This window comes from Aquibacillus salsiterrae (genome assembly GCF_028416595.1).
Lineage (GTDB): Bacteria > Bacillota > Bacilli > Bacillales > Amphibacillaceae > Aquibacillus_A > Aquibacillus_A salsiterrae.
In genome coordinates this window covers 288,357-346,027 of record NZ_JAMQKC010000001.1, presented here as the reverse complement: position 1 = coordinate 346,027, position 57,671 = coordinate 288,357, and the positions used below count along the sequence as shown (strand labels likewise).

Sequence of the window (57,671 nt, the reverse complement as noted above, 5' to 3'; positions counted from 1 at the left end):
CAAATAATGAAGATGCTACGCTTGTTGTACTATCTTTTTCAGGTGAATTTCTAGATGTTGATTTACTTGAACGAAAATTAGCAGAAATAAAGGAATTTAGCAACATACAACTTGTGTCCAGTCAGGACAAACTATCGATTTGTACAGTAACATTAATGTGCAGTTAAAGAGGTGAAATTTGGAATGTTCGTAGATCAAGTCAAAGTATATGTAAAGGCAGGCGATGGCGGAAATGGTCTTGTCGCCTATCGCAGAGAAAAATATGTTCCAATGGGTGGACCAGCTGGTGGTGACGGTGGAAATGGTGGCGACGTCGTTTTTGAAGTCGACGAAGGTCTTAACACACTCATGGATTTTCGATATAAAAGACATTTCAAGGCGCCACGTGGGGAAAACGGAATGAGTAAAAGTCAGCATGGTAAAAATGCTGAACCGTTAGTATTACCTGTTCCACCAGGGACTACTGTTCGGGATGAAGAGACTGGCGAGGTAATCGCCGATTTAATTCACCATAAACAACGAGCAGTGATTGCAAAAGGTGGAAGAGGTGGACGAGGTAACACTCGGTTTGCCTCAGCACGAAACCCAGCTCCTGAAATTGCAGAAAACGGGGAACCAGGTAAAGAAAGAAATATTCAAATCGAACTTAAATTAATTGCTGATGTTGGATTAGTCGGTTTTCCAAGTGTAGGAAAGTCAACTTTATTGTCAGTTGTAAGTGCTGCAAGACCTAAAATAGCTGATTATCATTTTACAACCCTTGCCCCAAACCTTGGTGTAGTGGAAACAGAAGACCAACGTAGTTTTGTTTTAGCTGATTTACCGGGATTAATCGAAGGTGCACACGAGGGAATTGGGTTAGGTCATCAATTTCTAAGGCACGTGGAAAGAACACGAGTGATTGTTCATGTTATTGATATGGGTGGGACTGAAGGAAGAGACCCGTATGAGGATTTGATCACTATTAATAATGAATTAAGTGAATACGATAAAACCTTACTTAGTCGCCCGCAAATTATCGCAGCAAACAAAATGGATCTGTCTCACGCAGAGGAAAATTTGGAAGCTTTTAAAGCAAAGGTAAAGGATGAATATCCAATCTTCCCAATTTCAACTGTTACGCACGAAGGAATTAGAGAATTATTATTTTCCGTTGCAGATAAACTCGATAGTATTCCGAAAGATACTACTCCACTAGAAGAAAAAGATGAAAGAGTTGTGTATCGACACCAGAAAGAGGAGCAAGAGTTCCATATCACAAGAGACCCTGACGGAGCATTCGTCCTTTCTGGCATAAAGCTAGAGAAGTTGTTTAAGATGACTGATTTCAACCGCGACGAATCGATTCGTAGATTTGCTCGTCAATTGAGGGGAATGGGAGTTGACGAAGCACTTCGTGAACGGGGTGCAGTTGATGGTGATACGGTACGTCTTTTAGATTATGAATTTGAATTTGTAGAATAAGCAATACGCTGCGCAGTAAACCTCTCCTGATTACTTCTTTTAGAAATAAAGCATTTTAGAGGGAGTAGACAATTTTTGGAAATGAGAAATGGAGAAATCGTTGGTTAATACTGTTCTGAACAAAAAGGGGAATGCAGATGGCTGAGAAGGATGAGAAATTTTATTTAGTACGCAGTGATTTTTTACCTGAGTCTATGCGTAAAACCATCGAAGCAAAAGAACTTCTAGAGAGGGGAAAAGTAGAATCTGTATTTGATGCGGTTAAGCAGGTAGGCTTGTCTCGAAGTGCATTCTACAAATATAGAGATGCAGTTTTTCCATTTCAAGCGATGGTGAAAGAGAAAATGATAACTCTTTTCTTTCACTTAGAAGACCAAGCTGGCACGTTATCAAAATTATTAGCAACTGTCGCAGGTGCGGGCGGGAACATCTTAACAATTCATCAAACAATACCGCTCCAGGGAAAAGCCAATGTGACAATTTCGTTAAATACAGTAGGAATGTCTGTGTCAATGGAAACATTGTTACAGGAATTAAAACAATTACAATTTGTTGATAAAGTCGAGATTCTTAGTACGGGGGCTTAGCTAGGGGGGATATGGAATGAGTCATAAGATTGGTTACCTTGGACCAAAAGGGACATTTACGAAAGTAGCGGTTGATGCATTGTTTAACGGAGAGAAAAAATATAGCTATACGACAATCCCAGAGTGTATTGATGCAGTAGACCAAGGTCATGTGACCTATGCGGTGGTTCCTTTAGAAAATGCAATTGAAGGATCAGTTAATTTAACGATTGACTATATTATTCAAAAGAAAAGACTAAAGATTATCGGAGAAGTTGATGTCCCAATTAGACAACACTTAATGGTGCATCTGGACAATCAACATAATTGGAAAGAAATTGAGAAAGTATACTCTCATCCACATGCAATTGCACAATGTCATCGCTTTTTACACGCTGAGTTGAAACGAGCTAGTGTTGAATATGCGACGTCAACTGGTGCTGCTTCACAATATGTTAGTGAACACCCAGAATTAAATATTGCATCAATTGGTAATCACCTTGCTGCATTGGAATACGGTTTGACAATTGTGAAAAAGGATATTCATGATTTTGATAATAACCATACAAGGTTTGTTATTTTACATAAAGGTGATACCGACCACTCTCCAAGAAAGTTAAAGGTGAAAGGGTATAAAACAACCTTGATGATTACTTTACCAACGGACCATCCAGGCGCCCTTCACCAAGTGCTATCGGCGTTTGCATGGCGTGGAATAAATCTATCAAAAATTGAATCTCGACCGATGAAGACTGGATTAGGAAATTATTTCTTTATTGTAGATATTGAAAAAAAATGGGATGACATCCTTATTCCAAATTCAATTGCTGAATTAGAAGCGATTGGCTGTTCGATTGAAATTTTGGGGAGTTATCCGTACTATTTTTATGAATCGTAGTAAAGATGAAAGGAAATAGGATAAATCACATCACGACCCTATTCCCTAATAATGAAGGTGAGTCAGTTAGCTTAAACTAAGTTGCTACTGACTCATTTTTAATTAGTAAAAATAGTCTTTTGCTCGATGGCCTAAACTCTTGGTATAATAAGGAAACAATGACGTAATCCTTATTCCTCTAAAATCATACCTGCTTCCGTTAGTGCTTTATATGCAAGGTCCAATTTATCATTAGAGTCCGCTACAAGTGTGTGAAGATGGATGCCATCTGTTAGTTGTAGTAGGTAGGGGGAATTTGTCTCATCTATTTTTTTGATGAACTGATCAACTTCTGTTCGATTACTAACCATGATAGATGCTTCCAAATCTCCGTATACAGGATGTTCAATAATTACATTTTTAACAGTTACTCCGTGATCAACAAGTAGTTCCAATTCTGTCCTTGTTTGATCAGGTGCGTGCTTGCATGCAACTACTCGTTCATATTGGGTTGGACGATGATTATCTTGTAAATAAATATAGCCTTGACTGGTTGCGATAATTGGTTCGTTTTTTGCCTTTAGTACCGAAATATCTTGGACAATCACTTGTCTACTTACATTAGTTAGCTCGGCTAGTTCTCCACCTGTTATTGGACGATTTTGTTCTTTTAACCATTTTAAGATTAATGACTTACGATCTTCTCCTAAAACTTTATTCTTATTTTTCATTGTTCATTTTTCCTTCCTAACTAAAAGATTGGATAATTTTTGCGCAGGTTTTAATTACGTCATTAAGCGAATTTTTAGAGGTACTCCTTCCTAAAGATAAACGAATAAATTGTTTTGCTTTTGTTTTATCTTTCCCGATGGCGAGTAAAGTCTTTGAAGGCTCCTGCATCCCGGCGGTACACGCACTTCCTGTCGAAACTTCTATGCCATATCGGTTCAATTCTAACATGGCATAATCCCCTTGGATCTTTCCTATTATTAATCCAATAATATGTGGCAATTGATCGTGAGTAGTGATTACCTCTACATCCAATTGGCGCTGTAAAAGTTGGTCTGTGAAATACGCACGTAACTGATGTAGACGTGAATACTCCTCTTCCATTAGTTCTGTCGTCTCTTGTGCGGCTGCAACAAAAGAAGCAATCCCCGGTAGATTAATTGTACCTGAATAAGGTAATTTTAATGCTGCAAGGTCAAGCTTTTCAATCGAGGGGGTTAAGTAGATTGCACCAACACCCTTTGGGCCATATACTTTATGGCTTGATACTGTTAAACTATCGACCAATAACCGGTTAACATCTATTGGTATTTTTCCGAAAGTTTGGACACAGTCACAATGAAACAGTATTCCTTTCTCTTTTAATAACGTACCAATTTGACTAATAGGCTGAATAACACCTATTTCAGAATTTGCATGTTGAATCGATACTAAAACAGTTTCCTTTTTGATGTATTTCTTCAATTCATTGATGTCGACTATCCCGTTTGTGTCTACTGGTACAATGGAAACATCATACCCATCATTTGCTTCAAGATAACTGAGATAATTTACTATTGATTTATGTTCTAGAGCCGTTGTGATAATATGGTTTCCTTTTGACTTTGCCGCATGGAGTAATGCTTCAATTGCCTTCTGATTTCCATCAGTGCCCCCGCTAGTGAAGTGGAGCGCAGAAGGTTCTCCGCCAATTAATTGTGCCAATTGTCGTTTGCAGTTTTCGTATAGTGTTTTTGCAGATGTCCCTGTGTCGTGTAAGCTATTTGTATTTCCAAAATATCGTCTAGAAACCTCGTTGAAAACGTGTAACGCTGTTTCGCTAATTGGAGTAGTTGCGGCATAATCTAAATATATCATAGGCGAATCCCTCTCGTATCAAAGTTTTTTTCTAACCAATATCCCTTAACTATCATACTATCACAAAAAAAAGTCTTGTCATCTATATATTTATGTGTAAATATAGGTGTAAAGACAACTGGGTAGGTGGTGTGGATGATCGAAAAAGAAACAGTTATTATTATTGGTTGTGGTCTGGCAGCTTTAACTTTAGCAGATAAAATTCGTGACAATAAAAATGTGATTGTTTTAACAAAATCATCGATACGCAATAGTAATTCAATTAGGGCACAGGGGGGAATTGCTTGTGTGGTAGATCCAAATGATAATTGTGAGAAACACTATATGGATACGATTGTTGCCGGTTGCAAGTTCAATGATGAGCAAGCTGTCGAAACACTAGTTAATAGCGGTCCAATTGTTATAGAACAATTAATGAATAAAGGTTTTTTGTTTGATCAGGATTCATCAGGAAAATTCTTGCTCGGGAAAGAGGGAGCACATCAACAACGAAGAATCTTACACGCAGGTGGGGACTCGACAGGAAAAAGGTTGATGGACTTTCTAATTAATCGAATTTCTGGAAATGTAACAATCATGGAAGAAGCAACTGCTGTAGAATTAATCGTCGAAGATAATCAGTGCTTGGGAGTAATTACATGTAATAAAGCAAATGAATTTTCCACTTATTATGCCAATCATATCGTTTTAGCTACGGGTGGTTGTGGCGCCGTTTATCAGGTAACTTCTAACGATCCATCTGTCATGGGGGATGGTATTGCGCTTGCCTATCGTGCAGGAGCAAAAATAACCGACATGGAATTTATCCAATTTCATCCAACAATGCTTTGCAGCAAAGGGCAATGTTACGGCTTAGTTTCAGAAGCTGTCCGCGGTGAAGGAGCAATACTTCGATTAAAGGATGGAACCTCGATAATGAATGGGGTGCACCCGCTGTTAGATTTAGCACCTAGAGACATCGTCGCGAGAGAAATTCACCGATACGTGAAACAAGGGAAAGAGGTATTTCTTGATATTTCGATGATAAATGATTTCGAGCATAAGTTTCCAACAATTACCTCCTTATGTGAACAAGCTAACATATCGACAAAAGATGGCAGAATTCCTGTAGCTCCTGGTGCGCATTTTTGTATGGGGGGAGTAAAGACGGACTTGTTAGGGTTAACCACCGTAAAAGGACTCTATGCCATCGGTGAAGTTGCGAATAATGGTGTCCATGGGGCCAATCGATTAGCAAGCAACTCTTTATTAGAAGGATTGGTATATTCAAATCTGCTAGGAAACTATTTAATGGCATGCACCAATCGTAAGGTTCGAGTAAGCAGTCCTGCTTCAAGAGGGAATGCTAACGTGAAGCGGCCACCTTTACCGACAACTGAAGAGGTAAGGGCTATCATGTCTAAGTATGTTGGGATTGAACGTTGTGAGAAAGACTTGCTCTATGCTAAATCATGGATAGAGAAGTTTTCTTTCCAAATGTTTACGAATGAACAAACTTTTACTTTTACCTTAGATGAACATAATCAGATAAATTTGCTAACTACATGTTGGTTAATTGTAACCTCAGCACTGCAAAGAACAGAAAGTAGGGGTGCTCACTACCGGAGTGATTATCCAGTAAGTAACGACAACAATTGGCAAAATAAGCATATTGAGCAACAAAACAAGGAGACTATAGTTGCTATGACAGGAGTGGGAAAATGAACAGGTTAAAATTAAGAGAGAGTTTACACCAATTTCTGATTGAGGACATTGGAGATAGAGATGTTACAAGTGAATTAATTTTTCCTGAAGATGCTATAGGGGAAGGACATTTTGTTGCTAAAGCAGAAGGGACTTTAGCTGGCTGTCGAATCATTTCAGAGGTTTATCATCTATTAGACCCTGATGTTAAAATAACGACTTTAAAAAAAGATAGAGAATCAGTCTATTCAGGTGATCTTATCGCATCTGTATACGGCAATGTACGAACTTTGTTAACAGGAGAGCGAGTCATTCTCAATCTCGTACAACGTCTGAGTGGAATTGCAACCCTGACGGACTTGGCTGTTAAAACGTTGAATAGTGATTATACGAGGATATGTGATACACGAAAAACAACACCAGGACTGCGTATGTATGAAAAATATGCTGTTACATGTGGAGGCGGCTTTAATCACCGATTTGGTCTTGATGATGGAATAATGATCAAGGACAATCATATTGCGTTTTGTGGCTCGATAACGGAGGCGGTCCAAAGAGTAAGGAAATCACTAGGTCACATGGTCAAGATTGAGGTAGAAACAGAAAATAAAGAACAGCTACTTGAGGCAGTGGATGTAGGTGTGGATGTAATCATGTTAGACAACTGTTCACCGGAAAAAGTGAAAGAATTGGTTCCGCTTATTCCTAGTTCCATCATCTCTGAAGTATCAGGAAATATCACGATAGACAATATCTCATTGTATCGAGATAGCGGAGTCCAATACATTTCATTAGGTATGTTGACGCACTCTGTTAAAGCTTTAGATATTAGCTTGGATGTAAAAGAGAGAGGGGAATGTAAATGAATATATTAGAAACATTGCAACAGTCTAGTCAACAAATGCCAAATCGATATAAAGAGTTAAGTCATCAAGAAATGGTAAAAAGAGTTCGAGCTATAAAACAAAAGTTTGGGAAAAAGTTATTCATACCTGGACACCACTATCAAAAAGATGAGGTCATCCAATTTGCAGATGCAACCGGGGATTCACTAAAACTTGCTCAAGTATCTGCTGAAAATACACTTGCTGAGTATGTTGTTTTTTGTGGCGTTCACTTTATGGCAGAAACAGCAGATATTTTGACGAATGATAATCAAAAAGTTATTTTACCTGATATGCGAGCAGGCTGTTCGATGGCCGATATGGCCACTATTAAACAGACAGAAAAAAGCTGGAAAGTGATTCAAGCGACATTCGGAGATAGCGTACTTCCATTAACTTATGTGAACTCCACGGCAGCTATCAAAGCGTTTGTTGGGGAACGTGGAGGAGCAACAGTAACCTCTTCCAATGCAAAAGAAATGGTGACGTGGGCCTTTAAGCAAAAGGAACGAATATTGTTTTTGCCCGACCAGCATCTCGGTCGAAATACTGCCTATGACTTAGGTGTGCCTTTAAATCAAATGGCAGTTTGGAATCCGAATACAACTTCTTTTGAATATGAAGGGGACCTAGAACAAGTAAAAGTAATTTTGTGGAAAGGTCACTGTTCTGTCCATGAAAATTTTACTGTTGCAAATGTTGAAAAAATAAGGGCAGAAAAACCCGATATGAATATTCTTGTTCACCCTGAGTGCAGTAGAGAAGTCGTAGATCAATCAGACTATGCAGGCTCAACAACATATATTATAGATAGAATTGAGCAGGCACCAAAGGGAAGTAAATGGGCAGTCGGAACAGAAATGAACCTTGTTAATCGACTGATTAAAGCACACCCTGATAAAGAAATCGTGTCCTTAAACCCTTTTATGTGTCCGTGTTTGACTATGAATAGAATTGATTTACCGCACTTGCTCTATACGCTTGAACAATTAGATAACGGAAATGTGATTAATCAAATTATCGTTGATCAACAAACAGCAGATTTTGCTAAATTAGCGCTCCAAAGGATGCTAGAACACTCCTAATATTATTTAAATCAAAAAGGGTATTAAGTCTCCTTAGATTTCATACCCTTTTTATTCTTTTTTTATGTTATTTTGTCTTTACTTTTAATTTTTTAATCAACATTTTGGGTAATTCGCATATGTTGGTAGTGACTTATTCTATTATGTTTACCCAGCATGTAAAAAGTATCAAACATAGAAGGGAGTTTCAGTGGTGAAAATTCATGTCGCTCAAAAAGGTGAAACGCTGCGTGAATTAGCGCAACAATATGGAGTTGATTTCGATGAGCTTAAAAAAGAAAATAGTCATTTATCAGACCCAGATAAAGTCATGCCAGGAATGAAAATCAAAATACCGACACATTCAAAACTAGTCAGAAAAGAAGATAAGAAAAAGAATAATGAAGCAAAGCAACCACCTCTAGAAAAAGAAATGAAAAAAATACCAACAAAAGACACACCAGAAGTTAAGACCCCGTACAAAGATACGTCTAAGAAAGCAACACCAGTAATGAAGGAAGATGACCATAAGAAACCAATGAAGGAAAAAGAAAAATTACCGATGAAACCTGTAAACATTCCTAATTTGCCACCATTAGAAAATGAAGGATATGGTGAGCTTAATATACCAGAGGTTCCGCAATATCAAAAAGAAAAAATCAGTTATCAAAATGCACCATATCAACCAGCTAGTATACCATCACATCAAGTTCCAAGTCCTCCAACAGTTCCAGTTAATCCGCACTATGGTTATCAGCAAGTTGCTCCACCAGTGCAGTATTATCCATCAAAACCTTGCTGTGGTTCGCATAAACCAACACCGAATGTACCGTATGCATTACAAAAACCAGTTCAACATGTTCAAAACAATCCAGCACAAGTGTATCCTGCACAACCGCATTATCAAATGACAAACCCAGGGGTAAGTTATCCTGAAGGTTACGGTGCCGGAACACCGTATCAAACACAACCGTTCCATGAAGATGTAATGGAGTCATCATCCAGCTTAGAAATGCCACAAATGCCTAGCCATTTAGCTGGTATGTACCAACAAGATCAAAGCTATAAAAATGGGGATATTCCCGGAACCTACCCTGGGACTGATGGGGTCTCTTCTTATGGTTTAGGTTACCCTAATCTTACTAGTAGTTATCCTCAAGCAGGTGATTTTGGTCCAATTGGCAATTCCAATCCTGGGATTGGTGGTTATAGTCCATTCGTTCCTACAGGCTATCCACAAGGATTTAATGGCTATATGCCAGGAAATCAGGGGTATTTGTCACCTGGATATGGAGCAGCACAACCATACCCAGTTCCAATGCATGGAACATGGTATCCCGAGCAGCAAGGTTATAATCTTAATCAAAAATATCGACATAAAAAAGAAAATGGTGGAAATGAATAGGTGGAGTGAAAGAGACGATTCGTACCAGGATCGTCTCTCTTCCTTTCTAAAACAGAAAGCTGGTATGAAAGTAGTTTCAATTTATCCTATCAAAGAAAATGTGTATCAGATTAAAACGGCAAATGGGAAAGTATATATTTTAAAAGGGAATAATTCCTTGAGTGTAGTTGTGCAACAGTGGCGATTTTTTAAACAGCTTAACGAATCCAAGCACATCAACAAATTTGTTCCGTTTCCACACGGCGAGGAATGGATGGTCTGGGATGAAAAAGTCTGGACAATTGCTCCCTTTATAAACGGTGAAACCTTACATTTTTCTTCAGAGGTTGACAGGCAACAAGCGTTGGAAACAGTTAAACTATTTCATGGGCTTGCGGAAGGAACAAAAATTAAACAACCGATTTTACGTCATCCGCTTTATGTAAAATGGACCAAAAGAATAACCAAGTTAAAATACACTGAATCAACCATGAGGAAATCAGGTTTTTCAACACTTTACCTTGACCTATTAAGCACTACAGAATCCAGGCTTTCCCATTTTGAAAATTTTCATTGGTTTGATTTGGAACATAACGCAATGAGAAATTGGACATGGATTCATGGCGATGTGGCCTCACATAATTTTATTAGGGATAGAGATGGAGCAGTCCATTTAATTGATTTTGATTTATTGTCATTGTCTCCACTGCTTTATGATCACATACAGCTCGGTCAGCGTTTTTTACCATTTATTCAATGGGATATTGACCAATTGCTTGGGTATTGTTCCCTAACAAATAAGCAAGATATTAACCTTTGGTTGTACGGAATTACCATTCCTTCTGACCTTATTAGAGAGTGGTGGACATTTTTACAGAAAAAGCCAAGTATGGAAAAAATCTTTTATTATTTAGATAACCTTTCCAATAACTGGGAGAAGAGGAGGCGATTTGTCGAAGCAGTTGATCGTATGCTATTATAATAATTATTAGGTTGGAAGGGGACAATGTTCATGCAGGATAGAGTAGATCAACTTGTTCAGTGGTTACAACAACAAATAAAAGATGCTGGTGTAAAAGGGTTGTTAGTAGGAGTAAGCGGAGGAATTGATTCAGCTGTTGTAACAAATTTGATTAAAAGGGCAGCTCCTGATCAATCACTTGGTGTAATTATGCCTTGTAAAAGCAATCCGCAAGATATGGAGCATGCACAAAAAGTGATCGAACGTGCTGGGATTGATACCATTACAGTGGATTTAACTGAATCCCATGATTTGTTGTTTTCTACAATAGTGAAGCAATTAGACGGTAACCAAACATTAGATAAAGCAAAGCAACAATTGGCAGATGCTAATTTACGTGCAAGGTTACGCATGAGTACCTTGTACACGATAGCAACGAACCATCAGTACCTTGTTGTCGGGACGGATAATGCGGCAGAATGGCATACTGGATATTTCACTAAATTTGGTGATGGTGGTGTTGACCTTGTTCCATTAGTTCACATGACTAAGGGTGAAGTGCGCGAGATGGCAAACTTTCTGGATGTGCCCGAGGAGATCATTAACAAACAGCCTAGTGCTGGTCTTTGGGAAGGTCAAACAGATGAGAACGAAATGGGTACGAGTTACGACATGATTGATAAGTACTTAAAGGGTGAGAAAATTCCTGAAAAAGATCAACAAATCATTGAGCGTCTCCATCGTAATTCTGCGCATAAACGAGAGATGGCAAAAGCACCTGAATCCTTCTAATTTCCTATAACTAACAGATTAAAAAAACCTCCTTTATTAGATGATAGTAATAAAGGAGGTTTTAATTATGAATAAAATTGTTGTCGTTGCCTTCTTGCCTCTTTTACTAAGCGTTTCTCTTGTCGGTTGCCTTGCCCAAGAAGGAGCGAACAATGGTAAGATAGGTGATATGGATAATAGTACGGATAATAGTCCACTTGCCTACAATACGAAGCAAGAAGAAATAAACCGGCTAGAAGCAAATCAGACGAACTATGGGCGTGAATCAGAAGATGCTGATCAACTGCTTGATGGTTATCTTACAGACCTTAATAGACCAGAATCGAACAATAGTGAAAATGGTTTTTATAGTGAGGAGTCCATCAAGGTAGGTAATGCAGTCAATCGTATAGAAGCTGTAAAATTATCACAGGTATATTCAACAGAGGATAAAGTTTTCGTATCTGTAATGTTGGACCAAGAAGAGTATAGTACTGGAATTGAGCAAATCAAAGAGCAAATCTATCGTACAGCAAGTAAAATTGTAACAGATAAAGAGGTAATCGTCTGGACTGATGATGTCTACTGGAATGAACTGAAGGATAGACAAGCAAGATTTCCAAAGGGAAATGATTAAATTTGGCTATCCCAATGACAAAAACGGAAAAATCCTTTGCTACATTGTGGCAAAGGATTTTTCTTTGCGGGTAACAAGTTAGCCTCGTCCAGATTCGGCGCCTATGCACCAATAAATTTATATGGATAGATTTGTTTATTTTGGTGAAACTTTTACTAAAGGAATTGTTTTTAAACTTTTAACTTAGTTAAATGAAAACAAATCTTTCCATGTTTAAATTTAATACTAATTGAGGTGAACGGGAATGAAAAAGCAGTTGTTCCTTCTTGCTCTATTTTATGTAATGCTAGTAAGTGGGGTAGCTATTTCAGCCGATGCTCAAGACCAACAGGCTCAAGATGAACAAAAGCAAAAAGAAAGCTCGGTAACAGAAAATAATAATTCTACTTTTCAACAAGACCCGCTTGAGATTGAAATTACGCTTCAAAAATATTATCTTGATGGACGAGTAGAGGAGAGTACGTTTAAAGAGACGATATGGTCTATGGAAGATTTCTGGGCGAACTATCAAGATTGGCAGTTGGTCGAGCAACATCAAGGGGAAATTGTTTTTAAACAAGATATTGCGGACATTTCACCATACTTAAAGGAAAATGGCTACTTTGGGTTGAAAAATGATATTTTGACTATATTCGAAGGAAAGCCGGAAGATGAGCAAATCATAGAATCTTTTTATCAAATCGATACAAGTGAATTAGAAAGTAATCAAGCAAAGCAGTTAAAAGCTGGTATTAAAATTGATACGAAAGAAGTTTATCGATTTGTATTAGACTCATATAAACAAGTAACACGACAGTTAAACAGTTAATAACGGTAATAACCCGCACCTTTGGATGCGGGTCTTTTTGTGAAAGGTTTTGTTTAAACCGTGCTGCTAGTATATTATAAAATAGCCAAGTAGATTTCTAGGTAGTTACACGAGAATATACGAACATACGATTGCATGCTAAAATAATGATAAAGAAAGCGAAGGCGGGGGGAAACTAAATGATTGCATACATAAAAGGTGGCCTTGAAGTAATCAACGAAAATGCTATCATAGTAGAAGCAAATGGAGTTGGCTATGAAATTATTTGTCCAAATCCTTTTTATTTTCAAGACAAGTGGAAAGAAACAGTAATTGTTTATACTTACCATTACGTTCGAGAAGATACCCAAGTACTCTATGGATTTAAACACCCGGACGATAAGTTATTATTTTCTAAAATATTAAACGTTTCGGGAATTGGACCAAAAGGAGCCCTGGCTATTTTAGCTACCGTAGGAGTGAATGAATTTGTGGTAGCAATAGAAGAGGAAAACGAAAAGTTTCTCACAGGTTTTCCAGGTGTAGGTAAAAAGACTGCACGTCAAATGATTTTAGACTTGAAAGGGAAACTACCATTTGACTTTTCTATCCAATCAGAAGACAAGGTAAATACCGATTCAAATCAAGAAAGTTCAAATAAGGCTGTAAATGAAGCATTAGAAGCATTAAAATCATTAGGGTACTCTGAAAAGGAAATCAAATCGATTGTTCCAAAACTTAAGAATGAAGCGTTAGAATCAACAGATGACCTTGTGCGCAGAGGTTTAGCCTTACTTATGAAATAAAGGAAGGAGGTATTTACATGGAAGACCGAATGATCTCAAGCCAACTTCAAGATGAAGATGCATCCATTGAATTGAGTTTGCGCCCTAGTACGTTAAAGCAATATATCGGACAGGATAAAGCTAAAAATAATTTAAGTATTTTTATTCAAGCGGCGAAATTGAGAAATGAACCACTTGATCACGTGTTGTTATACGGCCCTCCTGGACTTGGAAAAACAACTCTTGCGTCGATCATTGCTAACGAAATGGATGTTCAATTTCGAACTACTTCTGGGCCTGCCATTGAAAGGGCAGGTGATTTAGCTGCCATTTTATCTTCTTTAGAAGCAGGTGATGTTTTATTTATTGACGAAATTCACCGTCTGCCAAGGTCGGTAGAAGAAATATTATATCCCGCAATGGAAGATTTTTGTCTGGATATTATCATAGGGTCTGGTTCGAGTGCAAGGTCAGTCCGACTTGATTTACCACCTTTCACGCTTGTTGGAGCAACAACACGTGCTGGATTGTTGACAGCTCCACTAAGAGATCGATTTGGCGTGCTGAGTCGTTTAGAATTTTATGAAACAAAAGACTTATGTGCTATTGTAGAACGTACAGCAGAGATTTTTAATGTCTCCATTATAAGGCAGGCCGCGATTGAAATTGCAAAAAGATCTAGAGGGACACCTCGGATTGCTAATCGGTTATTAAAGCGAGTGAGGGACATTTCACAAGTATCTGGTGAAAAGGAAATTTCATTAGAAACAACGAAACAAGCATTAGAAATGTTACAAGTAGACCCAGCCGGGTTAGATCATATAGACCATAAACTGTTATTGACAATAATAGATGGATTTCATGGTGGTCCAGTTGGTCTTGATACCATTGCTGCAACGATTGGAGAAGAGTCTCAAACAATTGAAGATGTCTATGAACCTTATTTATTACAAATGGGATTTATTCAGCGAACACCACGGGGAAGACAGGTAACAAGTAAAGCCTATCAACATTTTAACCGGGAGGTTCGGCCAAGTTGAATGAATTTGGTAAAATATTTATAATTTTAGGCGTAGTTTTTATTTTGATTGGTTTAATTTGGGGAATAATCGGAAAGTTACCAGGCGATATTAGTATAAAAAGGGGAAACTTTTCCCTACATTTTCCAATTATGACCTCGATTGTAGTAAGTATCATTTTATCTGCCATTTTTTATATTATTGGCCGGTTTAAGTAAACAGGTGTGTTGTGAGTGGGGAATTGTTAAATATACAAACACCGATTATTATAACCCAGATAAAATAGGTATAAATACTTATGCCAAAGTGGAGGAGAACGAGATGGATATAAATGATTTTGATTTTCACTTACCGGAAGAGCTAATAGCTCAAACACCACTTAAAGATAGGACTTCTTCCCGGTTATTGATAATGGATAGACAAACCCAAACGATTAATCATAGCTATTTTTCAAATATTCTTGATTATCTAGAAGCTGGTGATTGCTTGGTTTTAAACAATACCAAGGTATTACCTGCCCGTCTATTTGGTAGTAAAAAAGATACAGGAGGGAAAGTTGAGGTACTATTACTTCATCAAAAAGATAATGATCAATGGGAAGTACTTGTTAAACCTGCCAAAAGAGTAAAAGAAGGGACAATCATTTCATTTGGAGATGGTCTTTTAACAGCTCAATGTGAAAAGGAACTAGCACATGGAGGAAGAATTCTTACGTTTCATTATAAAGGGATCTTTTACGAAGTACTGAATCAACTCGGTGAAATGCCACTACCACCATATATTAAGGAACAATTGTCAGACCGAAATAGGTATCAAACAGTCTATGCTAAAGAAGAAGGTTCTGCTGCTGCACCAACTGCTGGTCTTCACTTTACTACGAGTCTACTTGATGAAATAAAGGAAAAAGGTGTAAATATTGCATTTATCACCCTACATGTTGGTTTAGGTACATTTAGACCTGTTAGTGTTGATAAGATAGAGGAACATGATATGCATTCAGAATTTTACCATATGTCTAGTGAAACGGCAGAGCTGCTCAATGATGTCAAAAGAAAAAAGAAGAAAATTATCGCTGTCGGGACGACTTCGACTCGAACACTAGAAACTATAGCTAGGGACAATAATGGAGAGTTTGTTTCAACAAGTGGATGGACAGACATTTTTATTTATCCACCGTATCAATTTAGAGCCATTGACGGCTTATTAACAAATTTCCATTTACCAAAATCAACGTTGATTATGTTAGTCAGTGCTTTAGCTGGACAAGCTTTTACGCTAGAAGCATATGAAGAGGCTGTGAAGGAACGATATCGGTTTTTTAGTTTTGGCGATGCCATGCTCATTTTATAGAATTGTGTGAGAAAGTTGAAAAAGTAATAAATTCAGGAGAAGTCTAGCGAAGAGCAAGGCGCTCTTTTGCTTTTCTTAGAAAGGGAAGGATTATGCCAGCAATCACCTATGAATTAATTAAAACCTGTAAGCAAACAGGTGCAAGGTTAGGAAAAGTACATACTCCTCATGGGACATTTGAAACACCTATTTTTATGCCGGTTGGTACACTTGCTACAGTTAAAACGATGAGCCCAGAAGAATTGGAGCAGATGAACGCTAAAATCATATTATCAAACACATATCATTTGTGGCTCAGACCCGGTGAGGACATCGTTGAGGAGGCAGGTGGTTTACACAAATTCATGAACTGGGATGGAGCTATTCTAACTGATTCTGGTGGATTTCAAGTTTTTAGTCTTAGTGACTTACGCCAAATAGAAGAACAAGGTGTCCATTTTAGAAACCATATTAGTGGTGAGAAATTATTCTTATCGCCAGAAAAAGCGATGCAAATCCAAAATTCGTTAGGCTCCGATATAATGATGGCATTTGATGAATGTCCACCATACCCTGCCACCTTTGATTATATGAAACAATCTGTAGAACGAACAAGCAGGTGGGCTGAGCGTTGTTTGACAGCTCATGATAGGCCTGATGTCCAAGGGTTGTTTGGTATTGTACAGGGCGGGGAATATGAAGAATTACGCAAGCAGAGTGCAAGAGATCTAACATCAATGGACTTTGCAGGATATGCAGTCGGGGGGTTATCTGTAGGTGAACCTAAAGATATTATGAATAAAGTATTGGATTTCACGACCCCACTTTTACCTGATAACAAGGCCCGTTATTTAATGGGAGTTGGCTCACCAGATTCTTTAATTGACGGTGCTATCAGGGGCATTGACATGTTTGATTGTGTTTTACCTACAAGAATTGCTCGTAACGGTACGTGTATGACCTCAGAAGGAAGATTGGTAGTAAGAAATGCTAAATTTGCCCGAGATTTTACTCCTCTCGATCACAATTGTGACTGTCATGTGTGTAGAAACTATACAAGGGCATATATTAGGCATTTAATAAAGAGTAATGAAACGTTCGGTTTTAGACTTACTACTTACCATAATCTATATTTTCTGTTAAAATTAATGGAGCAAGTTCGAGAAGCTATTAAAGAAGATCGACTTGGTGATTTCAGAGAGGAATTCTTTGAACAATATGGTTTTAATAAGCCTAATGCAAAGAATTTTTAAAAAAGGAGGTTAATTCATGGAAACAATTGTAAGTCTGTTACCGATAATTTTAATGTTTGTTATCTTTTATTTCTTGTTAATTCGCCCACAGCAGAAGAAACAGAAGAAAGTTAGACAAATGCAATCTGACTTAAAAAAGGGTGACAAAATTGTAACAATTGGTGGTCTTCATGCAACAGTACATTCGTTAGATGAAGATTCTGTTGTTTTGTCTGTACAGGATGGTACGAAACTTACATACGACCGTTCAGCAATTAGAGATGTAAAAACTAGCGATTAATCCATATTCATAAAAGATAGTAAAGTGAAAAAAGATCCAAGAGCTGTCCACTCCGCTTTGAGGTTACTTTAAAAATTATTGCGCATGTAACAAAAACTAAAAACTCTATGTGGATAAGCACCACATAGAGTTTTCTTTAGGCTTGCCTTATTTTTCTGCTGGTCCTGAACTCATATTAACACCAAGGACACCACCAACTAATGCTGCAACTAGAAAACCAACATGGTGTAACATTTGTGATAGATTAAATCCACCGCTATAGCCAAGGTATTGATATAATAGAATTAAAACGGTAAAACCAATTCCAGTAAGTCCCCCAAGAATCCAACCCTTCTCTTTACCTTTTAACCCAGCCACTAATCCTCCAGCAAAGAGTGCAATAATACTAACAATTAGCGTAGTCAACGTCATGGTTGACGCACCCAGGGAAGTAAACCGTAACAATAAAGATAAAACAAGGCTTGCAAAAACCATAACTGCTAAAACAGTAATCCAGCCGTAAACAAGTGCAATCATTCGAGTTTTTGCCATCTTTTTCCCTCCTCTGTTTGTCCATTGCTACATTTTATTCGAAGAAAAATAAAATAGAATAAAATATTTTACTACTCTGTGAATACATTAGTAGTAGTGAAATGAAGTCAAATCAAGGACATTGTTGTTAATTTTTTTTACTTGAAAGGGGACAAGATATGTCATCTACGATTGCAATTTCTGTCTTTGTGGTTAGTTATTTTTTTATTATGACTGAAAAAATTAATCGAGCATTGGTTGCCCTTTCAGGGGGAACATTACTACTGTTAACCGGTATTTATCAATGGGAGGATGCTTATTCCAATTATATAGACTGGGACACTGTGACACTATTATTTTCCATGATGGTGCTCGTATCCATTACAAAGAAAACAGGTTTGTTTGAATTTATTGCCATCCGATTTGCGCAGAAAGTAAAAGGAAAACCTATTCCGTTGTTGTTTGGCTCATCACTAATGACTGCAATTGGATCTGCTCTTCTTGATAATGTCACTACTGTGTTACTTTTTGTCCCAATCATCTTAACGTTGACTAAATTACTTGAATTAAATTCGTTTCCATACCTTCTGACGATTATTTTTAGTGCCAACATTGGTGGGACTGCAACGTTAATAGGTGATCCGCCAAATATTATGATTGGTCAAGCTGTAGAACATCTTTCGTTTACTTCTTTTTTGGTTAATGTAGCACCTATTTCTTTGTTGATTTTTCTAGTCATGATTTTTTCGGTTATTTTTCTCTTCAAAAATCAGCTAAAAATTAAGGATGAAAGTTTCGTTAATCAGTTAATGGAAATGGAAGGGGAACACTATTTAAAGAAAACCCCAATGCTATATCAATCTATTACTGTATTGTCTTTAACAATCATTGGGTTTCTCTTGCACCCTGTTTTTCACATTGAATTGACTACAGTTGCTGTTTGTGGGGCGTTATTGCTACTCTTAATGACGGAGAAAGAGGCTGGAACGGAAAAAATATTTGAACAAGTAGAATGGGTCACGCTGTTCTTCTTTATTGGTTTATTTATGTTAGTAGGTGGATTAGAGGAAGTAGGTGTGATTGATGAATTATCTAGAGGGATCATGTGGATGACAGAGGGGGACCTTACCTATACAGCATTACTCATTTTATGGACATCAGGGTTATTTTCAGGGATAGTTGATAATATTCCATTTGTTGCTGCAATGATTCCGGTTATTAAAGAATTTCAATCATATGGAATGGCTAATTTAGATCCTTTGTGGTGGTCACTTGCCTTAGGTGCCTGTTTAGGTGGCAATGGTACGTTAATTGGTGCATCCGCAAACGTTGTTGTTGCTGGCCTAGCTGAAGGAGCAAAGCAACGAATCCCGTTTGTTCGCTTTCTATTGTACGGTATTCCGTTAGTTATCGTATCTTTAATTATTTCTACCATCTACATCTACATAAGATACTTACTTCCATTCCAAGAAGCACTTTAATTCGAATAACTGTTCCCTTTAAGGCAATAATAATAGAAAAAGTAGGAAGCCTTTAAGGGGATGTGTTGTTTGGAACTGGATGTTGGAAAAATCGTGCTACGAACAATCATTACATATTTAGTGATTGTCATTGTTTTTCGAATGATGGGCAAAAGAGAAATAGGAGAGTTAAGTCTTTTAGATATAGTTATATTTATTATGGTTGCGGAAATGGCTGTTTTTGCTATTGAAGACCCAAGTGTTACGTTATTGCATTCCATCATTCCTATGGGTTTGTTATTAATAATCCAAAGATTCACTGCGTGGTTATCACTTAAAAGTGGATTGTTTAGAGGGTGGTTTGAGGGCAAGCCTTCCGTCATTGTGTCGAAAGGGAAAATTGACGAACATGAAATGAGAAAGCAGCGGTATAACTTTAATGACCTGATGCAGCAGTTGAGAGAAAATGGAACGAAAAGTATAAACGATGTCGAATTTGCAATTTTAGAACCGTCTGGAAAGTTATCCATTGTCGAGAAATCATCAAAGTATCAACAACCTATTTCGGAAAAGGGCTATGTGATCCCATTAATCGTTGATGGGAAAATACAAGATAAAGCCTTAAAAGACTTAAGGAAGTCAAAAGATTGGTTAAAGGAAATGCTTGCCTCTAAAGGTTATCATTCGTTAGAATCCATTTCATTTTGTTCTGTAGATAGTAATGACCAGTGGTATATTGATATAAAAGATGAAACAGTTTAAGATTTGATAAAGTACTAAAAAGCTTGAAGAGAAATTATGTTCTCATCAAGCTTTTTAGTTTGGAGACGATGAAAGAAATTTAGAAGAACTTTTTGACGAGTCCTTTCTAAAAAAAAGCAAGAGTACGGAATTAAGTGAATCCCACACTAAAAAAACCGCTTCAAAAAAGGTAATTGTTCCAGCTCATCTTTTGTAATAAACTTTAGCACAAACAACAAGGCTATATATATCACTGTCATCGTTACTAACAATAGCATGAATATTGGAAGTTGCGTTTCAAACCCGATAAAAATATACTTTAATCGATCACCAACTAACCAAGAAATCCCCAATAATGCAACCATTTTAATAATGTCTATCCAAGGTATTTTAAACCCAATCACTTTTATCAAAGTTGCTAAATGTAGTACTGTTCCGAGAACAACACCGACAGACATTGCAAGTGCTGCCCCCATAATTCCAAATTCTTCATTCGTTGCTAAAACAATTAATAAGACGAATTTCACACTTGTACTAATAATGCTGTTCCACATGGCAGGCTTGGCATAATCTAATGCTTGTAATGCTGCATTTAATGGAAACTGAATATAAAGTAACAGGAAAAACGGGGCCATTAGTACTAGAAATCGACTTGCATTGGCACTATCATACATAAATGATAAAATTGGCGCCGCGTATAAGGTAAGAACTATTGTTGCAATCGCACCTGATGCAAAGGAAATGCGAATTGCTTGATGAATTCGGTAATGTATGAGTTTGCGGTTATTTCGTGCGTCAGCTTCACTAATATTTGGAACTAAAGCAATAGCTAATGAGTGCGTAATAAACGTCGGTAAAAATAACAGTGGAAGAGCATAACCTGTTAGCTCCCCGTATTGCTTCGTTGCAACAGCAGTTTGAATCCCTGCAATAGCAAGGCTTTGGGAAACTAAAATGGGCTCTAAAAAATTGGAAATTGATCCAACAAGTCTGCTCCCTGTACTAGGAAGTGCAATCGACATTAATTCTTTTAGCGTATTTTTTCCGGACTGGATATACTCAAACACTTTGCCTCTTAGTTTTATTCTCTTTTTCGTTTTAAACATATAAAGCATAAATAACAAAGAGCATAATTCTCCAATAATAACCGAAATCATTGCACCAGCTGCCGCAAATTCAATTCCGTATGGTAAAAATAAGTTAACTAGGAATGCAACGCAGGATATTCTAACGATTTGTTCAATAACTTGTGCATAGCTTTGGGGCTTCATATTTTGCCTTCCCTGGAAGTACCCCCGAATCACGGAAGAAATTGCACTAATAGGCACCATTGGACTAATCGCTAACAAAGGGTATAAGGTTCTATCGTCCGTTAGCAGTGTATTGGCGACTACAGGGGCAAACATTATCATTCCAACGGTATAGAAGATGCTTAACGTTCCAGTAATGGTCAAGGATATGACTAGAATTTGTTTGATTTTTCGTTTATCCCCATGCGCTTCTGCTTCAGCCACGCGTTTAGAAATGGCTAATGGTAAGCCGAATTGTGATAGTGTATAAATCAGAAATAAAGTCGGTAGGGCCATATTATAAAGGCCAACGCCTTCCTCTCCCATAATTCGTGCAACAACTATCCGGTTAATAAACCCAAGAAATCGTGTGATCATTCCTGCAAAAATTAAGATTAATGTTCCTTGTAAAAATGTTTGTTTGGTCACATTGACCGACCTGCCTTCTCAAAGAATTAAAATTCATATACAATGATGTATATGCGTGAAAGTTAGGCAAGCATGACAAGCTTTCATATTTTAGCTTGATATTTAGAAGGAGATGGCATCATGGTCATTAAAAAACCGGTAAACGAATGGAAGAGTATGCTAACCATTGTGATCAAAAGCAAAGTGGACGAGTTTAGGATGATGGGATATACCAAAACAAATGCAGAGGATATATGGCAATGTTTGACCGAAAAAGTATGGAAGGGAAATCCGGAAAAAAGGTTACACGAAGTCGTTCAAGATATTTTTCACCTAAAGACTACTACATACATGAGTTTTTTAACGGTTAAGACCTATAAGGATGATAACCTGTTAGCTTCGATTGCTGCATTGACAGAGTCTAACGATTAATAAAAGTCCATTGACACGATGAAATAAAAGTTTCATAATACTTTTGTGCTTACAATTTCTGTGAGTTGTTTAAAATTTTAAAACAGTTCACTTTAAGCAACGATCTCAGGAACTGAGATAATAGGATAATGGTTGTTGTTTTGTTACTGGAGTGGATGTGTGAAGGAGGCAATTTCAACATGGTAAAACGAGGAAGAATCGTTGCCTTTTTTCTGATCGTCATCGTTTTAGCAGGTACGATTGGGACAACGATTTCTGGAATTATGAAGGATATGAGCTTAGGACTTGATCTACAGGGTGGTTTTGAAATTCTCTATGAAGTAGAGCCAGTAGATGAAAATCAAGAGTTATCAATGGACCTTCTTGAAGCAACTACACAATCTTTAATTGAACGTGTAGACGCTTTCGGAGTCAGCGAACCAGTTTTTAATATTGAGGGTGACAACAGAATCCGGGTTCAGTTGGCGGGAATAGACGACCAAACGGAGGCGAGGGAGCTTTTAGGTACCTCAGCAAGGATTTCGTTTCGTGATGTCAATGATAAGGTTTATTTAGATGGTTCAGATATTGCTGAAGGTAGTGCAAAGCAGGATTTTGATCCGCAAACCAATCAACCAATTGTTACATTACGATTAAAAGATGCATCTAAATTTGCAGACGTTACAAGAACTATTTCCCAGATGCCAGCGCCTAACAATCGCTTAGTCATTTGGATGGACTATAAAGAGGATTATTCCTACAAAGAGGAAGTAACAAAGGAAAAACCTAAATTCATCTCAGCACCTGGGGTAGATAAAGTAATAAATTCGACCAATGTTCAAATTAATGGTAATTTCACCGTTGATTCTGCCCAACGTTTGGCAAAAATTTTAAATGCTGGTTCACTCCCTGTGAACTTAAAGGAAGTTTATTCAACATCTGTTGGAGCACAGTTCGGTATACAAGCAATGGATAAAACGATTTTTGCTGGTATGCTTGGTATTGCTTTAATTTTCCTATTTATGCTTATTTATTATCGCTTTCCTGGTTTTATTGCAACATTAACGATATCGGTTTATCTTTACCTTATATTAGTAGTATTTAATTTAATGAATGGTGTCTTAACGCTGCCTGGTATTGCTGCAATTATACTTGGTGTTGGGATGGCTGTTGATGCGAATATTATCACGTATGAACGGATGAAAGAAGAACTACGAGAAGGAAAATCGGTTATATCTGCATTTAAAGCAGGGAATAGTAATTCACTTTCCACGATATTTGATGCAAATATTACTACATTGATTGCAGCAACCGTGCTATTTATTTTTGGGACAAGCTCTGTAAAGGGATTTGCTACTTTACTGATCATTAGTGTGTTAGTCAGCTTTATTACAGCTGTATACGGTTCTAGGTTATTTTTATCTTTCTGGGTAAATAGTAAGTTTTTAAATAAACGTCTAGGATGGTTTGGAGTAAAACAATCGGAAATCAAAGATATAGCTGATACAACTGAAATTGAACCTGCCTTCTTTGGTAAGCAGTTTGATTTTGTACACAATCGTAAAAAATACTTCACGTTATCCATTATTTTAGTCGTTGCAGGGATTCTTTGTTTGAGTATCTTCCGCCTCAACTTAGGGATAGACTTTACAAGTGGTTCTCGAGTCGAAATACTGGCTGACCAAACAGTTTCAACACAAGAAATTGAAGAAGGATTTTCTTCTTTACAACTAGATCCTAAAAAAGTAGTGGTCTCAGGAGACAACAATGAAATTGGTGTTGCTAGGTTTGACCGTGAGCTATCACAAGAAACGATAGCTGATATTAAACAATATTTTAAAGAGACATATGGTAGTGAACCAAATGTTAGTACCGTTTCCCCGATAGTTGGACAGGAACTTGCGAAAAATGCTTTCTTTGCTGTTATTTATGCATCGATTGGTATTATTATCTATGTTACCATTCGATTTGAGTTTTACTTTGCATTAACAGCTATCATTGCATTACTCCACGATGCATTTTTTATTCTAGCCTTATTTAGTATTACAAGGATGGAATTTGATATTACTATTATTGCAGCGATATTGACAATTGTTGGTTACTCGATAAATGATACAATCGTAACGTTTGATCGGATAAGAGAAAACTTAAAATTGAAAAAGCGTGTTAAATCCTTTGCAGAACTTGCAGCTATTATAAACAAAAGCTTAATGCAAACTTTAACAAGAAGTATCAATACCGTACTAACTGTCGTGTTTGCGGCTGTTATGTTACTCGTTTTCGGTGCATCATCGATCACTAACTTCTCGTTTGCGTTGGTTGTTGGTTTGATTGCAGGTACCTATTCCTCCCTGTTTATAGCTGCACAGCTATGGTTAATCTGGCGTGGGAAAAATATAAAAGATAATCCAATTGTATATGCAGAGAAAAAACGGACAGATGGTCCTCAAGTTTAACGCTTTTCAGGCGCTCCTTCTTAGCAAGGGGCGTTTTTTTAAAAAATAAAAAAGCATAAAAAGAGCCAAGAGCTGTCTAGCTCCGGGTGCGCCCTGCGCTTTTCTAAATCGACGAATTTATCCAATTATTCGACATATTAAGTTTAGAAATTTATAATAGAGGAAAATGAAAGGAAGAAACACACAAAAAGGTGGTAGATGAATGAGAGGACAAACCTATATTATCTTCGCTCTTATCTTTGCTGTAATTGTGGCTATCTTTGCTGTCATTAATGTTGAACCAGTTGAGGTAAATTACTTATTCGGAACAGGGGAAGCGCCTTTAATACTTGTTATCTTAATTTCTGTGTTAATGGGCGGTATTATAACAGCTGCTGTCGGTGTCGTTCGCCTGTTCAAACTTCAGCGTGAGATTAGAGCATTGAAAATGGAAAATCAGAAGTTGAAAGAAATGGAAAATAGCGGAATGAATGTTGACTTACAAGAAATTGACGACAGTGATTATAAAGAAGCTCCTCTGTCTTCCAATAAAATTGGGCAGGATTCAACCGAGTAATAATAAAGGATGTGTTTGCTCCCCCTGATACACTTTTGTATAATAAGTGAGTCAGGGGTGAATTTATGTTAAAGAGTAAAGCCAATTGGGAATTTACCTATAAGGAAAATTCGAGTAATGATACGAGAAAAATTAAACAACTTTCGACATCCTCAACCGTTGAAATGCTTCTACTTCAGCGGGGAATTTATACAGCTGAACAAGCTAAAACGTTTCTTAAACCCAGCATAGAGGATTTAAATAGTCCGGCTTTGTTTTCACATATTGATAAAGCAGCGAGTAGAGTTCATCAAGCTATTGAAAATGGTGAACATATATTGGTTTTTGGAGATTATGATGCAGATGGAGTAAGCTCTACGTCTGTTTTATTAGAAGCGCTTAGGGAACTTGGAGCTGTTTGTGATTATTATATCCCAAATAGATTTACTGAAGGGTATGGACCAAATGAACAAGCGTTTCGAGAAGCAAAGGACCAAGGGTTTGAATTAATTATTACTGTTGATAATGGAATAGCAGCTGTTGAAGAAGCGGAGATTGCTAAGGAGTTAGGTATTGATTTGATTATCACAGACCATCACGAAGTTCAAAACGAACTTCCAGATGCTTATGCCATTATCCATCCCAAATGTTCAGCAAACTATCCTTTTAAGGAACTAGCTGGTGTAGGGGTAGCATTCAAATTTGCGCAGCACCTTTTAGGTTACTTTCCTAGTCACTTGTTGGACCTAGTTGCCATAGGGACAATTGCGGATTTAGTTCCATTAGTCAACGAAAATAGAATACTTGCCTATTATGGCTTAAAGGCGATATCTAACTCTAATCGACCTGGTATAAAGGCATTGATAAAACAATGTAACATTGAAGGGGAAGTAAATGAAGAGCATATTGGTTTCTTGATAGGACCGAGGATAAATGCTGTAGGAAGACTTCAAGATGCTAATCCAGCAGTTGACTTGTTGATTACTGAGGAACAACAAGATGCATTGGAACTTGCGGCATTCATACAACAATTGAATCAAGATAGACAGCAAATTGTTAATGAAATTACTCACGAAGCAGAAGCTATGCTCGAAACAAATCCCTCTATCGATAATGTCATTGTTGTTGCCAAAGAGGGATGGAATGAAGGGGTATTAGGTATTGTTGCGTCAAAATTGGTTCGGACGTATCAACGCCCAGCTATAGTCTTATCGATCAACCAAGAAAAAGGACAGGCAAAAGGATCTGCAAGGAGTATTGATGCTTTTGATTTATTTTCAAATTGCATGGAAATACGTGATACGTTTATCCATTTTGGAGGACATGCCCAAGCAGCCGGAATGACATTATCTTTGGAAAAAATTAGTCAACTGAAAGAAAAACTTAACGAATGCGCTGCTAAGCAATTAACTGCTGCCGATTACCGGCAAGTACTTCGGATTGATAGTACCATTACGATTGATGAGCTTTCTGTAGATTTAATCAAAGAAATAGAGCAACTTGCACCCTTTGGTATGGGAAACCCTAAACCACTAATTCATGTTAAATCAAAACTAGATGAAGTGAGACAAATTGGCAGTGAAAAGAACCATTTAAAATTGATTTTACAACAAGATAATGCCAAGCTTGATTGTATTGGTTTTGGTTTTGGGGAATTGTATCCTATTATATCACCACAAAGTGAGCTAGATATAATTGGAGAACTCCAAATTAATGAGTGGAATGGGAAAAAGAAGCCACAAATCATGCTTAAAGATCTGTCTATTTCATCATGGCAGTTATTTGATTACCGAGGTTCAAAGCATTGGCATAACCAATTAGCCACAACAATATATGAAAATGGGGTTGCTGTTACCTTTCAACAGTCAAGTTCTCTGCACTTACCAAAAGAATTGAATGTCGTTCACTATGAAAGTGCTTTTGTTGCTAATGAAAGACAAAAAAATTCTGATTTAATTCTTTTAGATTTACCAACTGATTTAGCTCAGTTAGCTCATCTTGTCGCTGAGCTTCAACCTGCAAGAGTTTATGCTTGTTATCGCCTTGAAAATGAAGGACAATATTTTAATGCTTTGCCTACGAGAGAAGAATTCAAATGGTTTTATGCGATGCTACTAAAAAAGCAACAGTTTGATATAGATAAAGATATCGGGCAGTTATCAAAAGCTAAGGGATGGAAGCCGGAAAAGATCAAACTGATTATTCGTGTGTTTTATGAACTAGAATTTGTTAAAATGGATAGTGGCATGATCGAACCAGTATCAAAACCTGCAAAAAAAGACTTAGTTGAGTCAAAGACCTATCAACAGCAAAGTAAACAATTAGAAATAGAAGCAGTACTATACTACTCTAGTTATGCTGAATTAAAAGGTTGGTTTAATAACCAATTATTGGTAGATAGTGCACCTAAGGAGGAAGTAAGTAATGGATTATAAGCAATATGTAACTATCGTAGAGGATTGGCCTAAAAAGGGTGTTCGGTTTAAAGATATAACAACATTAATGGATAATGGGACAGCTTACAAGTCAGCTGTCGATGAAATTGTTGCATATTCTAAAGATAGAGATATAGATCTTGTTGTTGGGCCAGAAGCAAGAGGATTTATTGTAGGGTGCCCTGTCTCGTATGCATTAGAGGTTGGTTTTGCACCAGTTCGTAAGGAAGGAAAGCTTCCGCGTGAGGTAATTAAAGTGGATTATGGCTTAGAATACGGTGAAAATGTACTTACGATTCATAAAGATGCGATTAAACCAGGCCAACGTGTGTTAATAACAGATGACCTCCTTGCAACTGGTGGAACGATTGAAGCAACAATAAAATTAGTAGAACAGCTTGGTGGGATTGTGGCTGGATGTGCATTTTTAATCGAATTAACTTACCTAGATGGACGGGATAAATTAGAAGGTTACGATGTACTCACTTTAATGCAATATTAATTACTATTAATAGGAAAAGGAGTGCTTTACAGTAGTAGAGTGCTCCTTATTTTCCTAGTATAGGGAGATTTATTTCCTTTATTTAATGCTTTTTAATTATTTTTACTTTACTTTTTGATTGGTTTTTTCAATACTATAAGAAAGCGTGAACTTATTATTTTTCCTGCAAACTAATGATATGTAGATAAAGCTGATCTCATTTTTTCGTTGAGCAGCAATTAAGGGACAAAGGTGATTAGATGTCGAAAGATAATGTTTTGACAGCGGAAGAAGTTATTGAACAGGCTGCTCGGTATCTTTCTAAGGAGGATACTGCGTTTGTTAGCCGTGCTTACCAATTTGCTGAAGAGGCACATAGGGGTCAATTTAGAAAATCAGGTGAGCCATATATTATACACCCGATTCAGGTAGCTGGTATTTTAGTTCATTTGGAATTAGACCCTGAAACAATTGCGGGTGGTTTTTTGCATGACGTCGTGGAGGATACCTCGGTAACAGTTGAACAATTAGAAGAGGAATTCAATAGTGAAGTTGCGATGCTCGTTGATGGAGTATCGAAGCTTGGAAAAATTAAATATAAATCAAAGGAAGCACAGCAGGCAGAAAACCATCGAAAAATGTTCATTGCTATGGCTAAAGATATCAGGGTCATTTTAATTAAACTGGCAGACCGATTGCATAACATGAGAACATTAAAGCATCTTCCGCCAGAAAAGCAAAGAAGAATTTCCAATGAGACATTGGAAATATTTTCTCCTTTGGCCCATCGCTTAGGGATCTCAACAATTAAGTGGGAGTTAGAAGATACGGCTCTTCGCTACCTAAATCCGCAGCAATATTACCGGATTGTGCATCTGATGAAGCAAAAAAGGGAAGAAAGAGAACATTATATCCAGGAAGTAATGGATGAGGTCCAAAAGCAACTAGAAGAAGTCAACATTAAAGCGGAGTTTTCTGGAAGGCCAAAACATTTGTATAGTATCTATCGTAAAATGGTTTTACAAAACAAACAATTTAATGAGATATATGATTTATTGGCTGTTCGTATCCTCGTTGATAGCATCAAAGATTGTTATGCGGTACTTGGAATTATTCATACTTGTTGGAAGCCAATGCCTGGTCGGTTTAAAGATTATATTGCAATGCCGAAACCCAATCTATATCAATCCCTTCACACAACGGTAATTGGTCCAAAAGGTGCCCCGTTAGAGGTGCAAATTAGGACGAAAGAAATGCATGAAATTGCTGAATATGGGATTGCTGCTCATTGGGCATATAAAGAGGGTAAACGGATAAATCCGAATGATAATAATTCGGAAGCTAAGTTAGCTTGGTTTAGAGAAATACTGGAATGGCAACAAGAGACACATGATGCAGAAGAATTTATGGAATCACTAAAAGTAGATTTGTTTTCAGATATGGTTTATGTATTTACCCCTAAAGGTGATGTGATTGAGCTGCCAGCAGGGTCTGTACCGTTAGATTTCGCTTACAAAATCCACACTGAAGTTGGTAATCAAACGATTGGTGCAAGAATCAATGGCAAAATGGAACCGTTAGATTACCAACTGAAAAATGGTGATATTGTTGAAGTGATGACATCTAAACACTCATACGGTCCGTCACAAGACTGGTTGAAAATAACCCAAACATCGCAGGCAAAGAACAAAATTAAACAATTTTTTAAAAAACAACGCCGAGAAGAAAATATAACTAAGGGGAAAGAATTAGTTGAAAAAGAGGTAAAAGCGGCTGGCTTCGATTTAAAAGATGTGTTTACTCCTGAGAATGTAAAAAAGGTTGTTGAAAAATTTAATTTCTCTAATGAAGAAGATATGTATGCAGCTGTCGGTTACCAAGGGATTACTGCATCTCAAATTGCAACAAGGTTAACCGATAAAATCCGTAAACAACATCAACAGGAACAAGATTTGGCACAAAAAATCGAAGGGGTTAAAAGTAATGGATTAAAATCCACACCAGTTCACAAAAAAGATTCCGGTGTACGGGTCGAAGGTGTAGACAATCTGTTAGTCCGGTTATCAAAATGCTGTAATCCTGTACCTGGTGATGAGATTGTCGGATATATTACAAAGGGACGAGGTGTTTCTGTTCATCGTCATGACTGTCCTAATATAAAGACTGATGAGGCAAAAGACCGAATTCTTGAGGTTGCTTGGGAAAATACTGATACCAATACAAAACAATATCATGTTGACCTTGAAATATCAGGATATGACCGAAGAGGCTTGTTAAACGATGTGCTACAGGTCGTCAATGAGTCAAGAACAAATATTACTGCAGTAAATGGCAAATCAGACCGAAATAAAATGGCACTCATTCATATTACGATCCTGATTCATAATGTCAGTCATCTAAGAAAAATAGTTGATCGCTTAAAACAAATCAAGGATGTTTATACGGTAGAACGTATGTTAAATAGTTAGTAAGGAGATGTCTTATGAGAGTGGTAATTCAACGGGCTGAGAATGCAAAAGTTGTAGTAGAAGATAAAATTGTCGGCGAAATTGATCAAGGCTTAGTTGTTTTGCTTGGAATAACCCATGATGATCAAATGGAAGATGCTGCTTACTTGGCATACAAAATTGCCAATCTACGGATATTTGAAGACGAAAACGCGAAAATGAACTTGTCATTAAAGGATGTTGGGGGGAAGGTGTTATCTATCTCCCAGTTCACCCTTTATGGTGACACAAGAAAGGGAAGAAGACCTAATTTCATGAACGCAGCAAAACCAGAGTATGCTCTTGCGTTATACCAGCAATTTAATACATTACTCGAAAGTGAGGATGTCTTTGTTGAAACCGGGCAATTTGGTGAAATGATGCGCGTCCAGTTTACGAACGTTGGTCCAGTAACACTACTATTAGATAGCCGTGAACGATAGGGAATTTATCTTTACAGATAATAAAGATAAGGAAAGCCAGTGATTATTAATCACTGGCTTTCCTGTTGGTTTTGGAATCATTTCGTGGAATTTGGCTAGTATGTTTTTTAAAAGAGATTCAAGAGCTGTTTTACTCTTCTTCCTACCCCCTCGGGTCATAAGTCAATCCCTTCTGTGGCAAAGAACGCCACGTCAGATTTTGTCTTATGCCTGCCTTAGGCTTAACAAGGCGCGACTTGCGCTTTTCTTACTTGAAATAGTTAATCAATCCTGAAACGATGCCATTTGCCATTTTGTTTTGGAATATTTCAGACTGTATTTTACTTTCTTCTGCTTGGTTTGAAATAAAGCCGAGCTCAAGTAACAGAGCTGGTTGATGATTTTCTCTTAATACTTGAAAATTTGCATACTGGACACCTCTATTTTTCATTTTAGTACTGTCTAGTATAGACCATTGCATTATTTCGGCAAACCGTTGATTACTCTCAGAATAATAATAGCTACCAACTCCTACTACTTCAGGAAATTGAGGCGTACTATTGTAATGGATGCTGATAAAGGCATCTGCATTTACAAGATTCGAAATAATTGCTCGTCCACTTAAAGAATAGTAGTGGTCTGTTTTCCTAGTTAATACGACATTTGCACCTAATACTTCGAGAAGTTGTTTAATTTTTTTTGCGGTGGTAAAGGTATAATCTTTCTCATAGTTACCACTTATCCCTATAGCTCCAACATCGTAACCGCCGTGACCTGCATCTAATACAATTGTTTTGTTTTTTATGTTAGTATTTTTCGGCTTGCTATTATTTGATTCTATTCCCCACGCCGGAATAAAGGCCTGCTTTCCGTTAAACTCTATTTCCGTCCAATCATTCTCTTGGTTTTTAATTGGATAAGATTCACCTTTTTTTGCGAAGCCAATAATTTCGTAACTCGTTGATGGGCCATTACGAATATTGACTTCTTCATACTTAATAACTGCACGACTAGTTAGTTTATCTTCTTCAAGACCTTGTGCTTGTTCATCTATATTAGAAAAATTTATGTAATCTTTTGATACCCATCCGGTTTGATCCTTCACTTTTATTTGGACCCAATCTTCCTGTTCATCCAATACTTCGTACACCTCGTCTTTATCGACCTTTGTAATAACCTCATCATTCAGACTAGGGCCACTTCTGACGTTTAAGTTATTGACATTAATCAGAGCATCTTTTGCATAAACAACTGATGAGATGGATAAAACTAACAAGAACAAACCAAACAGGATTAGTACTTTTTTTCGATTAACCAAATCTGCTCCCTCACTTTAATCAAGGCATATTAGAAGTAATAATAATGAATTATACTATTTAATCCTAATCAATAACTAGCAAAAAATCAAAAGATAAATGGAGGAATAGAATGAGATATAATGAAAAGCATCCATATGGCCAGGTTGATCAATTTATTTATGGTGTTGATTTTCATCGGTTTACTGAACTAGAAGGTAAATCAAATAGTATGGAAATTGCAGAAGAATTAGGTGTCTCATTAAGAGATGTAAAAAAATTAAAGGAAAAGTTAAATCGTTCTTGACAACTTTCCTATGAAACATTATGATTATAGACAATTCTGAAAAACTTGAAAAATAATCTATTATAAATTAAATAGACATAACTGATGATGGGAAAAGTAAACGAGAAACACTAGGATAGAGAGAGAGCTTCTTGGCTGAAAGAGTTCTTACTAGATGCCTTGTTGAAAGACATTCCGAAGGTTCTGTATTGAAATGAGTAAGTATGGACGTATACAGGCGTTAACTGTTTAAGTGGAGACATTTGTTTTCTTGTCTCAACTAGGGTGGCAACACGGGTAACTCTCGTCCCTTTTTCATTAGGGATGAGAGTTTTTTGTTGTCTAAATAGAGTTGAAAAATGTGCGATTTAGTGTGAAAAGAGGAGGTTTATGATATGACAGTACAAGCACCCAGAGGTACTCAAGATTTATTACCAGGAACAACAGAAAAGTGGCAATTTGTAGAACGGAAAATTACGGATTTATGTAGGAGATTTAACTATCAGGAGATTCGTACGCCTATTTTTGAACATACTGAATTATTCCAGCGTGGAGTAGGTGATACAACAGACATCGTTCAAAGAGAAATGTATACCTTTACGGACCGTGGTGATCGGAGTATTACGCTTAGGCCAGAAGGGACCGCTTCCGTTGTCCGAGCGTTTGTACAAAACAAACTTTATGGGTCACCAACACAGCCGACTAAGCTTTATTATTTTGGTCCAATGTTCCGGTATGAAAGACCACAACAAGGGAGAATGCGACAATTTGTTCAATTTGGTGTCGAAGCGTTAGGGAGTAAAGACCCAGCAATTGATGCAGAAATCATGTCGTTAGCTATGTCTGTTTACCAGGAGTTAGGTCTAAAATCGTTGAAGTTAGTGATCAATAGCCTCGGTGATACGGAAAGTAGAAACAACCATCGAGAAGCATTGATTAACCACTTTGAACCACATAAAGAAGAGCTTTGCGCTGACTGTCAAGTTCGATTAACTAAAAATCCACTTCGGGTGTTGGATTGTAAAAAAGACAGAGAACACCCTGCAATGGCAACTGCGCCTTCAATTTTAGAATACTTAAATGAGGAATCAGGCGAATATTTTCAAAAGGTCCAAAATTATTTAGATCACATGGGCATTCCGTACGAAGTTGATAAGAATCTAGTAAGAGGGTTAGATTATTACAACCATACTGCATTTGAAATTATGAGTGATGCCGATGGATTTGGTGCTATTACTACACTGTGTGGCGGAGGGAGATACAATGGTCTTGTTGAAGACTTAGGTGGACCTGAAACCCCTGGAATTGGATTTGCCCTTAGTGTTGAACGGTTACTAATGGCTCTTGATGCCGAAGCAGTTGCCTTAAATGAAAACAGCGGGGTGGATTGCTATTTTGTATCACTTGGTGACAAAGCCCAAGAAGAAGCTGTCCGGTTAACATACGAATTGCGTAAAGCAGGTATTCAAATTGATAAAGATTATCAAGAACGTAAATTAAAAGCGCAGTTTAAAACTGCTGATCGATTACATGTTAAGTATGTAATTGTTCTCGGTGAAAATGAATTAGAAAATAACCAAGTAAGTGTTAAAGATATGGAATCTGGTGAGCAACAGGAAGTTGCGCTTTGCGAGTTGGTCACTTACTTAATAAAAGCATTACAGGGGGACAAGCAAGATGGGAAGTAGATATTTAGCAGGGAAACTTCGTAAGGGAAATGTAGATTCTACAGTTAAATTAATCGGTTGGGTGCAAAAAAGACGGGACTTGGGCGGATTAATTTTTATTGATTTAAGGGATCGTTCTGGTCTAGTCCAGATTGTTTTTAACCCTACTGAATCGGAAGAAGCTTTAAATCTTGCTGAAACAGTAAGAAGTGAATATGTAATTGAAGTGGTAGGAAAAGTCGTCGATCGTGATCCTTCAACTGTTAATCCGAAAATGGAAACAGGTGATATTGAAGTAGTCATTCAACAAATTAAAATTGTAAATGCTGCTAAGAATCCGCCATTTCAAATCCAGGATGAAACGGATGTTGCTGAAGATGTTCGATTGAAATATCGTTACCTTGATTTAAGAAGAGACCCAATGCAAAAGACATTTAAAATGCGTCATCAAGCAACCCAAGTAATTCGCAACTTTTTAAATGAAGAAGAATTTCTTGAAATGGAAACACCAATGCTAACGAAAAGTACACCAGAAGGCGCAAGAGACTATTTAGTACCGAGTCGCGTACATCCAGGGCACTTTTACGCATTACCACAATCACCACAGTTATTTAAACAGTTGTTAATGGTGTCAGGGTTTGAAAGATATTATCAATTTGCTCGTTGTTTTAGGGATGAAGATTTACGTGCCGATCGTCAGCCTGAATTTACACAAATTGATATTGAAACATCTTTCATGACAAGTGATGAGATTATGGAAATGACAGAACGAATGATGCAAAAAGTCATGAAGGAAGTGAAAGGACTAGATATCAACCTACCTTTCCCGCGTATGCAGTATGATGAAGCAATGGAAAGATTCGGTTCTGATAAACCAGATACAAGGTTCGGTTTGGAATTAGTCAATCTGTCAGAAACTGTCCAAGATTCTGGATTTAAAGTATTTCGAGATGCAGTCGATTCTGGTGGTAGCGTAAGTGCAATTAATGTAAAAGGTAATGGCGAAAGTTTCTCAAGGAAAGATATTGATAAATTAACCGACTTTGTTAAAATTTACGGTGCAAAAGGCCTTGCTTGGATGAAAGCTGAAGGCGGGGAGGTTAAAGGGCCTATCGCGAAGTTTTTGTCTGAATTAGAGGTAGCAGAAATAAAGAAACTCCTAGAAGTATCAGATGGCGATTTGTTATTGTTTGTAGCTGATAAGAAGAAGATAGTCTATGATAGCTTAGGTGCATTACGACTTAAACTAGGTAAAGAGCTAAACCTAATTGATGAATCACAATTTAACTTTTTATGGATAACAGACTGGCCATTATTCGAGTATGATGAGGATGCTGGGCGATATTTTGCTGCACATCATCCGTTTACAATGCCTAAGACCAATGATTTAGATGAATTAAAGGCAAATCCTGGTGAAGTAAAAGCGAAAGCATACGATTTAGTGTTAAATGGTTACGAACTAGGCGGTGGCTCACTCCGTATATATAATAAAGAAATGCAAATGAAGATGTTTGAAATTTTAGGGTTTACAGTGGCAGAAGCAGAAGAGCAATTTGGGTTCTTGTTAGAAGCGTTAGAATTTGGCGCTCCACCACATGGTGGTATTGCTTTAGGCTTTGATCGGTTTATTATGTTATTAGCTGGTAGAACCAATTTACGGGATACTATTTTATTCCCTAAAACTGCATCAGCATCTGATCCACTAACAGATGCACCAAGTACAGTTAGTAACAATCAACTAAAGGAGTTGAATTTACAGCTGAATAAAATTAAAAACGTTTAAGCTGTAATAAGAGATCTGCTTGAATATACGATAGAGTTATGCTATCATTTAGTTAGAAAATATAAACAGAAAACATCATTTGTATGAGTCCTGATGTGTTCGTCTTTTCTTATCGTTTTGACCGAACATTATGTATTCGGGAGCTTGACGTTTCAATATGGCGTGCAAGCCTCATTATGGAAGGTATAGGTAATGAGAGGAAGCATAAAGTATTGAACAGAGCACCCACCTGCTTGGAAGCGGGATCAAAACGCATGAATTCAAGACGGCATAATTGGGATTTATGCAAAAGAAATGAAAAAACCCTTAAGTGTTTTGACTTAAGGGTTTTTTTTAGCAGATAAAAAGTATAACAAACGTAAGAAGCGCCTCGGGTCTAACCAGGCGCTTCCGCTTTTCTTGTCTAGCTCCAGCGCCTAGCCCCTCGGGTCATAAGTCAATCCCTTCTGTGGCAAAGACCGCCACGTCAGGTCTTGTCTTATGCCTGACGGGTCTAACCAGGCGCTTCCGCTTTTCTGTTTATCTTGCGACTTGTTCTAGGTTACCATTTTTCTCCATTCGAAAAGCAGGGGTGGATACACTTTCGTCATCGTCAAAAACTACCATTTTTCTAGCTCTATCCATAATTTGGATTAAAACTTGATAGTCTTCTTGGATGGTTTGTAATTGTTCCTGTAATTGCGAATTCTTTTTCTCTAATGATTCTTTTTCTTTGATAAGTTCAGCATTTTCCACTTTTAGCTTTTCAAGGTTTGTTTGAGAATTTGCCGATGCATAATACTCCTGCTTTATACTAGATAGATAATCTATGACCATGTCTAAGTTAATAGAGGCGTCTTGTGTAATGGGCTGACTGACTTGATTATTTGATTCAGTTTCTAATACTTCCTCATTTAACATGCTCCAATTTGTTGCAGGTATTGTTTCTTTATTGACGTTAATTGCACTTTTTTGCGGCGTATGTTTTTGCTCTGCTTTTTCTTCGCGTGCTTGAGCACGTTTCTTTTCTTTTCTTTGTCGTTTAGCGATAGCTACTGCTTGTTCATATTTTTGTCTGACCTCAGCATTCCATCTGAATCCACAGGCTGCAGAAGTTCTATTTAGTTTATCTCCAACCTCTTCAAATGCATTCAATTGCGTACTTCCTTCTCTAATGTGACGCAAAACAGTTTCTGCTAGTAATAAATCATCTTCATGCGACCATGCGTCTTGTCTCACTTTAACCAATTACGACACTCCCTTTTCTTTTTAGATAATCTTTTTTATGTTTTTTTGTTTAAATCACAAATTGATAGAAATAGTTTTTAAATATTTGTATCTATCATTACCTAAAAAGAAAAGATTTATACCACTATATTACTAAACTCACTGTTCTTTTTTTGATATTCTTTGATAAACTTGTTTTAAGGACTGTTCGAACTTACCAGTATCTTTTGGCTGATAATACTTTTTGTTTTTTATTCTATCTGGTAAATATTGTTGCTCGACCCATCCAGAATCAAAGTTATGTGGGTACTTATAATCGACACCTCTACCGAGAGAAATCGCCCCTTGATAGTGAGCGTCTTTTAAATGAATGGGAATGTCTCCAGTATTACCGTTTCTGATATCTGCTAGGGCTTCATCTAAGGCCTTGTAAGCAGAATTTGATTTAGGTGATAGGCACAATTCTACAATCGAAACTGCTAAAGGTATTCTGGCCTCAGGTAGACCAATCCGCTCTGCAGCTTCGACTGCTGCTAGTGCTCGTGGACCTGCCTGCGGATTGGCTAGTCCAATATCTTCATAAGCACAAACAACTAAGCGTCTAGCAATACTATCCAAATCTCCTGCTTCTATTAATCTGCCGAGATAATGTAACGCAGCATTCACATCACTGCCTCTAATCGATTTCTGGAATGCAGAAAGGACATCATAATGGGCATCACCGTTTTTATCATGGCTAAAACTTTTCTTTTGCATACATGCCTCTGCAACTTCTAAGTCAATTACGATTAGATTGTCTTTGTTTTTTGGTGTTGAGAATGCAGCTAACTCTAACCCGTTTAGTGCAGCGCGTAAGTCTCCGTTAGCAGACTGTGCAAAATGATCCAAAGCATTTTCTGTTATTTCTATCTCGATATTTCCTAGCCCATTTACTTTATCCCTTAATGCACGATAGACAGCTTCTTTTACATCTTCGTCATTAAGGGGATGTAATTCAAATAAATGTGATCTACTTCTTACAGCTGGGTTTATCGAATGATACGGGTTACTTGTTGTACAACCAATTAAAGTGATTAAATTACTTTCGACGTGGGGTAACAAGAAGTCCTGCTTCGCTTTATCGAGACGATGTACTTCATCTAATATTAATACGAGTTGTCCGTGCATTTTCGCTTCTTCCACAGCAATTTCCATGTCTTTTTTCTTGTCTACTACTGCATTTAATAGTTTATATGGTAACTGTAAGTTTCGTGCTAATGCTGTTGCCATTGATGTTTTACCTGTTCCTGGTGGTCCAAATAGGATCATTGATAAAAGACGATTTGCTTCTACCATTCGTCGTATCATTTTTCCTTCACCAACTAAGTGTTTTTGACCAATTATTTCGTCAATATTCTTAGGACGCATACGAAAAGCTAAAGGCTTTTGACTCATATGTTTCTTTCTCCTTTTTCTCACATAAGTTTGATTCCTTGACGTGTTCAAATAAATTAACTAGAATTATCTTTTCTTCATTAGTAATGGTTGAACTGTCTTTAGCGTACTGATAACCTCTTGAAAATGCAAGAGTGAAACTATTCATGCTATAATTATGATGATATTATAGATGCTTTAATGAAAGAGATAATAAAAAATCTAGGAACTGTCTAGCTGCAAACGATTTGTTGCTAATTTATTAATGATATAGTTACCTTAATTTACGTTTAGAAGAGGTGAAGCTCGGTGAAGATCTCGACAAAGGGTCGATATGGATTAACAATTATGATTGAACTAGCAAGGCATAATGGGAGTGGACCAGTTTCTTTGAAAACCATTGCGACGGACAATAACCTGTCAGAACATTATTTAGAGCAGTTAGTTGCCCCGTTGCGAAATGCTTGTTTAGTAAAAAGTGTTCGTGGTGCATATGGTGGTTATGTGTTAGCAAAAGACCCCTCGGAAATAACTGCAGGTGATATTATTCGAATTTTGGAAGGTCCAATCACACCAGTGGAAGGGATTGAAGATGAAGAACCAGCCAAACAACAATTGTGGATTAGAATTAGAGATGCTGTTAAAAATGTGTTAGATACGACAACATTGGATGATTTGAGAAAACATGGGGATGATGATAGGCAAGACCCCCATATGTTTTATATTTAGAAAGATAGGAGGAATTTCGGTGGAACCAATTTACTTAGATCACGCTGCAACAACACCGATTCATCCCGAAGTAATAAAAGCTATGATACCTGCATTAGAGGACGTTTATGGTAATCCTTCCAGTGTACATCATTTTGGTAGAAGAGCACGACAATTTCTTGATGAAGCAAGAAGGATTGCTGCTAAAAGTATTGGCGCACAAGAAAAGGAAATAATTTTTACGAGTGGTGGTACAGAGGCTGATAATTTAGCATTAATTGGAACTGCTATTGCCAATCAACACCGTGGTAACCATATAATTACAACAACAATTGAGCATCACGCAATATTAGACGCAGCTAAATACTTAGAAAAAAGAGGATTTCGTATAACTTATTTACCTGTTAACGAATCGGGTCAAGTGGAGCTATCAGCGTTAGAAGCAGCACTGTCAGAGGAAACGATACTAGTATCAATCATGACAGTTAATAATGAAACAGGTGTTATTCAACCAATTAAAGAAATCGGTGCCATACTGAATAACCACCTAGCTTACTTCCACACGGATGCGGTCCAGGCTTACGGATTGTTGCCTTTATCCGTTAATGATTTAGGTGTTGACCTATTATCGGTCTCCTCTCATAAAATAAATGGTCCAAAAGGAATTGGTTTTTTATATGTTAAGGACGGCGTAACCATAGAATCCATTCAGCACGGGGGACAACAAGAACGGAAAAAACGCCCAGGTACTGAAAATGTAGTAGGAATTAAAGGATTTGCTAAAGCAATAGAATTGGTTATGATAGAGATGCAAGACAGGAACAAGCGTTATGGAAACTACAAACAACTATTTTTAAATACATTAGATGAACAGACAGTTAATTATCAAATAAACGGAGTTCATACGATAGCATCGATTGCAAACTTAAGCTTTCCTGGTACAAATGTAGAATCACTGTTAACAAACTTTGACCTATCAGGTATTGCGGCATCAAGTGGTAGTGCGTGCACAGCTGGGTCTGTAGAACCATCACATGTGTTAGCGGAAATGTATGGATCAGCTAATGAAACAACAATAAACTCGATTCGGTTCAGCTTTGGAGCAGCCAATAATGAACAACAAATAAAAATGGCAGCTGAAAAGGTTGCAGCAATTGTAGCGAGATTAACCAAAGATAATGACATAAGGTGATGAGATATATGAAAGACAATGCAAGTACTAGAGTAGTTGTAGGTATGAGCGGTGGAGTAGATTCATCTGTTGCGGCTTTGTTATTAAAGCAACAAGGTTACGATGTGATTGGTATCTTTATGAAAAATTGGGATGATACTGATGAAAACGGCGTTTGTACTGCAACAGAAGATTTTGATGATGTTGTTCGTGTTTGTAATCAATTGGATATCCCATACTATGCTGTTAATTTTGAAAAACAATATTGGGATAAAGTGTTTACGTATTTTTTAGATGAATATAAAGCTGGTCGAACACCTAATCCAGATGTGATGTGTAATAAAGAAATTAAGTTTAAAGCGTTTCTCGACCATGCTATGTCACTGGGCGCCGATTATTTAGCGACAGGTCACTATGCTCAGGTAAGACAAGTTGGGGACACGTATGAAATGCTAAGGGGTGTAGATAGCAACAAGGACCAAACATATTTTCTAAACCAACTTAGTCAAGACGTCTTAGCCAAAGTTATGTTCCCACTTGGTCACTTACCTAAAAAAGAAGTGCGTAAAATTGCTGCAGCCAATGATTTAGCAACTGCTACGAAAAAAGATAGTACAGGTATATGCTTTATTGGGGAGAGAAATTTCAAAGAATTTTTAAGTGAATATTTACCTGCACAGCCTGGGAAAATGATGACTTTATCTGGAATCGAAAAAGGCAATCATGATGGATTAATGTATTATACGATTGGGCAAAGGCAGGGGTTAGGGATCGGTGGTGCAGGAGACCCTTGGTTTGTTGTCGGTAAAAACTTATCAGAAAATGTCCTTTATGTTGAACAGGGCTTTCACAATGAATATTTGTATTCAGATGCATTAATTGCATCACAACTGAATTGGATAAATGGAGCCAATTTAGCGGGACCATTAGAGTGTACCGCCAAATTCAGATATCGCCAAAACGACAGTAAAGTAACTGTTATCCCATTAGAAAATGGCAACGTAAGAGTTGATTTTCATGAACGAGAAAGAGCAATAACACCCGGCCAAGCAGTTGTTTTTTATCAAGAAGAAGTCTGCTTAGGTGGCGGTACAATAGACGAAATCATTAAAAATGAAACATCAATCGATTATGTCGGATAACTAACAACCGGGTGGGCAAATTAGGGAATTCCTAAATGTCTACCCTCTTTTTATAACAGAAAGCGTAGCGGGCTTGGTAGATGCGACTGCATAAGCAGAGCGCCGAAAGTGACCGATTTTTGGTCACAGTAGGAGAACTGCTTATGTCACGAGCATCTAGCCCGCGAAACTGGACTATAACAGAAAGCGTAGCGGGCTTGGTAGATGCGACTGCATAAGCAGAGCGCCGAAAGTGACCGATTTTTGGTCACAGTAGGAGAACTGCTTATGTCACGAGCATCTAGCCCGCGAAACTGGACTATAACAGAAAGCGTTATAATAGAAACGAAGCAATTGGAACTACAATAAGAGGTGATTAATAATGAACAAGGGAATAGAATTGTTGAACGAAGGTAAAATGGAGGAAGCTGCTAAATTTTTTACCGATGAAATAGAACAAAAACCAACAGATCCAGTCGGGTATATTAATTTTGGTAATTTGTTGTTACATATACAAGACTTTGAGAGAGCAGAAAAATTTTTTGAAAAAGCAATTGAATTAGATAATCAGGCTGCAACAGCACACTATGGTTTAGGCAATGTTTTTTTTGAACAGGAAAATTACAAAAAGGCACAACAGCACTTTCAACAAGCGCTTGACTTAGGATTAAAGGAAGCAGACGTATATTTCTTGTTAGGAATATCTTTTCAAAAGCAAGACCACCACAAACTGTCACTACCATATTTACAGCGTGCACAGGAACTCAATCCTGAAGAAGAAGCAATTTTGTTTCAATATGGACTAGCCTTGGCGCAAACAAGCCAAGTTGATGTTGCTAAAGAAGTTTTTGAAGATGTGTTAAAGCTAAATAACGACCATAGTGATGCATATTACAACTTAGGTGTTTGCTACCTTTATCAGGAAGACGTTGATCGTGCACTAGAGAACTTTACTAAGGCAGTAGAAATTCAACCTGACCACCTATTAGCTGCAAATGGAAAGAAAAAAATAGAAGAGCTACTAACCGATTAACTATTAGAAAAATTTGGCCGTACGTACAAGTTTATTGAAGGGAGTTCATGGTAATGGAAAATAATGAATTAAACGAAGCAACTGGCTTTATTAAAGGTGAGTTATTACATACCATTTTTGTAAACGAAGCCGAACATTTTTCCATTGCTAAAATAAAAATAACAGAAACTAATGAGCCGCTAGATGAGAAGGAAATTGTTATAAAAGGGTATTTTTCTATCTTAAGCCAAGGGGAAGTATATACATTTTATGGGACGTTTGAGGAACATAAGCGATTTGGCCGTCAATACCATGTTGATCATTACCAACGATTTGTACCGACAACAAAAGAAGGCATTGTTGCATATTTGTCAAGCGAGCTTTTCTTCGGAATCGGAAAGAAAACAGCTGAGAAAATAGTGTCTCACTTGGGTGAGACAGCCATTTCAACCATAATCAAAGATAAACAGGCACTTAATGTAGTACCTGGTATTCCTAAGGAGAAAAAAGATCAACTATATAAGCAATTGAAAGAGAACCAAGGATTTGAACATGTTGTTGTCAACCTAGCAAGCTATGGGATTGGCCTTAAATTAGCTCAAAAAATTTATGCAAAATACAAAGAAGAAGCAGTTGACTTATTAAAAGAAAACCCTTATCAATACGTTTTTGATATTGATGGATTTGGGTTTCAGCGTGCTGATGAAGTTGCGAAACAGCAAAATTTCCCAATGAATCATCCAAGTCGAATTCAAGCGGCATGCATTTACACCTTACAACAAAGTATTACGGATGGACATGTATATCTTCCGATCAAAGAACACATTGTTCGGACTGACCATCTATTGCTTGGACAAGCACTAGGCTTATCCTTTGAAGATATTTCCCGAGAAATACTAGAGCTGAATAAACAAAAACAGATAATCGTGCACGAATCAAATGTCTATTTACCAACGCTATATTACGCTGAAAGTGGGTTAGCTACACAAATTTCGCGAATAATCAGTCAAAGTCTAGAAGAGTCGGTAAACGATGCTGAATTAATGAAAATTGTAGGAGAAATTGAAGAACAAGAATCTTTAAGCTATGGAAAAGAGCAATTTAAAGCAATTAAGCAAGCACTGTCTTCCAAAGTGATGATTTTAACTGGTGGACCGGGAACTGGGAAAACAACAGTAATTAAAGGAATTATTAAAGCCTATGCAAAAATTCACGGTTTATCCCTTGATCCTAGAGACTATAAAGATAACAAAGACAACTATCCGTTCGTATTGACTGCTCCTACTGGTAGGGCTGCAAAACGAATGAAGGAATCGACTGGATTACCTGCAATGACCATTCACCGGTTACTTGGCTGGAATGGAACTGAGTCGTTTGAAAAGGACCAAGATAATCAACTAAGTGGAAAACTACTAGTTATTGATGAATTTTCCATGGTTGATATATGGTTAGCAAATCAACTGTTTAAGGCTGTTCCTAACGAGATGCAAGTGTTAATTGTCGGTGATGAAGACCAATTACCATCAGTTGGCCCTGGTCAAGTGCTTGCTGATCTGTTGGCTTCACATTTATTACCGTTTGTTAAATTAAATGAAGTGTATCGTCAAAAGGAAGGGTCTAAGATTATTCAATTAGCCCATGAAATCAAAAATAACGAATGTTCCGCTCATTCCTTACGAAAAGAAAATGATTTTAATTTTATTGAGTGTCGCGAGGACCAAGTTATTCATGTTATTATGCAAATCGTTAAGCGAGCAATTGATAAAGGTGTTGATCTACATGACTTACAAATCATTGCACCTATGTACCGAAGTTTGGCAGGCATTCACCGAATAAATGAAGAACTTCAGAAACTAGTAAATCCTAAGAGCAAGACAAGAAGAGAAATAAAAACAAAAGATTTTACCTTTCGAACAGGTGATAAAGTAATTCAGTTAGTCAACCAACCAGAAGATGGTGTCTTTAACGGTGACATCGGCGAAATAGCTGCCATTTATGAGGAAGATGAAGGAAAAGATCAAGAAGAAGAAATTGTTGTGATGTTTGAAGATAAAGAAGTCGGATACCAACGTAAAGATTTGATTAATCTTATGCATGCATATTGTACTTCTATCCACAAGTCACAAGGCAGTGAATTTCCTATTGTAATTTTACCAGTTGTTCCTAGCTACCGAAGAATGTTACGAAAGAATTTGCTTTATACTGCTATAACTAGATCTAAAAAATCGCTAATTTTATGCGGAGATAAACAAGCGTTTTTACAAGGAATAACAGAGGAAGACACAAATAAAAGGTTTACCTCCTTGATTTACATGTTAGAGTCCATCGTTGGAAGGCAAAACAAAAATATCGATACAGATGAAAAAGAGGAAGAACTTTCTCCTTATGACTTTATGTAATTTACACAAAATAAAGACATACCACGTCTAGTAGATGGTAGTATATCTTTCCTTGAATTGGGCAATAATTGAAGTAACTTTATCGAACGTGAAGGAGTTGCTTAAAAAATGAATTGTCCAAATTGTAAAGGGAAAGATATAGGGAAGATAGGGAATCAACACTATTATTGTTGGAATTGTTTTATTGAACTTTCCGTGCAGAATGGCGTTTTTCAAGTACATGAAGTAGAGTCAGATGGTTCATTAAGCTCGTTAAACGATTTATTCTCAGAAGAAGAAAGAAGATTACAATGGTAATTAAATAAAACTAGGGGGGAATTAACTTGAATCGAATTGTATCCTCACTTGTATCAATGGGTGTAGGCGCTGCTATTTATCGTACAGCTAAAAAGCGCAACATCCATATGAACGATATCCTTAACGAAAGGACGATGCGCCAAGCAAAAAAAATCGTTCGAGACGTCCTGCGTTAGCTTTAATAAGCCCTTGTCAGGTTGACAGGGGCTCATTTAAGATTTGACGTGGCTGTCGCTGAATTATCCATGCTTGGTTTTTTTATACTTTCTTATTAGCTTCAGCGCCCTCGCGCTTTTGTTCTTCAAATAAGAAATGATAAGGAGAAGTTTTCCATGTTTAACCAAAATAAATCGATGCGTTTCTTATATTGGATTTTAGTTGGTATATTGTCTTTTTTATTTCTTTATTTGCTTACTATCCTATTCCCTTTTTATGAAAAATTTTTTACTACATCGCTTAAAATATTAATGCCTTTTATAATTTCTGGAATCATAGCTTATTTGCTACACCCAATTGTCGAGAAGCTGCATCGTTTCCATTTTCCAAGGTGGCTTGCAATTTTAACTATTTATATTCTCTTTTTTGGTGGAGTAGGGTTTGGATTATATAAAGCCTATCCCCTAATGATCAACCAATTAAATGACCTGGATAAAAATCTTCCTCAGTTCATTGATATGTACCGGAACACAACACATGGTTTGTATGAAAAAACAGCCTTTTTGCCGGAAGCAGTTCATAAAAAGATGGATGACTTTTTTTATGATTTAGAAGAATTTGTAGGGGATTTTATCACCAATAGTGTCAAACAGCTTACTAAAATAATGGATGTAGTTGTTGTGATAGCGGTTATTCCGGTTCTTGTTTTTTACTTTCTAAAAGACTTTAAGAAAATACAATCTTCACTTTGGAAGCTTACCCCAAAGAAATACCGAGAAGAGGGAAAGGACTTAGCAATTGATATCGATAAAAGTTTGGGGAATTATATAAGAGGACAATTACTCGTCTGCCTATTCGTTGGGCTCACCTCTTATGGACTCTTGTGGTTAATCGGGATGAAGTATCCATTACTATTAGGACTAACGATGGGAATAACTAATATTATTCCTTATTTTGGACCACTATTAGGCGCTATTCCTGCCTTGATTATCGCTTTTACCATATCAATGAAAATGGTCGTTTTTGTCATCTTATCTGTTTTTATAGTCCAAATTATTGAGGGTAACCTATTGTCTCCATTTATTGTTGGAAAAAGTATCGACATCCACCCAATTATAATTATATTTGCCTTGATTGTAGGGGGTGAGATAGGGGGCGTGGTAGGTATGATTGTAGCCGTGCCTGTTTTATCTGTGATAAAGGTTTTTATTATCCATATTAACGCTTATCGCTACAATAATTGACAAAATGTTAAATGTTTTCTATAATTCAATCGAATCGATATGAATAAATGTAGTTAAAGTGTTGACGATCATGAGTACATGGCAGACCATCTATATCCTGTTTGGATAAAAAGAGAGGAATTTCCTTAGGCTGGGAGAAATTCTAGGTGAAGGGTCATGGAAGCTAGTTCTGAGTGTGGTTTAATCGCCACCGGTTCGCACCGTTACATGCGACAGAAGGTGATGGCACTTAGAATAGTAGTCATAATCAGGGTGGTACCGCGAATGCTCTCGTCCCTGCTAATTTAGCAGGAATGAGAGTTTTTTTTGTATTCATTGTTCAGATAAGGTAAGCAAACTTGTATTACGAAAGCAAATAGGAGGAAAAAGAAATGAAACATTTAACATCTGCTCAAGTTCGACAAATGTATTTAGACTTCTTTAAAGAAAAAGGTCATCGTGTGGAACCCAGTGCCTCATTAGTTCCTCATGAAGATCCAACCCTGTTATGGATCAACAGTGGTGTTGCTACATTGAAAAAATATTTTGATGGAAGGGTTATTCCAGAAAATCCAAGAATCGTCAATGCTCAAAAATCAATCAGAACGAATGATATCGAAAATGTTGGGTATACAGCAAGACACCATACCTTTTTCGAAATGTTAGGTAACTTCTCCATTGGGGATTATTTTAAAGAACAAGCAATTGAATTTGCATGGGAGTTCTTGACAAGTGATAAGTGGGTTGGTTTTGATAAAGAACGCCTATCAGTAACTGTTCATCCTGAAGATGACGAAGCGTATCAACTATGGAAAAATCATATTGGTTTGCCTGAAGAAAGAATCATTCGATTAGAAGAAAATTTCTGGGACATTGGAGAAGGACCAAGTGGACCAAATACCGAGATTTTCTATGACCGAGGAGAGAAGTTTGGAAACGACCCGAATGATCCGGAATTGTACCCTGGTGGGGAGAATGAAAGATATTTAGAAATCTGGAACCTTGTCTTTTCGCAATTTAATCATAATCCGGACGATACTTATACACCGCTACCAAAGAAAAATATTGATACAGGCATGGGATTAGAGCGTATGGTCTGTGTGATTCAAAATACGAAAACAAATTTTGAAACGGACTTGTTTCTGCCATTAATGAAAGATGTGGAAATAATGGCAAGTGTTCGTTACGGGGAAAAGGAAGAACTTGATGTTGCCTTCAAAGTAATTGCTGACCACATCCGAACAGTTACTTTTGCCATAAGTGATGGTGCATTACCTTCTAACGAGGGTAGAGGATACGTATTAAGAAGATTATTAAGAAGAGCGGTTAGATATGCGAAACAAATTGGTATTGATGACCCATTTATGTTCCGTTTAGTAGGAACTGTTGGCGAAATAATGAAAGAATTTTATCCAGAAGTTAGCAATAAAAAAGATTTTATTGAAAATGTGATAAAAACGGAGGAAGAAAGGTTTCACGAAACGTTACATGAAGGACTTGCCATTTTGGCTGAGATTATTGAAAAGGAAAAACAAAAAGGAAGTAATACGTTTCCTGGTGAAGAAGTTTTCAGACTTTATGACACCTATGGTTTTCCAAAGGAATTAACAGAAGAATATATTGAAGAAGAAGGTTTCCAAATCGATGAGACTGGATTCGAACAGGAAATGAATAAACAAAGAGACCGGGCCCGAAAAGCACGGCAGAAGGTCGATTCGATGCAAGTCCAAGAAGGTGTACTAAGTGAGGTTGAAGTGAAAAGTTCTTTTATTGGCTATCAACGTTTAGAATTGGAAACATCTGTATTAGAAATGGTGAAAGATAAAGACTTCCAAGTTTCTGCTAATGAAGGAGAAGAGGTTTACATTATCCTTGAGGAAACACCTTTTTATGCAGAAAGCGGGGGACAAATTGCTGATAGGGGCTTTATTTATACTCAAACTGCGAAAGCAGAGGTTATCGATGTACAAAAAGCGCCTAAAGGTCAAAACTTACATCGAATTATCGTAAAACAAGGAACCCTATCCAAAGGAGATCGGGTAAAAGCTGTAGTTGATCAAGAATATAGGGGCTCTATCGTTAAGAATCACACGGCAACACATTTATTACACCAAGCATTAAAGGATGTGTTAGGTGAGCATGTAAACCAAGCAGGTTCACTTGTTGCTCCTGGTAGACTTCGATTTGACTTCTCTCACTTTGGCGGAATATCTGAAGAAGAACTGACAAAAATAGAGGGCATTGTGAATGAAAAAATATGGGCATCTATCCCGGTCGCAATTGCACATCATAAGCTAGCAGAAGCAAAAGAAATGGGAGCGATGGCTTTATTTGGTGAAAAGTATGGCGATGTTGTTCGGGTAGTACAAGTTGGGGAATACAGTATTGAACTATGTGGGGGTTGCCATGTAACAAATACAGCCGAAATTGGTTTGTTTAAGATTAGCACTGAATCAGGAATTGGTGCAGGAACTAGAAGAATTGAAGCTACTACTGGTAAGGCTGCTTATCAATATTTAACGCAAAAACATGAAACGTTAACCCAATCTGCTAAATTGTTAAAGGTGGCTGAGGATAAAGTTCCAACTCGAATTGAAGGTCTATTTCAAGAAATAAAAGAGCTTCAACGGGAAAATGAATCATTAAGTGCGAAGATATCAAATATGGAAGCATCTTCTATCCTAGACGATGTGGAGGACATTGATGGTGTTAAGTTACTTGCAAAACAAGTAGACGTAAAAGACATGAATCAATTAAGAAATATAGTAGATGAACTGAAACAAAAACTAGGTTCAGGTATTATCTTGCTAGGTTCGGTAAACAATGGCAAAGTACAATTAGCTGCTGGTGTATCTAAAGATTTGATTGCGAAAGGGTATCATGCAGGTAACCTTATTAAAGAAACAGCTACACGTTGTGGTGGTGGCGGTGGTGGTCGTCCTGATATGGCTCAAGCAGGCGGAAAAAACCCGGAACAGTTAAATGATGCCCTAATGTATGCAAAAACTTACGTGAAAACAAAAGCATGATTTGTCAACACAACCCTTTAAAAGATATAATGAAAGGGACTATCAATGGAAACTACCGAAAAAATTGAAGAAACGGGGTGATTCCATGGAATCAATGGACAAAACAATGCAGTTTAATTTCCAAGATCAACCTTTAGACGAGAGTGTAAAGGAAGTATTAATGACAGTGCATGAAGCGTTGAGGGAAAAGGGATACAACCCAATTAATCAGATTGTTGGTTACTTACTATCAGGCGACCCAGCATATATTCCACGCCATAAGGATGCAAGAAATCTAATTAGAAGGATTGAACGGGACGAGCTTATTGAGGAACTAGTAAAACATTACCTGAGTCAGCATAAAGAGGATAAATAATGAAAACAATAGGATTGGATGTTGGACAAAAAACAATCGGCGTTGCAGTAAGCGATGCGTTTGGATGGACAGCCCAAGGTGTTACCACAATAAAGTGGGAAGAACAGGATTTTACTAGTGCCGATTCTCAATTAAAACCTATTATTGATGAACATGAAGTCAACAAAATTGTCGTTGGCTTGCCAAAGAATATGAATGGTACGATTGGTGAACGCGGTGAAAAATCGAAACAGTATGCTGATTACCTTCATCATACGTATGGGGTTGAAACTGTTCTTTGGGACGAACGCTTAACAACCATGGCGGCTGAAAGAATTTTAATTGAAGCAGATATGAGTCGAAAAAAGCGAAAAAAGGTAATCGATAAAATGGCGGCTGCCATCATTTTGCAAAGTTATCTTGATACTAAGAAATAGTGGAGGTGCTTCTGTGGCCCTAGAAGAAAAAGAAAGAATTATCATTCCCGATGATAATGGAGAAGAACATCTGTTTGAAGTTTTATTTACCTTTGATGTTGATGATACAGGAAGTTCGTATATTGCAGTAGTTCCGGTTGATCAAAAAGACGATGAAGAAGTTGAAGTATTTGCTTTTCGTTATGAAGATCAGGCAAACGAAGATGATTTATCTCTTTTCCATATTGAAACAGATGAAGAGTGGGAAATGGTTGAAGAAATGTTGAATACCTTAACCGAGGAAGAAGCCGATTAAAAGAAAACAGGGTCTGATCTCGCCCGAGGTCAGACCCTCCTTTTCTGTCAAATCTGTTTATTCATGGTGCGAATAATGTGAAAATAATAGAAAAAATGACGATTTGTGTAGTATAATGTATCCGGATGAAGGGAGGCAGTTTCATGACTACATCTGATAATAATAGAGATGAAAATGAGAGGCTAAAACAACTAGTAACTGAAAGATCAGAAGAAGCCAAAATGGTGCGAAAAATTGTTGCAGTGATCCTTACACTTGTAACAATTGCCATCATCGTTGGTGGTATTACCGGATACTCTTACATTAAATCAGGTTTAGAGCCGGTAAACCCTGAGGACAGTGCGACTGTCAGCGTTGACATACCATTAGGGTCATCTTCATCACAAATTGCTTCGATTCTTGAAGAAAAAGGAATCATAAATAACGCAATGATTTTTCGCTTTTATATTAAATTTAGTAATGCTGCAGATTTTCAAGCGGGAAAATATGATCTATCCCCTTCGATGACATTAGCCGACATAACAGCAGCGCTTCAGACGGGGAAAATTATCAAAGAACCAGTGTTAACAGTCACAATTCCAGAAGGTAAGACAATGGAACAAATAGCTTCTTTATACGCAGAAAAAGCTAATGTTGACAAAGATGAATTTATAGAGGTAGTAGAAGACCCTGATTATGTTAAGCAGTTAATTAATACTTATCCGACAATCCTGTCTGAGGAAATACTTGCTGACGACATTAAGACACCATTAGAAGGCTATTTGTTTGCTGCAACCTATCAATTTTATGAAACGAACCCTAGTATCGATACAATCGTTAATGCAATGCTTCAAAAAACGGAGGATGTGGTAACCAATTATCTTGATTTAATTAACCAAAAAGAAGATTGGACTGTTCACGACATCATAACAATGGCATCTCTCGTAGAAAATGAGGCCCAAACCGAAGAAGATCGAAAAAGGATTGCGGGCGTGTTTTATAACCGTTTGGCAGCTGATATGAGGCTGCAAACAGATCCAACCGTCCTATATGCACTAGGTGAACGTAAGGATCGTGTTCTTTATGAATATCTAGAGGTCGATTCGCCGTACAACACATATAAAGTCAGTGGTCTACCAGTCGGTCCGATTTCTAATTTTAATGAGAATTCTTTACTTGCGGTACTTGAACCTGAAAAGACTGATTACATGTATTTTATTGCTGCGGATGATGGCAAGATTTACTATGCAAAAACTTACGAAGAGCACCAACAACTAGTCGCCGAATACTTAGAAAGATAGGTTATTAACTATAAGCGGGGAAAAGTTCCCTGCTTTTTGTAATTGCTAGAAAGTCACAAAAATTTTCATGAGGTGAATATAGATGGATGATCAATTACATGCCTATTTAATGCAAACAAGGGGCACGAATAAAACGTGGGTTGCCCGGTTAGAAAAATATGCTGCAGATAATCAAGTTCCCATTATGGAACCACTAGCAGTTGATTTTCTCATGCAATTAATTAGAATAAAAAAACCGAAGCGAATCCTAGAAATTGGGACTGCGATCGGTTACTCTGCCTTGCAGATGGTAGAGGCTTACGAGAATACCTCGATTGTTACGATTGAACGAGATGAAATTCGGTATAAGGAAGCGATAAACAATATAAATGAGTTAAATAAACAAAATCAGATTACTGTTTTATTTGGCGATGCTTTAAATCTAAGTGAGCAAGTTAAAGCTATGGGACCTTTTGACTTGTTATTCATTGATGCAGCAAAAGGACAGTATCAGCATTTTTTTGACATGTACACAAAATTTTTAACAGACGATGCACTAATTGTTTCAGACAACGTCTTATTCAAGGGGCTTGTTTTTGACGAAAGTACTGATAACAAAAGACTAAAAAAAATTGCTGCGAAAGTTCGTCAGTATAATGATTGGCTTGTTGACCATCCTAGTTACAAAACAACCATTGTTCCAATTGGGGATGGCGTTGCGATTAGCGTCAAAGAAAAGGATAAAAGTGAGGAGAGCTAACAATGGAAAAACATAAGCCCGTCATCATCGGAGTAGCTGGAGGTTCAGGTTCGGGTAAAACAGCGGTGACGAATTCGATTTTTCAACAATTTGGCAATACTTCTATCCTTGTTATAGAACAAGATTACTATTATAAAGATCAATCACATATCCCTTATGAAGAAAGATTAAACACTAATTATGATCATCCCTTCGCCTTTGATAATGACTTACTTGTTCAACATGTACATGATTTGTTAAATCACCAGGCGATAGACAAACCTGTTTATGATTACAAGCTACACACTCGTTCAAAGGAAGTTATCCATGTGGAACCAAAGGAGGTCATTATCTTAGAAGGAATACTAATTCTTGAAGACAAAAGGTTGTTAGACCTTATGGATATAAAAGTCTTTGTCGACACGGATGCAGATGTAAGAATCATTCGTAGAATGGCTCGTGATATTAAAGAGAGGGGGAGAACTATTGACTCGGTAATTGATCAGTACATAAATGTTGTTAGACCAATGCACCTCCAATTTGTTGAACCAACAAAGCGGTATGCTGATATTATTATTCCAGAGGGTGGACAAAATCATGTTGCAATTGACCTAATGGCAACGAAAATTCAAACGATCCTTAATCGGAATATGTTTTAATAGGGAAAGATAGAAAAGTATTGAAAATTTAGTGGAAATCTGCCATAGTATTTGTTAGTAGTTTTAATTTATCCATTTATCCAATTTTTGTAAAACAATTATATTAGTATTGGTTATAAAATGGTGGTTAGAAATATTGTCGGGATTAAAGGAGTGTTAGGAATGGCTGTAGAGAAGAGCTATTATATGACCCAAGAAGGTAAAGACAAACTAGAAAATGAATTACATTATCTTAAAACCGAAAGACGACAAGAGGTAGTTGAACGGATTAAAATTGCTCGAGGTTTCGGTGACTTATCGGAGAACTCTGAATATGATGCTGCTAAAGATGAACAGGCTTTTGTAGAATCAAGAATTGCACAAGTTGAAAATATGATACGTAATGCCGTCATTATTGAAAATGATAATCAAAATCCTAATATAGTATCGTTAGGTAAATCAGTTACATTTCAAGAGCTACCTGATGGTGATGAAGAAACATATACCATTGTCGGAAGTGCAGAGGCAGACCCGTTTGAAGGGAAAATATCGAACGATTCACCAATCGCCAAAAGTTTACTTGGTCGTGAGATAGGAGAAGAGATTACTGTACCAACTCCAGGCGGCGATATGAATGTTAAAATTCTTAATGTTGAATAGTAGACAAAAATACCGGAGCCTGTAACAGGGTTCCGGTATTTTTATTTTTAAGTAGTAGGAAAGGTTTAAAAAATAGAGAAAAGTAGATACTTCAACTGGGAGGAGGTTATTATGAAAAGATCCCGGATTTTAGTTTGTACTACTTTATTAGTTCTTTATTTTTGTTTTATTATTTTTAAACTTGCAGATATTCAACTCTTTTCGCCAGATGCGTATGGACCTGAGAAAGTGAATCTATTAAAAAAAAGTGTGGAACAAAGAATAACAGAAATAGAACTATCCAGCGGTCGAGGGGTATTATTGGATCGATTTAACAAACCTTTAGGTACATCTAAGGTTGAAGATATTGTCCTTTTTCCCTTTCTTGCTACAATGGATTTACCTCCAACAGTTAGCTTAATGTTAAATCAGCTAGCCCCGATGTGGCAACAGCAGCTCAAAACCATCAAAAAACCGATTTTTCTTTCTCAACTATTGGACAAACAAATCTCAGAGGATATGGTGGAGCAGGTGAAGAATGCAGATATTCCTGGGATGATTGCAGTCCGAAGAGATGGTACAAAAGACCCGACAATTGCTGAACATTTGATTGGATTAGTTAGAGATAATCCTAAGGAATATGACAAACGGTATGGTGATGTGGAGAAAAGTGACAGGTCGATTGGCATTTCTGGGATACAAAAGGCGTTTGATTCGTTTTTACAAGCAAAACAGCAGGAAAAGCTGATGTACAGTGTTGATGCAATTGGAAATCCTTTATTAGGCCTTGATTTACGTTATGTTGGTTCAGAGAATGATTATTACCCTCTAAAGCTTTCAACAACAATTGATTCAGACATTCAACAAATGATTGAAACAACAGTTGATTCTTATGGGATGAAAAAGGGTGGGGTAGTGTTATTAGATGTTAGAACAAATGAACTCGTGTCGCTTCTATCTAGACCAAAAATGGACACAGAACAACCCTTTGCTACTGACACTGTTCGTAATCAAATGTTGACAGCTCATTTTCCAGGGTCTGTTTTTAAAACAGTAATTGCAGCTGCTGCCATTGAAAATGATGAAGCAACTGTTAATAACACCTATGATTGTGATTTGAATGTATACGGAGATGGGGCTTCTGATAGAAAGCTAGGTGAGCTTAATTTTATAGAAAGCTTTGCAAAGAGTTGTAACTATACATTTGCGACTATTGGTAAAAAGTTAGTCGGCGAAAATAACACGATTATTGAAACCTATGCAGATAAATTAGGCCTACTCGGACCGGTTGGTTGGGTAGGAAATATCTTTCATCTTAACAATTTCAAACAATTTCCTGAGGAGGAAAACGGAAAAATATGGGGAGATGTCTATGACCGTTCCGTACAAAGGGCTATTGCCCAAACAGCAATAGGTCAAAAAGAGGTTAAAGTAACTCCTTTAGCTGTAGCAAATATGATTTCAACCATCGTCAATAATGGTGTGAAAAGAGAGATTCGGGTAGTAGATAAAATTTTATACAACAACGGAACTGTCATGAAGCAGTTTCCAGATCATTATCAAAAAGAAAACCAATTGGAAAAAGAAACTGCAGTTAAACTAAAGAAAATGTTAACTGAGGTAGTGGAAAATGGAACAGGTTCCTATTTAAAACAACTATCTGTTGCAGGTAAATCAGGAACAGCACAGATTGGCAAAGAAAATCGCTATAATCATTGGTTTGCTGGTTTTTTTCCAGTGGAAAACCCTAGGTATGTAATGGTAGTTGTTGATTTAGATCAAACCAATGATCAGGCCAAAACGTATCCAATTTATCAAGCAATTGTGAAACAATTAACTTCTGAAGGGTCCCCTTAAGAAAGTTTGGAGACCCTTGTAGTATATTGTATGTAAGGAAAGTTTACTAACAGATGTGATTGCAAATAATTTTCTTTATCTATCGAAATAACAAATTGGAATACAGTTTCTTCTGTAACCTCACTAAAATCAATTTGTGAACCATTATGGAAATACACCGTGAAGATTTGATTACATTTGTTATAGCTTACTTTTTCGAATGAAGATAAATTCCATAATTTTCGATCAAATGTCGTACTTTTCAAGTCCAGACACACTCCTTCTTAGATCTCTTTAGTCTTATTTAGATACATATGATGAAACTCCTTCTAATATGCCAAAACTAGTAGTGGTTCGACAAAAAAAGTTGTCCATTTTGTACCAATGGACCATTGGTCACATACATGGAAAATAGTATAATAAGAAAAGAGAAAAAGAGGAGGAAGGGATTATGCCAAAAGATTTTCGTACATACACACGTCTCGATCGATTTGAAAAGAAACGAAAAAATACAAAAGCTATTTCATGGCTGCTCGTCTTAGGAGGACTATGTGTTGTTGCTTTGATTAGCCTAATCCTTTTTGGTCCAGACGATTCAGTTGGTCCAGCCCAAACAGTATCTGGTGAGAAGCAAAATAGTGAAACTACTAATCCAGATGATGATTCGTCTCAGTCGGAACAATCAGTCGATGATGGAAACCTAAAAGAAGGAGAACAGAATACAAACACAAACGATGACAATAGCGCTGATATTACTATTGTCCAATCAGATGATGACAATGTCTTAGAAGCTTATGAAGGTAATTGGGATCCGGTTGAAACAGTACAACAAGAACCACATACCATTACTTTCGAGCAGGATTCGACCGATTGGAAGGAAATGATGCGTGCGGTTGAAATCGCGACAGGGTTGACTACCGATAATATGATTCAGTGGTGGGTAGAGCGTGATGGTGAACAGAAAGTAAATGCCACTGTTTCAGATAAAGCTGAATCGGAAATTTATCGTGTTTATGTTTCTTGGATTGAAAACCAAGGATGGATGCCAACAAAAGTAGAAAGATTGAAAGAAAATGATCAAAAGCGTAGATTTGAAACTGATTCTAGTGAACAATCAGCTTCTGAATAAGGAGGAACTAAAGACAGTGACAATAGGAATTATTGGAGCAATGGATGAAGAAGTACAACTATTAAAAGAAAGCATGAAGATTGATAAGGAAGAAACGGTAGCAGGGTGTCCATTTGTTATTGGTTCACTAGTTGAGCAGGATATTGTTTTACTAAAGTCTGGTATTGGTAAAGTAAATGCAGCAATGGCTACGACGATTTTGCATGAACGTTTCAAGCCTTCAATAATAATTAATACGGGTTCAGCAGGCGGTTTCGCTGAAAATCTAGAAGTAGGTGACCTAGTTATCTCGACGGAAGTTATCTATCATGATGTTGATGTAACTGCTTTTCAATACGATTATGGCCAGGTACCA

57 protein-coding genes, 1 other RNA gene and 1 other annotated feature (2 of these 59 cut by a window edge) are annotated in these 57,671 nt (G+C 37.2%); of the genes, 50 read left to right on the top strand and 8 right to left on the bottom strand.

Features of this window, described 5'->3' with window-relative positions; all coding sequences use genetic code 11:
* The 4 genes from NC799_RS01875 to pheA all read left to right on the top strand — a co-directional run.
* Positions 1–167 carry the end of a Spo0B domain-containing protein gene (locus NC799_RS01875; RefSeq protein WP_272444618.1) on the top strand. It extends 376 nt beyond the left edge of the window, so only the last 167 of its 543 coding nucleotides appear in the window; the start codon falls outside the window, past its left edge; its stop codon occupies positions 165–167.
* Positions 168–183: 16 nt separating this feature from the next.
* A complete protein-coding gene (obgE, locus tag NC799_RS01870; RefSeq protein ID WP_272444617.1) occupies positions 184–1,464 on the top strand; it encodes a GTPase ObgE in 1,281 nt (426 codons plus the stop codon).
* A 137-nt stretch (positions 1,465–1,601) separates the two neighbouring features.
* Complete coding sequence (locus tag NC799_RS01865; protein ID WP_272444616.1) at positions 1,602–2,051, top strand: ACT domain-containing protein; 450 nt, start codon at positions 1,602–1,604, stop codon at positions 2,049–2,051.
* Between the two features lie 16 nt (positions 2,052–2,067).
* Positions 2,068–2,928 carry a prephenate dehydratase gene (gene pheA / locus NC799_RS01860; protein ID WP_272444615.1) on the top strand — a complete coding sequence of 287 codons (861 nt, stop codon included), beginning with the start codon at positions 2,068–2,070 and terminating at the stop codon, positions 2,926–2,928.
* 170 nt (positions 2,929–3,098) lie between these two features.
* Here pheA and NC799_RS01855 read toward each other — a convergent pair whose 3' ends face one another.
* Both NC799_RS01855 and NC799_RS01850 read right to left on the bottom strand, forming a co-directional pair.
* Complete coding sequence (locus NC799_RS01855) at positions 3,099–3,638, bottom strand: transcription repressor NadR (RefSeq protein WP_272444614.1); 540 nt, start codon at positions 3,636–3,638, stop codon at positions 3,099–3,101.
* 16 nt (positions 3,639–3,654) lie between these two features.
* Complete coding sequence (locus tag NC799_RS01850; protein WP_272444613.1) at positions 3,655–4,773, bottom strand: IscS subfamily cysteine desulfurase; 1,119 nt, start codon at positions 4,771–4,773, stop codon at positions 3,655–3,657.
* 135 nt (positions 4,774–4,908) lie between these two features.
* Between NC799_RS01850 and nadB the strand changes: the two genes are divergently transcribed.
* From nadB to yajC, 14 genes are all read left to right on the top strand, one after another.
* Complete coding sequence (gene nadB, locus NC799_RS01845) at positions 4,909–6,477, top strand: L-aspartate oxidase (protein ID WP_272444612.1); 1,569 nt, start codon at positions 4,909–4,911, stop codon at positions 6,475–6,477.
* Positions 6,474–7,322 carry a carboxylating nicotinate-nucleotide diphosphorylase gene (gene nadC / locus NC799_RS01840; protein ID WP_272444611.1) on the top strand — a complete coding sequence of 283 codons (849 nt, stop codon included), beginning with the start codon at positions 6,474–6,476 and terminating at the stop codon, positions 7,320–7,322. The genes nadB and nadC overlap by 4 nt, the downstream gene beginning before the upstream one ends.
* Positions 7,319–8,425, top strand: coding sequence for a quinolinate synthase NadA (gene nadA, locus NC799_RS01835; RefSeq protein WP_272444610.1), 1,107 nt, complete (start codon positions 7,319–7,321; stop codon positions 8,423–8,425). The genes nadC and nadA overlap by 4 nt, the downstream gene beginning before the upstream one ends.
* Positions 8,426–8,618: 193 nt before the next feature.
* Complete coding sequence (locus NC799_RS01830; RefSeq protein ID WP_272444609.1) at positions 8,619–9,809, top strand: LysM peptidoglycan-binding domain-containing protein; 1,191 nt, start codon at positions 8,619–8,621, stop codon at positions 9,807–9,809.
* A complete protein-coding gene (locus NC799_RS01825) occupies positions 9,802–10,770 on the top strand; it encodes a phosphotransferase (protein ID WP_272444608.1) in 969 nt (322 codons plus the stop codon). Before NC799_RS01830 ends, NC799_RS01825 begins: the two co-directional genes overlap by 8 nt.
* A 30-nt stretch (positions 10,771–10,800) precedes the next feature.
* Complete coding sequence (gene nadE / locus NC799_RS01820) at positions 10,801–11,541, top strand: NAD(+) synthase (RefSeq protein ID WP_272444607.1); 741 nt, start codon at positions 10,801–10,803, stop codon at positions 11,539–11,541.
* A gap of 67 nt (positions 11,542–11,608) precedes the next feature.
* A complete protein-coding gene (locus NC799_RS01815) occupies positions 11,609–12,157 on the top strand; it encodes a YhcN/YlaJ family sporulation lipoprotein (protein WP_272444606.1) in 549 nt (182 codons plus the stop codon).
* 244 nt (positions 12,158–12,401) lie between these two features.
* Complete coding sequence (locus tag NC799_RS01810; RefSeq protein WP_272444605.1) at positions 12,402–12,965, top strand: BofC C-terminal domain-containing protein; 564 nt, start codon at positions 12,402–12,404, stop codon at positions 12,963–12,965.
* A 179-nt stretch (positions 12,966–13,144) separates the two neighbouring features.
* Positions 13,145–13,750 carry a Holliday junction branch migration protein RuvA gene (gene ruvA / locus NC799_RS01805; protein ID WP_272444603.1) on the top strand — a complete coding sequence of 202 codons (606 nt, stop codon included), beginning with the start codon at positions 13,145–13,147 and terminating at the stop codon, positions 13,748–13,750.
* A gap of 17 nt (positions 13,751–13,767) precedes the next feature.
* Complete coding sequence (gene ruvB, locus NC799_RS01800; RefSeq protein ID WP_272444602.1) at positions 13,768–14,769, top strand: Holliday junction branch migration DNA helicase RuvB; 1,002 nt, start codon at positions 13,768–13,770, stop codon at positions 14,767–14,769.
* Complete coding sequence (locus tag NC799_RS01795) at positions 14,766–14,966, top strand: DUF2905 domain-containing protein (protein ID WP_272444601.1); 201 nt, start codon at positions 14,766–14,768, stop codon at positions 14,964–14,966. Before ruvB ends, NC799_RS01795 begins: the two co-directional genes overlap by 4 nt.
* A gap of 103 nt (positions 14,967–15,069) precedes the next feature.
* Positions 15,070–16,098, top strand: coding sequence for a tRNA preQ1(34) S-adenosylmethionine ribosyltransferase-isomerase QueA (gene queA, locus NC799_RS01790; RefSeq protein ID WP_272444600.1), 1,029 nt, complete (start codon positions 15,070–15,072; stop codon positions 16,096–16,098).
* Positions 16,099–16,190: 92 nt separating this feature from the next.
* Positions 16,191–17,330 carry a tRNA guanosine(34) transglycosylase Tgt gene (gene tgt, locus NC799_RS01785; RefSeq protein ID WP_272444599.1) on the top strand — a complete coding sequence of 380 codons (1,140 nt, stop codon included), beginning with the start codon at positions 16,191–16,193 and terminating at the stop codon, positions 17,328–17,330.
* Positions 17,331–17,346: 16 nt separating this feature from the next.
* Positions 17,347–17,610, top strand: a complete 264-nt coding sequence (yajC, locus tag NC799_RS01780) for a preprotein translocase subunit YajC (protein ID WP_272444598.1) — start codon at positions 17,347–17,349, stop codon at positions 17,608–17,610.
* 147 nt (positions 17,611–17,757) lie between these two features.
* Here the strand turns inward: yajC and NC799_RS01775 are convergent, their stop codons facing one another.
* Positions 17,758–18,141 carry a TIGR04086 family membrane protein gene (locus NC799_RS01775; protein ID WP_272444597.1) on the bottom strand — a complete coding sequence of 128 codons (384 nt, stop codon included), beginning with the start codon at positions 18,139–18,141 and terminating at the stop codon, positions 17,758–17,760.
* Positions 18,142–18,299: 158 nt separating this feature from the next.
* Here NC799_RS01775 and NC799_RS01770 point away from each other — a divergent pair, with 158 nt between their 5' ends.
* Together NC799_RS01770 and NC799_RS01765 are read left to right on the top strand one after the other, a co-directional pair.
* Positions 18,300–19,601, top strand: a complete 1,302-nt coding sequence (locus NC799_RS01770) for an ArsB/NhaD family transporter (protein WP_272444596.1) — start codon at positions 18,300–18,302, stop codon at positions 19,599–19,601.
* A gap of 141 nt (positions 19,602–19,742) precedes the next feature.
* On the top strand, positions 19,743–20,342 hold the full coding sequence (locus NC799_RS01765; protein WP_417006660.1) for a YetF domain-containing protein: 600 nt from the start codon (positions 19,743–19,745) through the stop codon (positions 20,340–20,342).
* A gap of 146 nt (positions 20,343–20,488) precedes the next feature.
* Here NC799_RS01765 and spoVB read toward each other — a convergent pair whose 3' ends face one another.
* Positions 20,489–22,039 carry a stage V sporulation protein B gene (spoVB, locus tag NC799_RS01760; protein WP_272444595.1) on the bottom strand — a complete coding sequence of 517 codons (1,551 nt, stop codon included), beginning with the start codon at positions 22,037–22,039 and terminating at the stop codon, positions 20,489–20,491.
* Between the two features lie 120 nt (positions 22,040–22,159).
* On the opposite strand from spoVB, the gene NC799_RS01755 reads away from it, so the two are divergent.
* From NC799_RS01755 to dtd, 7 genes are all read left to right on the top strand, one after another.
* Positions 22,160–22,450, top strand: coding sequence for a post-transcriptional regulator (locus NC799_RS01755; protein WP_272444594.1), 291 nt, complete (start codon positions 22,160–22,162; stop codon positions 22,448–22,450).
* A 179-nt stretch (positions 22,451–22,629) separates the two neighbouring features.
* A complete protein-coding gene (gene secDF / locus NC799_RS01750) occupies positions 22,630–24,885 on the top strand; it encodes a protein translocase subunit SecDF (RefSeq protein WP_272444593.1) in 2,256 nt (751 codons plus the stop codon).
* A gap of 202 nt (positions 24,886–25,087) precedes the next feature.
* A complete protein-coding gene (locus NC799_RS01745; RefSeq protein ID WP_272444592.1) occupies positions 25,088–25,441 on the top strand; it encodes a LapA family protein in 354 nt (117 codons plus the stop codon).
* A 65-nt stretch (positions 25,442–25,506) separates the two neighbouring features.
* Positions 25,507–27,855 carry a single-stranded-DNA-specific exonuclease RecJ gene (gene recJ, locus NC799_RS01740; RefSeq protein WP_272444591.1) on the top strand — a complete coding sequence of 783 codons (2,349 nt, stop codon included), beginning with the start codon at positions 25,507–25,509 and terminating at the stop codon, positions 27,853–27,855.
* A complete protein-coding gene (locus NC799_RS01735) occupies positions 27,845–28,357 on the top strand; it encodes an adenine phosphoribosyltransferase (RefSeq protein ID WP_272444590.1) in 513 nt (170 codons plus the stop codon). Before recJ ends, NC799_RS01735 begins: the two co-directional genes overlap by 11 nt.
* Positions 28,358–28,596: 239 nt before the next feature.
* Positions 28,597–30,804, top strand: a complete 2,208-nt coding sequence (locus NC799_RS01730) for a RelA/SpoT family protein (RefSeq protein WP_272444589.1) — start codon at positions 28,597–28,599, stop codon at positions 30,802–30,804.
* Between the two features lie 14 nt (positions 30,805–30,818).
* Positions 30,819–31,265 carry a D-aminoacyl-tRNA deacylase gene (dtd, locus tag NC799_RS01725; RefSeq protein WP_272444588.1) on the top strand — a complete coding sequence of 149 codons (447 nt, stop codon included), beginning with the start codon at positions 30,819–30,821 and terminating at the stop codon, positions 31,263–31,265.
* Between the two features lie 247 nt (positions 31,266–31,512).
* Here the strand turns inward: dtd and NC799_RS01720 are convergent, their stop codons facing one another.
* Entirely contained in the window at positions 31,513–32,562 is a 1,050-nt protein-coding gene (locus NC799_RS01720) for an N-acetylmuramoyl-L-alanine amidase (RefSeq protein ID WP_272444587.1), read from the bottom strand.
* Positions 32,563–32,672: 110 nt separating this feature from the next.
* On the opposite strand from NC799_RS01720, the gene NC799_RS01715 reads away from it, so the two are divergent.
* The 4 genes from NC799_RS01715 (at position 32,673) to ssrS (ending at position 36,560) form a co-directional block, all read left to right on the top strand.
* Entirely contained in the window at positions 32,673–32,846 is a 174-nt protein-coding gene (locus NC799_RS01715) for a helix-turn-helix domain-containing protein (RefSeq protein WP_272444585.1), read from the top strand.
* Positions 32,847–32,921: 75 nt separating this feature from the next.
* Positions 32,922–33,140, top strand: a binding site (T-box leader).
* An 80-nt stretch (positions 33,141–33,220) separates the two neighbouring features.
* Entirely contained in the window at positions 33,221–34,513 is a 1,293-nt protein-coding gene (gene hisS / locus NC799_RS01710; protein ID WP_272444584.1) for a histidine--tRNA ligase, read from the top strand.
* A complete protein-coding gene (gene aspS / locus NC799_RS01705; RefSeq protein ID WP_272444583.1) occupies positions 34,503–36,275 on the top strand; it encodes an aspartate--tRNA ligase in 1,773 nt (590 codons plus the stop codon). Before hisS ends, aspS begins: the two co-directional genes overlap by 11 nt.
* An 84-nt stretch (positions 36,276–36,359) precedes the next feature.
* Positions 36,360–36,560: non-coding RNA, 6S RNA (gene ssrS / locus NC799_RS01700), on the top strand.
* 234 nt (positions 36,561–36,794) lie between these two features.
* On the opposite strand, the gene NC799_RS01695 is transcribed toward ssrS, so the two are convergent.
* Positions 36,795–37,502 (bottom strand): RsfA family transcriptional regulator, encoded by a 708-nt coding sequence (locus NC799_RS01695; protein ID WP_272444582.1) that lies wholly within the window; start codon positions 37,500–37,502, stop codon positions 36,795–36,797.
* A gap of 138 nt (positions 37,503–37,640) precedes the next feature.
* Complete coding sequence (locus NC799_RS01690) at positions 37,641–38,915, bottom strand: replication-associated recombination protein A (RefSeq protein WP_272444581.1); 1,275 nt, start codon at positions 38,913–38,915, stop codon at positions 37,641–37,643.
* A 288-nt stretch (positions 38,916–39,203) separates the two neighbouring features.
* Here NC799_RS01690 and cymR point away from each other — a divergent pair, with 288 nt between their 5' ends.
* The 17 genes from cymR to NC799_RS01605 all read left to right on the top strand — a co-directional run bounded on the left by cymR (position 39,204) and on the right by NC799_RS01605 (position 56,208).
* The gene (gene cymR, locus NC799_RS01685) at positions 39,204–39,623 is read left to right on the top strand and encodes a cysteine metabolism transcriptional regulator CymR (RefSeq protein ID WP_272444580.1); all 420 of its coding nucleotides are present in this window, start codon (positions 39,204–39,206) and stop codon (positions 39,621–39,623) included.
* 19 nt (positions 39,624–39,642) lie between these two features.
* Positions 39,643–40,794, top strand: a complete 1,152-nt coding sequence (locus NC799_RS01680) for a cysteine desulfurase family protein (RefSeq protein ID WP_272444579.1) — start codon at positions 39,643–39,645, stop codon at positions 40,792–40,794.
* 8 nt (positions 40,795–40,802) lie between these two features.
* On the top strand, positions 40,803–41,915 hold the full coding sequence (gene mnmA / locus NC799_RS01675) for a tRNA 2-thiouridine(34) synthase MnmA (RefSeq protein WP_272444578.1): 1,113 nt from the start codon (positions 40,803–40,805) through the stop codon (positions 41,913–41,915).
* 361 nt (positions 41,916–42,276) lie between these two features.
* Entirely contained in the window at positions 42,277–42,927 is a 651-nt protein-coding gene (locus NC799_RS01670; protein ID WP_272444577.1) for a tetratricopeptide repeat protein, read from the top strand.
* A gap of 53 nt (positions 42,928–42,980) precedes the next feature.
* Complete coding sequence (gene recD2, locus NC799_RS01665; protein ID WP_272444576.1) at positions 42,981–45,305, top strand: SF1B family DNA helicase RecD2; 2,325 nt, start codon at positions 42,981–42,983, stop codon at positions 45,303–45,305.
* A 108-nt stretch (positions 45,306–45,413) separates the two neighbouring features.
* Entirely contained in the window at positions 45,414–45,602 is a 189-nt protein-coding gene (locus NC799_RS01660) for a hypothetical protein (protein ID WP_272444575.1), read from the top strand.
* A 26-nt stretch (positions 45,603–45,628) separates the two neighbouring features.
* Entirely contained in the window at positions 45,629–45,778 is a 150-nt protein-coding gene (locus tag NC799_RS01655) for a DUF3918 family protein (protein WP_272444574.1), read from the top strand.
* 156 nt (positions 45,779–45,934) lie between these two features.
* Positions 45,935–47,002 carry an AI-2E family transporter gene (locus NC799_RS01650; protein WP_272444573.1) on the top strand — a complete coding sequence of 356 codons (1,068 nt, stop codon included), beginning with the start codon at positions 45,935–45,937 and terminating at the stop codon, positions 47,000–47,002.
* Between the two features lie 371 nt (positions 47,003–47,373).
* Positions 47,374–50,010 (top strand): alanine--tRNA ligase, encoded by a 2,637-nt coding sequence (gene alaS / locus NC799_RS01645; RefSeq protein WP_272444572.1) that lies wholly within the window; start codon positions 47,374–47,376, stop codon positions 50,008–50,010.
* Positions 50,011–50,095: 85 nt separating this feature from the next.
* Positions 50,096–50,365: an IreB family regulatory phosphoprotein gene (locus NC799_RS01640; RefSeq protein WP_272444571.1), complete on the top strand. Its 270-nt coding sequence runs from the start codon at positions 50,096–50,098 to the stop codon at positions 50,363–50,365.
* Positions 50,365–50,781 carry a Holliday junction resolvase RuvX gene (gene ruvX / locus NC799_RS01635; RefSeq protein ID WP_272444570.1) on the top strand — a complete coding sequence of 139 codons (417 nt, stop codon included), beginning with the start codon at positions 50,365–50,367 and terminating at the stop codon, positions 50,779–50,781. The genes NC799_RS01640 and ruvX overlap by 1 nt, the downstream gene beginning before the upstream one ends.
* A gap of 13 nt (positions 50,782–50,794) precedes the next feature.
* Positions 50,795–51,076 (top strand): DUF1292 domain-containing protein, encoded by a 282-nt coding sequence (locus NC799_RS01630; protein ID WP_272444569.1) that lies wholly within the window; start codon positions 50,795–50,797, stop codon positions 51,074–51,076.
* A 143-nt stretch (positions 51,077–51,219) separates the two neighbouring features.
* Positions 51,220–52,356: an endolytic transglycosylase MltG gene (gene mltG / locus NC799_RS01625; protein ID WP_272444568.1), complete on the top strand. Its 1,137-nt coding sequence runs from the start codon at positions 51,220–51,222 to the stop codon at positions 52,354–52,356.
* A gap of 82 nt (positions 52,357–52,438) precedes the next feature.
* The gene (locus tag NC799_RS01620) at positions 52,439–53,095 is read left to right on the top strand and encodes an O-methyltransferase (RefSeq protein WP_272444567.1); all 657 of its coding nucleotides are present in this window, start codon (positions 52,439–52,441) and stop codon (positions 53,093–53,095) included.
* Positions 53,096–53,097: 2 nt separating this feature from the next.
* The gene (gene udk / locus NC799_RS01615) at positions 53,098–53,733 is read left to right on the top strand and encodes a uridine kinase (RefSeq protein WP_272444566.1); all 636 of its coding nucleotides are present in this window, start codon (positions 53,098–53,100) and stop codon (positions 53,731–53,733) included.
* A gap of 162 nt (positions 53,734–53,895) precedes the next feature.
* Positions 53,896–54,372, top strand: a complete 477-nt coding sequence (gene greA / locus NC799_RS01610; RefSeq protein ID WP_272444565.1) for a transcription elongation factor GreA — start codon at positions 53,896–53,898, stop codon at positions 54,370–54,372.
* A 111-nt stretch (positions 54,373–54,483) separates the two neighbouring features.
* Positions 54,484–56,208, top strand: coding sequence for a peptidoglycan D,D-transpeptidase FtsI family protein (locus NC799_RS01605; RefSeq protein WP_272444564.1), 1,725 nt, complete (start codon positions 54,484–54,486; stop codon positions 56,206–56,208).
* Here NC799_RS01605 and NC799_RS01600 read toward each other — a convergent pair.
* Positions 56,205–56,453: a KTSC domain-containing protein gene (locus NC799_RS01600; RefSeq protein ID WP_272444563.1), complete on the bottom strand. Its 249-nt coding sequence runs from the start codon at positions 56,451–56,453 to the stop codon at positions 56,205–56,207. The two genes, NC799_RS01605 and NC799_RS01600, sit on opposite strands and share 4 nt — an antisense overlap.
* Before the next feature lie 185 nt (positions 56,454–56,638).
* On the opposite strand from NC799_RS01600, the gene NC799_RS01595 reads away from it, so the two are divergent.
* Together NC799_RS01595 and mtnN are read left to right on the top strand one after the other, a co-directional pair.
* On the top strand, positions 56,639–57,316 hold the full coding sequence (locus tag NC799_RS01595) for a YrrS family protein (protein WP_272444562.1): 678 nt from the start codon (positions 56,639–56,641) through the stop codon (positions 57,314–57,316).
* Between the two features lie 16 nt (positions 57,317–57,332).
* On the top strand, positions 57,333–57,671 hold the 5' end (the start) of the coding sequence (gene mtnN, locus NC799_RS01590; protein WP_272444561.1) for a 5'-methylthioadenosine/S-adenosylhomocysteine nucleosidase. 357 nt of this gene lie beyond the right edge of the window; only the first 339 of its 696 coding nucleotides appear in the window; it begins with the start codon at positions 57,333–57,335; the stop codon falls past the right edge of the window.

Coding starts and splice junctions, on each gene's coding strand:
- udk (WP_272444566.1), top strand. CDS start 53,098: ATGGAAAAACATAAGCCCGTCATCATCGGAGTAGCTGGAGGTTCAGGT.
- recD2 (WP_272444576.1), top strand. CDS start 42,981: ATGGAAAATAATGAATTAAACGAAGCAACTGGCTTTATTAAAGGTGAG.
- NC799_RS01745 (WP_272444592.1), top strand. CDS start 25,088: ATGAGAGGACAAACCTATATTATCTTCGCTCTTATCTTTGCTGTAATT.
- NC799_RS01605 (WP_272444564.1), top strand. CDS start 54,484: ATGAAAAGATCCCGGATTTTAGTTTGTACTACTTTATTAGTTCTTTAT.
- tgt (WP_272444599.1), top strand. CDS start 16,191: ATGCCAGCAATCACCTATGAATTAATTAAAACCTGTAAGCAAACAGGT.
- secDF (WP_272444593.1), top strand. CDS start 22,630: ATGGTAAAACGAGGAAGAATCGTTGCCTTTTTTCTGATCGTCATCGTT.
- nadE (WP_272444607.1), top strand. CDS start 10,801: ATGCAGGATAGAGTAGATCAACTTGTTCAGTGGTTACAACAACAAATA.
- NC799_RS01735 (WP_272444590.1), top strand. CDS start 27,845: ATGGATTATAAGCAATATGTAACTATCGTAGAGGATTGGCCTAAAAAG.
- pheA (WP_272444615.1), top strand. CDS start 2,068: ATGAGTCATAAGATTGGTTACCTTGGACCAAAAGGGACATTTACGAAA.
- dtd (WP_272444588.1), top strand. CDS start 30,819: ATGAGAGTGGTAATTCAACGGGCTGAGAATGCAAAAGTTGTAGTAGAA.
- greA (WP_272444565.1), top strand. CDS start 53,896: ATGGCTGTAGAGAAGAGCTATTATATGACCCAAGAAGGTAAAGACAAA.
- NC799_RS01810 (WP_272444605.1), top strand. CDS start 12,402: ATGAAAAAGCAGTTGTTCCTTCTTGCTCTATTTTATGTAATGCTAGTA.
- yajC (WP_272444598.1), top strand. CDS start 17,347: ATGGAAACAATTGTAAGTCTGTTACCGATAATTTTAATGTTTGTTATC.
- recJ (WP_272444591.1), top strand. CDS start 25,507: ATGTTAAAGAGTAAAGCCAATTGGGAATTTACCTATAAGGAAAATTCG.
- NC799_RS01650 (WP_272444573.1), top strand. CDS start 45,935: ATGTTTAACCAAAATAAATCGATGCGTTTCTTATATTGGATTTTAGTT.
- ruvA (WP_272444603.1), top strand. CDS start 13,145: ATGATTGCATACATAAAAGGTGGCCTTGAAGTAATCAACGAAAATGCT.
- NC799_RS01815 (WP_272444606.1), top strand. CDS start 11,609: ATGAATAAAATTGTTGTCGTTGCCTTCTTGCCTCTTTTACTAAGCGTT.
- ruvX (WP_272444570.1), top strand. CDS start 50,365: ATGAAAACAATAGGATTGGATGTTGGACAAAAAACAATCGGCGTTGCA.
- NC799_RS01755 (WP_272444594.1), top strand. CDS start 22,160: ATGGTCATTAAAAAACCGGTAAACGAATGGAAGAGTATGCTAACCATT.
- nadC (WP_272444611.1), top strand. CDS start 6,474: ATGAACAGGTTAAAATTAAGAGAGAGTTTACACCAATTTCTGATTGAG.
- nadB (WP_272444612.1), top strand. CDS start 4,909: ATGATCGAAAAAGAAACAGTTATTATTATTGGTTGTGGTCTGGCAGCT.
- NC799_RS01730 (WP_272444589.1), top strand. CDS start 28,597: ATGTCGAAAGATAATGTTTTGACAGCGGAAGAAGTTATTGAACAGGCT.
- NC799_RS01660 (WP_272444575.1), top strand. CDS start 45,414: ATGAATTGTCCAAATTGTAAAGGGAAAGATATAGGGAAGATAGGGAAT.
- alaS (WP_272444572.1), top strand. CDS start 47,374: ATGAAACATTTAACATCTGCTCAAGTTCGACAAATGTATTTAGACTTC.
- NC799_RS01670 (WP_272444577.1), top strand. CDS start 42,277: ATGAACAAGGGAATAGAATTGTTGAACGAAGGTAAAATGGAGGAAGCT.
- nadA (WP_272444610.1), top strand. CDS start 7,319: ATGAATATATTAGAAACATTGCAACAGTCTAGTCAACAAATGCCAAAT.
- ruvB (WP_272444602.1), top strand. CDS start 13,768: ATGGAAGACCGAATGATCTCAAGCCAACTTCAAGATGAAGATGCATCC.
- NC799_RS01620 (WP_272444567.1), top strand. CDS start 52,439: ATGGATGATCAATTACATGCCTATTTAATGCAAACAAGGGGCACGAAT.
- NC799_RS01825 (WP_272444608.1), top strand. CDS start 9,802: ATGAATAGGTGGAGTGAAAGAGACGATTCGTACCAGGATCGTCTCTCT.
- mltG (WP_272444568.1), top strand. CDS start 51,220: ATGACTACATCTGATAATAATAGAGATGAAAATGAGAGGCTAAAACAA.
- NC799_RS01855 (WP_272444614.1), bottom strand. CDS start 3,638: ATGAAAAATAAGAATAAAGTTTTAGGAGAAGATCGTAAGTCATTAATC.
- NC799_RS01770 (WP_272444596.1), top strand. CDS start 18,300: ATGTCATCTACGATTGCAATTTCTGTCTTTGTGGTTAGTTATTTTTTT.
- obgE (WP_272444617.1), top strand. CDS start 184: ATGTTCGTAGATCAAGTCAAAGTATATGTAAAGGCAGGCGATGGCGGA.
- NC799_RS01715 (WP_272444585.1), top strand. CDS start 32,673: ATGAGATATAATGAAAAGCATCCATATGGCCAGGTTGATCAATTTATT.
- NC799_RS01765 (WP_417006660.1), top strand. CDS start 19,743: ATGATGGGCAAAAGAGAAATAGGAGAGTTAAGTCTTTTAGATATAGTT.
- mnmA (WP_272444578.1), top strand. CDS start 40,803: ATGAAAGACAATGCAAGTACTAGAGTAGTTGTAGGTATGAGCGGTGGA.
- NC799_RS01865 (WP_272444616.1), top strand. CDS start 1,602: ATGGCTGAGAAGGATGAGAAATTTTATTTAGTACGCAGTGATTTTTTA.
- NC799_RS01595 (WP_272444562.1), top strand. CDS start 56,639: ATGCCAAAAGATTTTCGTACATACACACGTCTCGATCGATTTGAAAAG.
- hisS (WP_272444584.1), top strand. CDS start 33,221: ATGACAGTACAAGCACCCAGAGGTACTCAAGATTTATTACCAGGAACA.
- NC799_RS01690 (WP_272444581.1), bottom strand. CDS start 38,915: ATGAGTCAAAAGCCTTTAGCTTTTCGTATGCGTCCTAAGAATATTGAC.
- NC799_RS01640 (WP_272444571.1), top strand. CDS start 50,096: ATGGAATCAATGGACAAAACAATGCAGTTTAATTTCCAAGATCAACCT.
- queA (WP_272444600.1), top strand. CDS start 15,070: ATGGATATAAATGATTTTGATTTTCACTTACCGGAAGAGCTAATAGCT.
- aspS (WP_272444583.1), top strand. CDS start 34,503: ATGGGAAGTAGATATTTAGCAGGGAAACTTCGTAAGGGAAATGTAGAT.
- NC799_RS01775 (WP_272444597.1), bottom strand. CDS start 18,141: ATGGCAAAAACTCGAATGATTGCACTTGTTTACGGCTGGATTACTGTT.
- NC799_RS01850 (WP_272444613.1), bottom strand. CDS start 4,773: ATGATATATTTAGATTATGCCGCAACTACTCCAATTAGCGAAACAGCG.